Origin of the sequence: uncultured Porphyromonas sp. (assembly GCF_905372525.1) — a bacterium.
GTDB lineage: Bacteria > Bacteroidota > Bacteroidia > Bacteroidales > Porphyromonadaceae > Porphyromonas.
In genome coordinates, this window is sequence record NZ_CAJPPN010000006.1 from 1 (window position 1) to 57,671 (window position 57,671).

Annotated in this window: 47 protein-coding genes (1 of these 47 running past the window's edge); 5 read left to right on the forward strand and 42 right to left on the reverse strand. The window is 55.7% G+C overall.

From position 1 onward, the window contains the following. Nucleotides 1-35 precede the first annotated feature (35 nt). Nucleotides 36-782 carry a 3-oxoacyl-[acyl-carrier-protein] reductase gene (fabG, locus tag QZ170_RS02155; RefSeq protein WP_297176412.1) on the reverse strand — a complete coding sequence of 249 codons (747 nt, stop codon included), beginning with the start codon at nt 780-782 and terminating at the stop codon, nt 36-38. Between the two features lie 33 nt (nt 783-815). Continuing rightward, nucleotides 816-1,391, reverse strand: a complete 576-nt coding sequence (locus QZ170_RS02160; RefSeq protein WP_297176414.1) for a TetR/AcrR family transcriptional regulator — start codon at nt 1,389-1,391, stop codon at nt 816-818. Between the two features lie 782 nt (nt 1,392-2,173). Here QZ170_RS02160 and topA point away from each other — a divergent pair. Then, nucleotides 2,174-4,528, forward strand: a complete 2,355-nt coding sequence (topA, locus tag QZ170_RS02165; RefSeq protein WP_297176416.1) for a type I DNA topoisomerase — start codon at nt 2,174-2,176, stop codon at nt 4,526-4,528. A gap of 21 nt (nt 4,529-4,549) precedes the next feature. Next, a complete protein-coding gene (truA, locus tag QZ170_RS02170; RefSeq protein WP_297176418.1) occupies nt 4,550-5,308 on the forward strand; it encodes a tRNA pseudouridine(38-40) synthase TruA in 759 nt (252 codons plus the stop codon). A 136-nt stretch (nt 5,309-5,444) separates the two neighbouring features. On the opposite strand, the gene QZ170_RS02175 is transcribed toward truA, so the two are convergent. The 9 genes from QZ170_RS02175 to dapB form a co-directional block, all read right to left on the reverse strand. Next, nucleotides 5,445-8,153, reverse strand: a complete 2,709-nt coding sequence (locus QZ170_RS02175; RefSeq protein WP_297176420.1) for a transglutaminase-like domain-containing protein — start codon at nt 8,151-8,153, stop codon at nt 5,445-5,447. A gap of 28 nt (nt 8,154-8,181) precedes the next feature. After that, on the reverse strand, nt 8,182-8,934 hold the full coding sequence (locus tag QZ170_RS02180; RefSeq protein ID WP_297176422.1) for a copper homeostasis protein CutC: 753 nt from the start codon (nt 8,932-8,934) through the stop codon (nt 8,182-8,184). 8 nt (nt 8,935-8,942) lie between these two features. Then, nucleotides 8,943-10,271: an alpha-L-fucosidase gene (locus QZ170_RS02185; protein WP_297176424.1), complete on the reverse strand. Its 1,329-nt coding sequence runs from the start codon at nt 10,269-10,271 to the stop codon at nt 8,943-8,945. 339 nt (nt 10,272-10,610) lie between these two features. Next, a complete protein-coding gene (locus QZ170_RS02190) occupies nt 10,611-12,215 on the reverse strand; it encodes a DUF4836 family protein (protein ID WP_297176426.1) in 1,605 nt (534 codons plus the stop codon). A 193-nt stretch (nt 12,216-12,408) separates the two neighbouring features. Beyond that, entirely contained in the window at nt 12,409-14,493 is a 2,085-nt protein-coding gene (locus QZ170_RS02195) for a S9 family peptidase (protein ID WP_297176428.1), read from the reverse strand. A gap of 12 nt (nt 14,494-14,505) precedes the next feature. Then, nucleotides 14,506-15,162, reverse strand: coding sequence for a WbqC family protein (locus QZ170_RS02200; protein WP_297176430.1), 657 nt, complete (start codon nt 15,160-15,162; stop codon nt 14,506-14,508). A 10-nt stretch (nt 15,163-15,172) separates the two neighbouring features. Continuing rightward, nucleotides 15,173-15,832 carry a signal peptidase I gene (gene lepB / locus QZ170_RS02205; RefSeq protein ID WP_297176432.1) on the reverse strand — a complete coding sequence of 220 codons (660 nt, stop codon included), beginning with the start codon at nt 15,830-15,832 and terminating at the stop codon, nt 15,173-15,175. Continuing rightward, the gene (gene lepB / locus QZ170_RS02210; RefSeq protein ID WP_297176434.1) at nt 15,822-17,267 is read right to left on the reverse strand and encodes a signal peptidase I; all 1,446 of its coding nucleotides are present in this window, start codon (nt 17,265-17,267) and stop codon (nt 15,822-15,824) included. The genes lepB (QZ170_RS02205) and lepB (QZ170_RS02210) overlap by 11 nt, the downstream gene beginning before the upstream one ends. 17 nt (nt 17,268-17,284) lie before the next feature. Further along, nucleotides 17,285-18,013: a 4-hydroxy-tetrahydrodipicolinate reductase gene (gene dapB / locus QZ170_RS02215; protein WP_297176436.1), complete on the reverse strand. Its 729-nt coding sequence runs from the start codon at nt 18,011-18,013 to the stop codon at nt 17,285-17,287. A gap of 640 nt (nt 18,014-18,653) precedes the next feature. Here dapB and QZ170_RS02220 point away from each other — a divergent pair. The 3 genes from QZ170_RS02220 to QZ170_RS02230 are packed head-to-tail and all read left to right on the forward strand — an operon-like array spanning nt 18,654 to nt 21,085. Then, nucleotides 18,654-19,334, forward strand: coding sequence for a DUF4476 domain-containing protein (locus tag QZ170_RS02220; protein WP_297176438.1), 681 nt, complete (start codon nt 18,654-18,656; stop codon nt 19,332-19,334). Nucleotides 19,335-19,359: 25 nt separating this feature from the next. Continuing rightward, nucleotides 19,360-20,370 (forward strand): DUF4476 domain-containing protein, encoded by a 1,011-nt coding sequence (locus tag QZ170_RS02225; RefSeq protein ID WP_297176440.1) that lies wholly within the window; start codon nt 19,360-19,362, stop codon nt 20,368-20,370. A gap of 19 nt (nt 20,371-20,389) precedes the next feature. Further along, complete coding sequence (locus QZ170_RS02230; protein WP_297176442.1) at nt 20,390-21,085, forward strand: DUF4476 domain-containing protein; 696 nt, start codon at nt 20,390-20,392, stop codon at nt 21,083-21,085. A gap of 83 nt (nt 21,086-21,168) precedes the next feature. Here QZ170_RS02230 and QZ170_RS02235 read toward each other — a convergent pair whose 3' ends face one another. The 31 genes from QZ170_RS02235 to secDF form a co-directional block, all read right to left on the reverse strand. Continuing rightward, the gene (locus tag QZ170_RS02235; RefSeq protein ID WP_297176446.1) at nt 21,169-21,774 is read right to left on the reverse strand and encodes a ribonuclease HII; all 606 of its coding nucleotides are present in this window, start codon (nt 21,772-21,774) and stop codon (nt 21,169-21,171) included. Nucleotides 21,775-21,778: 4 nt separating this feature from the next. Next, nucleotides 21,779-23,002, reverse strand: coding sequence for a cysteine desulfurase (locus QZ170_RS02240; protein WP_297176448.1), 1,224 nt, complete (start codon nt 23,000-23,002; stop codon nt 21,779-21,781). Between the two features lie 233 nt (nt 23,003-23,235). Continuing rightward, entirely contained in the window at nt 23,236-23,709 is a 474-nt protein-coding gene (locus tag QZ170_RS02245; protein WP_297176450.1) for a single-stranded DNA-binding protein, read from the reverse strand. Nucleotides 23,710-23,720: 11 nt separating this feature from the next. Then, nucleotides 23,721-24,419 (reverse strand): tRNA (adenosine(37)-N6)-threonylcarbamoyltransferase complex dimerization subunit type 1 TsaB, encoded by a 699-nt coding sequence (gene tsaB, locus QZ170_RS02250; RefSeq protein WP_297176452.1) that lies wholly within the window; start codon nt 24,417-24,419, stop codon nt 23,721-23,723. Nucleotides 24,420-24,447: 28 nt separating this feature from the next. Continuing rightward, on the reverse strand, nt 24,448-25,200 hold the full coding sequence (locus tag QZ170_RS02255; protein WP_297176454.1) for an exodeoxyribonuclease III: 753 nt from the start codon (nt 25,198-25,200) through the stop codon (nt 24,448-24,450). 62 nt (nt 25,201-25,262) lie between these two features. Then, entirely contained in the window at nt 25,263-25,922 is a 660-nt protein-coding gene (queC, locus tag QZ170_RS02260) for a 7-cyano-7-deazaguanine synthase QueC (RefSeq protein WP_297176457.1), read from the reverse strand. A 20-nt stretch (nt 25,923-25,942) separates the two neighbouring features. Next, entirely contained in the window at nt 25,943-27,628 is a 1,686-nt protein-coding gene (locus QZ170_RS02265) for a putative transporter (protein ID WP_297176459.1), read from the reverse strand. 201 nt (nt 27,629-27,829) lie between these two features. After that, a complete protein-coding gene (locus QZ170_RS02270) occupies nt 27,830-29,080 on the reverse strand; it encodes a hemolysin family protein (protein WP_297176461.1) in 1,251 nt (416 codons plus the stop codon). Between the two features lie 12 nt (nt 29,081-29,092). Next, entirely contained in the window at nt 29,093-29,815 is a 723-nt protein-coding gene (gene lptC, locus QZ170_RS02275) for an LPS export ABC transporter periplasmic protein LptC (RefSeq protein ID WP_297176462.1), read from the reverse strand. A 17-nt stretch (nt 29,816-29,832) separates the two neighbouring features. Beyond that, nucleotides 29,833-31,182, reverse strand: coding sequence for a hypothetical protein (locus QZ170_RS02280; RefSeq protein ID WP_297176464.1), 1,350 nt, complete (start codon nt 31,180-31,182; stop codon nt 29,833-29,835). 72 nt (nt 31,183-31,254) lie between these two features. Further along, on the reverse strand, nt 31,255-32,565 hold the full coding sequence (locus tag QZ170_RS02285; protein WP_297176465.1) for a hypothetical protein: 1,311 nt from the start codon (nt 32,563-32,565) through the stop codon (nt 31,255-31,257). After that, nucleotides 32,562-33,296: a type III pantothenate kinase gene (locus QZ170_RS02290; protein ID WP_297176468.1), complete on the reverse strand. Its 735-nt coding sequence runs from the start codon at nt 33,294-33,296 to the stop codon at nt 32,562-32,564. Before QZ170_RS02290 ends, QZ170_RS02285 begins: the two co-directional genes overlap by 4 nt. Before the next feature lie 126 nt (nt 33,297-33,422). Beyond that, nucleotides 33,423-33,872 (reverse strand): rRNA maturation RNase YbeY, encoded by a 450-nt coding sequence (ybeY, locus tag QZ170_RS02295; protein WP_297176472.1) that lies wholly within the window; start codon nt 33,870-33,872, stop codon nt 33,423-33,425. 15 nt (nt 33,873-33,887) lie between these two features. Next, nucleotides 33,888-34,523, reverse strand: a complete 636-nt coding sequence (locus QZ170_RS02300) for an L-threonylcarbamoyladenylate synthase (RefSeq protein WP_297176474.1) — start codon at nt 34,521-34,523, stop codon at nt 33,888-33,890. A 39-nt stretch (nt 34,524-34,562) separates the two neighbouring features. Then, nucleotides 34,563-35,300: a 23S rRNA (guanosine(2251)-2'-O)-methyltransferase RlmB gene (rlmB, locus tag QZ170_RS02305; RefSeq protein WP_297176477.1), complete on the reverse strand. Its 738-nt coding sequence runs from the start codon at nt 35,298-35,300 to the stop codon at nt 34,563-34,565. Between the two features lie 802 nt (nt 35,301-36,102). After that, a complete protein-coding gene (locus QZ170_RS02310; RefSeq protein WP_297176481.1) occupies nt 36,103-37,983 on the reverse strand; it encodes a GH32 C-terminal domain-containing protein in 1,881 nt (626 codons plus the stop codon). A 24-nt stretch (nt 37,984-38,007) separates the two neighbouring features. Then, complete coding sequence (locus QZ170_RS02315) at nt 38,008-38,970, reverse strand: NAD(P)-dependent oxidoreductase (protein WP_297176484.1); 963 nt, start codon at nt 38,968-38,970, stop codon at nt 38,008-38,010. A 145-nt stretch (nt 38,971-39,115) separates the two neighbouring features. Beyond that, nucleotides 39,116-40,405, reverse strand: coding sequence for a DUF1343 domain-containing protein (locus tag QZ170_RS02320; protein ID WP_297176488.1), 1,290 nt, complete (start codon nt 40,403-40,405; stop codon nt 39,116-39,118). Further along, nucleotides 40,402-41,235, reverse strand: coding sequence for a glutamate racemase (murI, locus tag QZ170_RS02325; protein ID WP_297176490.1), 834 nt, complete (start codon nt 41,233-41,235; stop codon nt 40,402-40,404). The genes QZ170_RS02320 and murI overlap by 4 nt, the downstream gene beginning before the upstream one ends. A 39-nt stretch (nt 41,236-41,274) precedes the next feature. Further along, nucleotides 41,275-41,862, reverse strand: a complete 588-nt coding sequence (locus QZ170_RS02330) for a chromate transporter (RefSeq protein WP_297176493.1) — start codon at nt 41,860-41,862, stop codon at nt 41,275-41,277. Beyond that, nucleotides 41,859-42,455 (reverse strand): chromate transporter, encoded by a 597-nt coding sequence (locus QZ170_RS02335; RefSeq protein WP_297176496.1) that lies wholly within the window; start codon nt 42,453-42,455, stop codon nt 41,859-41,861. The genes QZ170_RS02330 and QZ170_RS02335 overlap by 4 nt, the downstream gene beginning before the upstream one ends. A 64-nt stretch (nt 42,456-42,519) precedes the next feature. Next, nucleotides 42,520-44,574, reverse strand: coding sequence for a M13 family metallopeptidase (locus QZ170_RS02340; RefSeq protein ID WP_297176499.1), 2,055 nt, complete (start codon nt 44,572-44,574; stop codon nt 42,520-42,522). Nucleotides 44,575-44,753: 179 nt separating this feature from the next. Beyond that, complete coding sequence (locus QZ170_RS02345) at nt 44,754-46,538, reverse strand: aminopeptidase P family protein (protein ID WP_297176502.1); 1,785 nt, start codon at nt 46,536-46,538, stop codon at nt 44,754-44,756. Nucleotides 46,539-46,601: 63 nt separating this feature from the next. Beyond that, nucleotides 46,602-48,146 (reverse strand): DUF4301 family protein, encoded by a 1,545-nt coding sequence (locus QZ170_RS02350; RefSeq protein ID WP_297176505.1) that lies wholly within the window; start codon nt 48,144-48,146, stop codon nt 46,602-46,604. Nucleotides 48,147-48,853: 707 nt separating this feature from the next. Beyond that, nucleotides 48,854-48,982 (reverse strand): hypothetical protein, encoded by a 129-nt coding sequence (locus tag QZ170_RS02355; protein ID WP_297176507.1) that lies wholly within the window; start codon nt 48,980-48,982, stop codon nt 48,854-48,856. 14 nt (nt 48,983-48,996) lie between these two features. Next, nucleotides 48,997-50,775: a hypothetical protein gene (locus QZ170_RS02360; RefSeq protein WP_297176509.1), complete on the reverse strand. Its 1,779-nt coding sequence runs from the start codon at nt 50,773-50,775 to the stop codon at nt 48,997-48,999. A 500-nt stretch (nt 50,776-51,275) separates the two neighbouring features. Then, a complete protein-coding gene (locus QZ170_RS02365; protein ID WP_297176512.1) occupies nt 51,276-51,926 on the reverse strand; it encodes a winged helix DNA-binding protein in 651 nt (216 codons plus the stop codon). An 11-nt stretch (nt 51,927-51,937) separates the two neighbouring features. After that, a complete protein-coding gene (locus tag QZ170_RS02370) occupies nt 51,938-52,426 on the reverse strand; it encodes a DUF5106 domain-containing protein (RefSeq protein ID WP_297176515.1) in 489 nt (162 codons plus the stop codon). After that, complete coding sequence (locus tag QZ170_RS02375; RefSeq protein ID WP_297176518.1) at nt 52,419-53,501, reverse strand: glycosyltransferase; 1,083 nt, start codon at nt 53,499-53,501, stop codon at nt 52,419-52,421. The genes QZ170_RS02370 and QZ170_RS02375 overlap by 8 nt, the downstream gene beginning before the upstream one ends. A 17-nt stretch (nt 53,502-53,518) precedes the next feature. Then, entirely contained in the window at nt 53,519-54,991 is a 1,473-nt protein-coding gene (gene cysS, locus QZ170_RS02380) for a cysteine--tRNA ligase (RefSeq protein ID WP_297176548.1), read from the reverse strand. 262 nt (nt 54,992-55,253) lie between these two features. Beyond that, on the reverse strand, nt 55,254-57,671 hold the 3' portion of the coding sequence (gene secDF / locus QZ170_RS02385; protein WP_297176521.1) for a protein translocase subunit SecDF. It continues 510 nt past the right edge of the window; the window shows 2,418 of its 2,928 coding nt (coding positions 511-2,928); its start codon lies off the right edge, out of view — the gene reads right to left on this strand; it ends in the stop codon at nt 55,254-55,256.

A 57,671-nucleotide genomic window follows, 5' to 3' on the forward strand; every position in this document is an offset into this window, starting at 1 on the left:
GGGTGGGGACTACCCTGTGGGGGCTCGGTGGATGGCTACATATTCATCCCTCCGCAGACGTGGATCGTCTGCCCCGTGACGTAGGAAGAGAGGTCACTAGCGAGGAAGGTAGCGACGTTGGCTACGTCCTCGGGCGTACCGCCACGACGAAGGGGGATCTGAGCCTCCCACTGCTTACGTACCTCCTCGCTGAGGGCGTGGGTCATATCGGTAATGATGAAGCCTGGGGCGATCGCGTTGGCACGTACACCACGAGAGCCGAGCTCCTTGGCGATACTCTTCGCTAGACCGATCATCCCTGCCTTGGAGGCGGAGTAGTTCGTCTGTCCTGCGTTGCCCGATACACCGACGACGGAGGCCATGTTGATGATGCTCCCACTGCGCTGCTTGAGCATCACGGGGGTAACGGCATGGATGAGGTTGAAGGCGGACTTCAGATTGACATTGATCACGAGATCCCACTGGTCTTCGGTCATACGCATCATGAGCCCATCACGTGTGATCCCAGCGTTATTGACCAGGATGTCTATGCGACCGAAGTCCTTGACGACCTGCTCGACGAGCTGGTGAGCAGCCTCGAAGTCAGCGGCATTGGAGGCATAGGCCTTGGCACGGACACCGAGAGCCTCGAGCTCACGGACGAAGGCCTCGACACTCTCATCGATCTTGAGGTCTGTGATGACGACGTCTGCGCCCTCCTGTGCATACTTCAGTGCGATAGCTCGCCCGATCCCACGGCCTGAGCCTGTGATGATGGCTACCTTGCCAGATAGTAAGTTCATATTCTTGGTCTTTATTTATATGGGTTGCTAAGCTTATTCGTGCTCCTGCCTACTGGGCTGCATGAGTCCATGTAGGAGGAAGTGGCGGACGACCTGCCGGATCTCCTCCACCGTGCCCTGGGAGCGGTAGGCTCCGCTGATGAAGGGCACCTCCATCCCCTTGACGATATTCTGTAGGAGGTAGGCCGTCAGACGTGTATTCTCGACAGCGAAGTGTCCGGTCAGCTTTCCCTCGCGTAGGAGCTCCTCGATCTGCTGGATCTCCTTGCGGTCGAAGTCCATGCGTACCTGCTCTACGAGCCAGATGTCCTTGAAGAACTCTGCTCGTAGGGAACCATTGCGAAGTACTAGGTCCTTGATCTTGTCTAGGTGGGTAAGCATCATCGTCATGAGCTTCTCCTCGGCACTGATCGGTAGACGCTTGACTAGCTCAAGGTCATGCCATAGGCCATGGAGCTCTCGCTCGATCACAGCGTGGTAGATCTCATCCTTGTTCTTGAAGTAGGTGTAGAGCGTACGGCGACCCTTCTTGGAGGCATCGGCAATATCGTTCATCGTCGTATTGGTAAAACCAAAACGAGCAAAGAGCTGCCGTGCTACTTCGATCATCAGATCTTTTGTCTTCAGGATAGTCGCCATGCGTCTAAGTCTATTCTATATATGGAGATGGACTCTACTTGTCTATAATTATATTGTATGATACCCCAGTCTGCTGGGTAGCTCCTAGGGTGCACTTGATACTACAAAGCTACGAAAAACTGCGCACATTTGCCTGAAACGTGCAATGTGCTCATCGTCCGTCCTTCTCTCGCTCTATGTGTGGCATGCATCCCACAGCTACTTCCTCATACTCTACATCACCTCTCCTTCCGCCCGTAGTCACAGCTCACCCTATCCCCCAGTGCAGGCTGTTTATGAAGCGATGAACTCCCTTTATATCAGGCATTCCGAGAGGGATGAAGCGAACATACCGAGAAGGGAAGGATAGTACATATAATGTTCGCCTCAATCACCTATGTAAGGTGACTGGTGCGAACATACCGAGACGAGGATGGCGAACATATAATGTTCGTCCCTGTCACCTATGTAAGGTGATTAGAGCGCACATACCGACGCCTCTCCTAGGGGATAATATCCCGTAGGTAATGGGCCTGGGGAGTACGTCATACTCCATAATATAATAGGGGGACTTTTTCGCCCTCTCGTTAGGACTCGTTGGGTAAGAATGGAGGGTAGGGCGGAAGATCTTTCTCATAGAGAAAGGAGGTGAACTCGTGAGGCTTACCTCTGAGAGATATATGCTTTTTGCTACCTTTGCAGGCAAACAGGTAGGGTAAGCCATTACACTACCTCCCTCACACATCTAAGCAACGCAGGGCATCCATAGATAAATGAACTTAGTAATAGTAGAGTCACCCAAGAAGGCGGAGCTCATCCAAGGCTTCCTCAAGAAACATAAGCTTACAGACTATCGAGTGATGGCGAGTGCAGGCCACGTACGTGACCTGAGACAGCACTCCTTCAGCATAGACGTAGCGGACAACTTCCGTCCCGAGTATGTCATCACCGATGATAAGAAGACGCTCGTCAAGGAACTCAAGGCACAGGCCAAGAAGGCAGACCTTGTCTACCTAGCCTCCGATGAAGACCGTGAGGGGGAAGCTATCGCTTGGCACCTCAAGGAGGCTCTGGAGCTACCCTCGGAGAAGATTCGACGTATCGTCTTCCACGAGATCACAGCCGAGGCATTCCTAGAGGCTCTGCAGCATCCGAGAGACATAGATATGAACCTCGTAGATGCTCAGCAGGCTCGCCGTGTACTAGACCGTATCGTGGGCTTCGAGCTATCGCCCGTACTATGGAAGCGTATTCGCCCCTCACTCTCCGCTGGACGTGTGCAGTCGGTGGCCGTCCGCCTGATTGTAGACCGAGAGCGTGAGATCAATGCCTTCGTCCCGCAGTCGGCCTTTAGGCTACAAGCGGACTTTGCCCTCACCTCGGGAGAGAGCCTACGTACGGAACTCAATCACCGCTTCGCAGATGAGCAGGAGGCACGTGCCCTGATGCAGTCCTGCCTGACTCTACCCTTTGCGATCGGATCTATCACACGTCGCCCTGCACGCCGATCCCCAGCAGCACCCTTCACGACCTCTACGCTACAGCAGGAGGCAGCACATAAGCTTGGCTACTCAGTCTCCCAGACGATGCGCCTAGCGCAGTCTCTCTATGAGTCTGGACACATCACCTACATGCGTACCGACTCGGTGAACCTCTCCAACCAAGCCCTCCAGGCTATCGCTCAGCAGATCGCTCGGCACCCAGGTAAGGAGTACCACCAGCCACGCAAGTACCAGACCAAGAGCAAGGGAGCACAGGAGGCTCACGAAGCTATTCGCCCTACCTACATAGATAGAGAGCAAGTCGATGGAACCCCACAGGAGCAGCGTCTCTATGATCTGATCCGCAAGCGTACCCTGGCCTCGCAGATGGCTGATGCCCAGCTAGAACGCACGGTAGTGACCCTACCCGTCGAGGGCTCGGAGTATGCCTTCACGGCACAAGGGGAGGTGATCACCTTCCGTGGCTTCCTAGATGTATATATGGAGTCAGGTGCAGAGGATGGGACGCCCGAGACAACGAAGCTCCTCCCTGCGATGAAGGAAGGAGAAAGCCTTACCCTCACGAAGCTCCTCGCAGAGGAACGATTTACCCAGCGTCCCCCACGCTACACCGAGGCCTCGATGGTCAGCAAGATGGAGGAGCTCGGTATCGGTCGCCCCTCCACCTATGCCCCTACGATCCAGACCATCCAGAACCGTGGCTATGTAGAGCGTGCTGACCGCGAGGGGCAGGAGCGCAACTACGTCGTCCTCAGCAGTGACGGCGGTGCGATCAAGCGTCAGGTACGTAAGGAACTCTATGGCGCCGACAAGGGCAAGCTCGTCCCTACGGATGTGGGGATCGTCGTCAATGACTTCCTAGTAGCGCAGTTCCCCAGCATCGTGGACTACAACTTCACGGCAAGCGTAGAGTCGGAGTTTGACACCATAGCCGAAGGGGGGAATGCCTGGACGGGGACTATTGGTTCCTTCTACGAAGACTTCCATCCCACCGTAGAGCGAGTGAGCACAGAGCGTAGTGAGCATCGTGTCGGACAGCGCATCTTAGGTGAGCAGCCGGGTACCGGCCTTCAGGTATCGGTGAGCATCGGTCGCTACGGCCCCATGGCACAGCTAGGCACGGCAGAGGATGAGCAGAAGCCACGCTTCGCCTCCCTACAGTCTGGGCAGTCGCTCGAGACCATTACACTAGAGGAAGCTCTATCCCTCTTCGACTTACCCAAGGTAATCGGAGAGTACGAGGGTGAGCCTCTCACCGTGGCAAACGGACGCTTTGGCCCCTATGTGCGTCACAAGGCCAAGTACTATAGCCTGCCCAAGGATATGGATCCCCTCTCCTGCACCCAGGAGCAGGCCATCCAGCTCATTCAGGAAAAGCATGCCAGCGAGGAGAAGAGTCTCCTCAAGACCTTCGCTGAGGACGCTGAGCTCCAGATACGTGATGGACGCTTCGGCCCCTACATGAAGTACAAGGGGGAGAACTACAAGCTCCCCAAGGATGCCGATCCCCAAAGCCTCTCCTATGAGGACTGCATGAAGATCGTCTCCGAAGCTCCCGCCAAGCCTGCTCGCAAGAGTTCGGCACGCAGGGGTACGACGACCCGAGGACGTAAGTCCAAGGCCTAGCCTCCACCTCGCCCTCCCGATATGCGCTACTTCATCACCCTTAGCTACGATGGTACGGCCTATAGTGGCTGGCAGACACAGCCCAGTGCCGTGACTGTACAGGAGACGATCGAGCAAGCCCTAGGCACGATCCTTCGCTCGCCTACACCGATCCCTATCGTAGGGGCAGGGAGGACAGATGCAGGGGTGCATGCTCGGGGAATGGTCGCCCATGTGGATCTGCCTTTGGGGCTGGAGGAGGTGCGAGAGCTTGTCTTCCGTGCCGACCGCTTCCTGCCCAAGGACATCGCACTACATGGAGTACAGGCCGTATGTGAGGAGGCTCATGCTCGGTTCAGTGCTACCTACCGCACCTACCGATACTATGTGACGCTGAGGAAGAACCCCTTTGCGGAGGGGCGTATGCTCCGCTTGTACTTCCCTATGGACTTCGAGCGGATGAATGAGGCTGCACAAAGGCTGATGGACTACGAGGACTTTACCAGCTTCAGTAAGCTCCATACCGATGTCAAGACGAACAACTGCCGTGTCCTAGAGGCCTATTGGCAGAGAGGAGCAGAAGAGGGGACGTGGATCTTCACCATCACGGCAGACCGCTTCCTGCGTAATATGGTGCGTGCCATCGTAGGGACACTCTTCGCTGTCGGCAAGTCTCGTCTCTCTGTGGAGGACTTTGCTGCGATCATCGCTGCCAAGGATCGAGCTCTAGCAGGAGCCTCTGCCCCCGCTCACGCACTCTACCTAGAGGCCGTGGGCTATCCAGAGGAGCTCTACCTCTAGCCCCTCCAGAGCTCAGATACCCCACAAACGACCCCGCCCCCAGCATTCTCACGGAGAGAATACTGGGGGCGGGATCGTTTATAGGTTGCTATCTAATAGCTGGGCAGAGAGTGTACCTCTGAACCCTTACGACGGCTTAGGGCTGAGCACAAGTACGTGTGGGCTCGGTGCACTGCTCCTGCTCGAGGGCGGTGATCACACTGCGTAGCTGACGACCGAGACCGATCGTGTAGCCCTGTGAGACGAAGACGACACGATTGAAGGTATCTGCGATGACAAAGACAGGGAGATCGCCACTGCGTAGCTTCATCGAGGTACGTAGCTCATCTAGTATCTTGCCCGTGGCATCGATACCGAAGACAGTACCCTTCGGTAGACCCTGGAAGTCCTCACTGCGGTAGCGTGAGCGACTGGTCTCGTCCTTGAAGAGGAGCACAAGACTACGCCCCCAGTGCTCGAAGACTTCACGCTCGGCGATGATGTCCTTGAGGGCATGATTTGTAGGCTCTTCGCCAGCTCCTAGGATACCTAGGATGTAGTAGCCACGGCCTGTGGTAGAGAGGAGCGAACGTTCCTGAGGCTGTGCTGCCGTGACATCGGAGGTCTTAGTCAGGGACTCGGCCTCTCCGAGGTAGCCGTAGAGGTTCTCCGAGTTGAAGCTCCCGAGGACAGCTACAGCGGTGGTGTCTCTACGCATCACGAGAGCTTCGTCTGTGGTCTTGCCCGCAGAGATCGATAGGGTCTTGACATTGACGAGTACGCTACCACTAGCGAGTCTGGAGCCAGAGACGAGGAGGTAGTGCCCTGCATCCATGGGGGCGCCATCCTTGAAGGTCTTTGCCCACGAAGTGCCTTGCTCTAGACCATTGTCTCCTTCGTCATAGCTCAGTAGGTCGAGTGAGCCGTCCTTACCGAACTTAGATAGGGTGAACTGATAGTAGTACTTCGGATTGTCGATGATACCATTGTCTTTGTAGCTTAGGCGAAGTGTCCCCTGCTGGGCAGTAGCCTTGTGTGCGCTAGCCTCGAAGGTCACATCGTGCCAAGCCTTACCCTCGTAGTACTGTACCTTACCCGTGACTCCATCGATGCGGGCAGGCCAGCCCATTGTGCGGGCGAGTGATACGAAGAAGATGCCCAGAGAGTGGCGGTCAGCTCGTCTCGTGCGCCATACGCCGAGTGGCTCGATGGGATAGGAGAGCGGGTTGTTTGCCTCATCTATAGTGATGGAGCGGATGCACCACTGACGTAGCGCCTCGGGGCTACTGCGGAAGGCCTTCTGTAGCTCCTGAGGTACGGCAGAGAGGAACAGGCTCTTGTAGCTGGTCAGGGGCTCGGTAGATACTCTAGGGTTGTAGATGTAGTTCATCACGAGCGCAGCATCGGAGGCGAAGGCTTCGAGGGGCTTGGTATTCGTGAGGTGGTCCCTCAGTACCTCTAGCTCTACGTCCCTTAGATCCTTGGCGGAGATGACACGTAGGAGAGCCAGAGCCTGCTCCTTATCCTTAGCTGTGTCTACGAAGGTGCGTATCGTCTGCCAGTTGCCTCGTGCATCGAGGCCATCGAGCTGCTTCGTGAGGAAGGTCGATACATAGCGCACTCGTATGGAGTCCTCCTCAGCCATGCGGCGATCGTTCTCGGCACGCTGCTCCTTGGTAACCTCGGGATAGCGAGCATCTTCTCTAGGAGGGGTGATGGTGAAGTCTAGGTCCAGCTTCTCCTCGGGGCTATGGTTAAGGGTGAGGCGCACAAGGCTATCTTTGCCAAAGGTCACCTGCTGCAGTCCGTAGCGGAAGCTATTGCCCACAGCCCGACTAGCGTACAGGATCATATCCCCTCTACCGGCTATGAAGGTCGTACGTCCCTTGGCATCTGTCTGCTGGCGAGCTACGGTATGGAATTCTCCGTAGTTGTACACCTTGAAGTCGACCGAGGTGTGGGGCAGTATTTGTCCCTTAGCGTCTACGACCTCTACGATGATCTTGCCCGTGTGGGCATAGTTATCTATGACATTGATCTCCGTATAGGTCGGGGTACGACTGATGACAGCCTCGGGGCCATCATAGCGTCCGAAGGCCTTAGTATGTACGAGCATGGCACGAGAGACGGGTGCGTTGAACCAAGCAAGGTTCAGCACAGGCTCGGGCTCACATGCCCCGAGGAAGTACCACTGTCCATCTACCCAAGCCTCTACCCAGGCATGGTTGTCGTCTGTATGTGCCCAGCGTGGGGTATAGACCTGGCGGGCTGGGATGCCCACGGTACGTAGGGCTGCGACGAGGAGCGTGGACTCCTCTCCACAACGCCCGTAGGCAGTACGGATGGTCGCTAGGGGTGAGGAGGTGCGGGAGTCACTTGGGGTATAGACTACGTGCTCGTGACACCAGTGGTTGACCTCCAGTACAGCCTCTTTCAGAGATAGCCCCTTCACCCGATCCTTCAGCTCGTCGTAGAGGGCGAGGCGAGCAGAGTCGAGTGCTTCGTTATTGACTCGTGGCGGGAGCACGAAGTGTAGCCACTCACGCTGGGGTACACTCTTACCCCAGGGTAGCTCCTGCCGAGCTCTGAGGGAGCTACGTACGTGGTCGAGGAAGAACTGCCCCGAGCGGTTGATGAGGTCGTTGCTCGGCATGTAGGCGTAGAGGAAGGTGAGGGCATCACGCTCCTCTGGAGTCATTTTGCTCTGGAAGATGTCGAAGACCTTGCCTTCCTTGAAGGCTGCCCTTCGCTTCGCTAGGTCACTTTGGACCTGTGTGGTCTGCCGACTGGGCTTCTTTACCACCTTCGCCTGCCCTAAGGTCGGTAGGAGGGCAAGGGCGAGGGTAAATATCATCCGTGTGCGCATATTGTCTGTATGAAGGTACTTTATGTTGCTATGAGTGTAGTTGCTTGAGTGCAGAGAGGGCAGAGCGTATCAGCTCGGGGTCGGTCTCTAGGAGGCTGTACTCGTCTATGGTGACCGTCCCGCCCATGGAGACCCCTGCGTGTCGGTAGTGCATACCACTAGGGGTAGGGCGACGAGCAGAGAAGTGGAACTCACTAGCTCCCGTACGCTCAGCTAGCTGAGCTATGTTGGTTGGGTTCACACCACTACCTGGCATGATGATGATACGGCCTGCAGCCTGCCGGACCATACGAGCGAGCTCATCGGCTCCCTCTAGGGCAGTATTGTGTCCGCCTGAGGTCAGTACATGCGAGCATCCCAGCTCTATGATCGTCTCTAGTGCAGCCTCCCTATCCCGACACATATCGATCGCTCTATGGAAGGTCACGCTCATCCCACCAGCGGCCTCGATGAGTCGAGCCATGAGCGGTCTATCGACCTCCCCCTCAGGGGTAAGGCAGCCGATGACCACTCCATCTACGCCGATGCGCTTAGCCTGCTCGATGTCGTGGAGCATGATCTCCTGCTCGATCGGGGTGTAGAGGAAGTCTCCTCCACGGGGGCGAATGATGACGTTGAGCTTGATGTCTAGGAGGCGACGGGCGGTACAGATCTCGCCATAGCTCGGGGTCGTGCCTCCCTCGGGTAGGGCTGCACAGAGCTCTACTCGGTAGGCACCTCCCTGCTGTGCCCTGAGGGCACTGGTGGCCGAGGAAGCACAGTTCTCTATACGATAGTCCATGTGCTCCCTTACTTGAGTGTAACCTCGACGATATAGTCGATGGCATTGAGCTCGTGTGGAGCCTTGTCGAAGGTCAGGGTCAGCCCCGCCTTGGTCTGGGTGTAGGGGATGGGACGCTGGGTGTCGAAGGAGACGACACGCTGTACTCGATCCGTCAGAGGTAGGGAGAGCATGCGGCTCTTCCAGTCAAGGATGTGTAGGTAGAGTGTCTTGCCTCGCTGGGTGGTCACACCCCATTCCAGAGGGGGAAGGAGTCCCTCACGTACACCATCCTTGACGGTCTTGCCATAAACCTTCATCCAGGAGCCGATCTTGGCTAGGCGGTCTAGTGCGAGGGCAGGGAGAGCACCCGAGGGTTCTGGGCCGATATTTAGGAGGAGGTTAGCATTGCGTCCTGCCGTCTGTACGAGTAGGCGGATGAGGGTGGTGTCGGACTTGTAGTTCTGGTCGATGATCTTGTAGCCCCACATACCATTCATCGTCTGACAAGTCTCTAGGGGGAGCTTACTGATGTCTTGACCTGATAGCCCTGCGGTGTTAGCTCCGGGGACGTCTCGCTCAAACATCTGGAAGTCCTCGCCTTGATGTGGTGCGCTATGGTGGTTGTTCCCGATGAGGCAGGCTGGGTTGATCTTATGGATATTGGCGTACATCTTGTCATATCGCCAGTCGAAGCCTGGGTTCTCGTCCTGATCCCACTCTCCATCTAGCCAGATAGCCTCTGCTCCGTAGTCTCGTACGAGCTCGGCGAGCTGTGCGTTCATGAAGGCATCGTAAGTGTCCCAGCTACCGTGGCTCTTGCGCCCTGTACCTCGTCCCGTACGTCCGATAGGGTAGTAGTCCTCACGGTGCCAGTCAAGGATGGAGTAATAGATATGAAAGCCCAAGCCCTGCTTGCGACACTCATCCCTCAGCTCTGCGAGGATGTCTCGACGGAAGGGGCTAGCCTTGACGATGTTGTAGTCACTCTGCTTGGTGTCCCACATAGAGAAGCTATCGTGGTGGCGTGAGGTAATGGTCAGGTAGCCTGCTCCCGAGGCCTTGATGGCGCTTACCCAAGCTGCGGCATCGAAGCGAGAGGGATAGAAGCCTGCGGCAGCCTTGGCATACTCGGCATGGTCGATATTGGCATTGGTCATATACCACTCGCCCTGAGCGAAGGTGCTGTAGAGTCCCCAGTGGAGGAAGATCCCAAAGCCCTTGTCACGGAAGGCCTCACGTGCCTGGAGGTTCTCCTTCGTAGGCTTGTAGTCCTGCTGAGCTAAGGCGAGGGGGGAGGTGGCAAGGAGGCCAAGAGCTATCCCTGCGGCATAGATCGTAGTACGTACGCTATTCATATCAAATCAAGAAAAAGAAATTAGTTGTATGCTATGTAATTTGTATACCAAAGATAACGAATTTCCCTAGATAAATGACCTCTCTATTGAGCAAAATGACAGATGTATGCCCCGCCCCCTATGAGGGGTATGTACAGATGTAGTGGACTCGGCCCCGCCTCCTCTGAGAGTGAATAAGTAGTATGGAGAGGGGGCCACCCTAGGCATGGAGAAGCCCCTCGGCACCTATCGCCTTGGGGCGAAGAGGCTGCCGAGGGGCTTGGAATATTCTCTACACTAAGGGACGAGCGAGCCCTATGGAGAGGTGGTTCGCGGGGGTGTCTCTTAGGTCGGGCGAGGTTATTTACCCTCTACGGCCATGATACGAGCCAGATCGGTTAGGAGCTTCAGTAGGTTCTCCTTCGTGCTGAGCTTGAGCTCCATGTGCCCGGTTACACCATCGTTGGTTGCAGAGAGATAGGAGAAGGCCTTGAGGCGATCTGACACTTCCTTGGGGGCAAATCCCGAGACAAAGGCTCCGATAGGAGTACCTGTGAAGAGGTAGTTGAGGTCGAGCGCCATCGATGCGGAGTGTCCCTTGAGGATGGAGGAGTAGGTGGCTTCGCTGATGTTGGGCTTCTGTTCCTTGAAGAGCGTAGCCTTGGCACCCTCGCCGAGAGCGAAGTAGGTAGAGCCGTCCTTATAGCCGAAGTATAGAGGTGCCTCCCCTTCCTTACGTGCGACGTACTGGTGCTCATCCTCAGTCTGTACGATATATGGCTCGTCATAGCTCCATACCTCGATCGTCGAGTCTCTGGACTGTTTACTCTTTTCCTCGATTGCTTGGGCGATAGCATCGACACCCTGAGGGCTCTTGCTTTCGGCATAGAAGGTGATCGGGAGACCACCACTCCTAAGAGGGTTAAACGAAGAGATGGATAGGGCGAACTCTCCATCGACTGCGCTGAAGATCGACGAGGGCTCAATACCCATCCCGCTTAGGGACTCAAAGGCCTCAGACAATGCGGGGTTGTCCTTGTAGGAATTGAGGATCTCGGGCCCACTGATATAGCCATTCATGAAGAAGAGGTTGTCCTTGGCGAGGAGCTTCCCATACTTGTTCTCACACCTCTTGGGGGAGACCTTCTTGCTGAGCTCGGTGAACTTCTCCAGGGTCTCCTTGTCCTCGGATATGTACTTGATATCGGTGGTAGTCACTCCGCTCTCGAAGTTGATATGTAGGGCTATCTGCATCTTGCTCATATCTACCCCTTGGGCAGCGAACTGGTTGGGATTGAGTTGGCCTGCATAGTATGAGTAGAGCGAGAAGAGCTTCTTGTAGTCAAGGATAAGAGATAGGTCAGATGCCTTGGACTTGAGTTCCTTGAAGGATGAAGTCTCGTAGTAACGCTTACCCTCCTTGAGCTTGAGTAGCTGGATAGCTTCCACACGCATATCCTTCTTGGTCTCAGTGGTCGGGATGAGGACGAGGAGTGCATCCTTGGTGAAGGCGATGGCATTATTGTCCGTACCGTTTAGGATCGAGATACCATCCTTCTGCTCTATGGTAGCCTGAGGATTCTTGATTTGGGTTAGGTCGGAGAGGAACTTCTTGAGCTTTCCCTCGTCAGATACACGAGCTAGGAAGGCTCCCTGGAGGTCAGGTGTGGTGAAGAGATAGACGGGGCTCTTGAAGTCAATGCCTACCTTTGAGGGATCCTCGAGGAGAGGTCTTAGGATCTTAGCTACGGGAGCACTAGAGTTGGGGAACAGCTGATCGCGGAGCTCTTTGTTTTCCTTGGATAGGATCTCCGACTTCTTGACGAGCTGGTCTATAGATACCGAGAGGACGAAGTCGGCCTCCGCGGGGATGACTTGCTCGTAGACCCGACTCTTACTACAGCTAGTGAGGGTGAGGACAGCTAGAGCAAGTAGACCTAGATAGTAGCGAAGCTTGGTGTACATGCTATGGAGTGATTAGGATGAATAATGGGTGGGGAGGGGATACCTCCCTACGTTGTTTGTGGGGTAAAGGTACTGATTTTTCAGATGATGCTATTACTACAAACTAGCCCCATCAGACCTATGAAGGCAGTCTGATGGGGCTATGTGGGAGGGAGCTCTCTCCTTGCTCTGGTAGAAGAGGCTTTAGAGTGCTTTACTCTAGGGTCATCAGTAGGAAGGCGTACTCAAGGGCTGTATCTCGTATCCCATCGTAGCGTCCTGTCGCTCCTCCATGCCCAGAGGTCATATCCATGTGTAGAAGTAGGAGGTGGTCATCGGTCTTGAGGGTACGTAGCTTGGCGACATACTTCGTGGGCTCGTGGAAGAGTACCTGCGAGTCGTTGAGCCCACCGGTGACGAGGAGGTGCGGGTAGAGCCCTGAGTGGAGATTGTCATAGGGAGAATAGCTGAGCATGTACTGCAGATACTCAGGATCATTGGGATTTCCCCACTCCTCATATTCGCCCGTGGTGAGGGGAAGGGTCTCATCAAGCATCGTCGTCACGACATCTACGAAGGGGACTTGTGCGATGACTGCGTGGAAGAGCTCAGGGCGCATATTCACCACCGCACCCATGAGTAGCCCTCCGGCACTCCCTCCCATAGCCGTAAGTCGCTCGGGTGAGGTATATCCCTCCTGGATGAGGTGCTCGGCGCAGGCGATGAAGTCGGTGAAGGTATTGCGCTTCCGTAGGAACTTACCCTCCTCGTACCAAGCTTCACCTAGGTCACTCCCCCCACGTACCTGTGCGAGAGCATAGACAAAGCCCCTATCGACCAAGCTGAATATAGATACCCCGAAGTGGGCATCCATCGCTATCCCATAGCTCCCATAGCCATAGAGGAGAGCGGGGGCAGAGCCATCCCGTACGAGGTCTCGACGATAGAGTAGAGCCATCGGGACACGTACTCCATCGGGTGCTGTAGCCCATCTGCGCTCCACGATGTAGCGCTCGGGGGAGAAGCCTCCGCCGACCTCTTGCTCCTTCAGTAGGCGACTCTCGCCTGTCGTGAGGTCGTACTCGTAGAGGGAGGAGGGGCGATTGAGTGAGGAATAGACATAGCGTATCGTCGTGGCCTCATACTGGCTATTGCCACGTAGACTGATCGTGTAGACAGGTTCGGGGAAGTGAATCTTGCCCTGCTCCTGACCTTGGCTGGTGAGGATACGTATCTCGGTCAGTCCTTCTCGTCGCTCTTCTAGTGCGATATAGTCCTGGTAGACACCGATGCTATCGAGCCGTACATCCTCTCGGTGGGGGACGAGGAGCGTCCAGCTTAGACGGTCAGAGACCTGGGCCTGTGGGGCGGTATAGACCATGCCGTTTAGGTGCTCCTTATCCTTGTAGTAGATGTAGAAGCGGTCTCTGTGCGAGAGGATCGAGTAGCGTACATCAGCCTCTCTTGGTAGGAAGAGCTTGGGCTCTCTATCCTCGCCCGAGCTCCAGAGATAGTACTCCTCGCTGGTGGTGCTGCTGGAGGTAGAGATGAAGATGAACTCACGTGTCTTCGTCTCGCTGACACTGCAGGAGAAGCGTCCGTCTAGCTCCTCATACAGGAGCTCAGCCCCGGGCTCCGATAGGTGCTGGACATAGATGCGAGAGGACCTCAGGGTGTCGTCTATGAGGCTGTAGTAGATGGTCTCACTGTCCTCTGCCCACGCAAGAGAAGAGACTCCCTGTAGGCAGAAGTCGAGGTCTTCGCCCCGTACGAGGTCACGGATGCGTAGCTCAAACTCTGCGTAGGAGCCAGTCTCGTTGGAGAAGTAAGCGGCTAGGCGGTTGTCTGGGCTAATGGCATAGCCTGCAAAGATGAAGGCTGGCTTGCCTTCGGCCAAGGCATTGACATCGAAGAGGAGCTCTCCGCCCGTGACAGCCTCTGGATGCTCCCCCCATTCGGCCTCGAAGGCCTTAGCCTCGTAGCGGTAGTGCGTCGGGTACTGCTTCCCCTTCTCCGTGCAAGTGTAGTAATAGTAGTCTCGGCGTAGGGTAGGATAGCTCTGGTCATCCTCCTTGATACGCCCGAGGATCTCCTGATAGATCGTCTCCTGCAGCTCCTTGGTTCCCTGCATGACCTCCTCGGTGTAGGCATTCTCTGCCTGTAGATAAGAGAGTACCTCGGGGAGGGACTTATCTCGCATGTAGTAGTAGGGGTCGGTGCGCTCTGTGTCTAGGTGACGTAGTAGCTCGGGTCTAGCCTCTGCCTGAGGGGGAGTAGGGAAGTGGGATTGCTTGTACACGCTTACTTTCGTTTAGGGGATTGTGGGACAGACGTAGCTGTCCCTAAGGATGAGTAGAGCCTCCGGGCCCATATCAAAGAGTAAGTCGAGGATGCTGAGATCGGGGACGAAGCCGAAGCGGTCTCGGTACACCTGATGATAGGGACGAGGCACGAAGGAAGGATCTGGTGCGGGATGCTTGGGTCGTAAGCCATAGCGCCAGTCTTCAGGATGTGAGCCCAGAGGTGTGAAGGTCTCCGTCTCCTGCCAGGACACCTCTAGGTGTAGGAGCCGTAGGAGCTGTGTGAAGAGGGCTTCGTTGAAGTCCCATAGATACCTATATCTCCGCTCATAGATTGGCAGTAGATCATCTATGTAATACTCGTAGAAGGGACTAGCACCGTATGCCGTGCACAATGCCTGTAGATGGAGGTGCCGCCACGAGCCATGCTCCGAGAGACGCACCTCACGGATAGGAGTCTTGAGACTCGGGGACTGCTCTACGGGGATCGTCAGCGCCTGTAGCCCGTTGGGCCCGAGGATATGACAGCGGTTGCGGTAGGTCTGCTTGATATAGTTCTCCTCAGCCTCGATCCCCACGAGTCCTTCACCTACATGATAGAGCTTGGTGAAGTAGCTCACGGGTGGAGCGTAGGCCGTAGAGAGGAGGAGTGAGAAAGGGGACTGCACGTACTAGGGCTTAGAGGGCGAAGAGGACGACACCCTCGATAGCTTCGCTTGGGATGATCCCTAGATGACGTGAGTCGGGAGCCTGGCTTGGCTGATCAATGAGTACCCAGTAGTAGTCTCGGTAGAAGGTGCGACGAGGATCCCGTCGTAGCTTCTCGATCCAGGTGCTGGTATCTGTTCCCAGTCGCTCTCGGCGGTCACGAGCTAGCCCTAGACGCTCCTCCCGCACTAGGGCGGTGCGATAGACCACGAGGCTACGGGGAGAGAGGGTGTACGTCCCACCCCGCCGAGGCACACGCAGAGCATAGCTCTCCTGGGTGCGCTGTGCTCGATAGTCCTTCAGTGGCCGTGCATTGATGTAGGGCTTGCCCTCGAGGAGCTCGACGGAGTCGCCGGGTAGACCGATGACCCGACCTAGTACCAGCTGATGGTGTCGTCTATCTCCAGTGACCTCCTGCACTTGTAGTAGGACGACGTCCCCTCTATGGGGCGTCTTTCCCCTCAAGGCTAGAGCCCATGCTCCCTGTCGTATCTTAGGCTCCATCGTGTGTGTATTCGCCCTAAAGGGGATCAGGACGAAGAGGCGAAGCACGACCACGAGGGTGACGATCCCCAGTGGTAGAGCTCCGTATAGGAGCCAGTTACGGATCTTGTTATCCTTACTTGCCATGGATCAGTCTCATCATCCTGCCCCAGCGGATACCTCCGCTCAGCAGTGGGCGTTCGTTGTTGATCGATAGCCAGAGGAAGGCTGGCTTACCGACGATATGGTCCTCGGGTACGAAGCCCCAATAACGGCTATCGGCCGACATATGCCTATTATCCCCGAGCATGAAGTAGTAGTCCATTCCGAAGGTGTAGGTCGTCTGTGGCTTCCCATCCACGAGATAGGTACCATCTGGCCTCTGCTCTAGGCTATGACCCTCATAGTTCCGGATACAGCGGCTATAGGCTGCCACGGTCGTAGGGGTGAGGTAGATTTTCATCCCTCGACGGGGGATGAAGAGAGGGCCATAGTTATCACGTGTCCAGCCCGTCTTGAGTCCGAGGGGGTAGACCTCTCCCGTGCTCTCCCGGGGGGTGATCTCTACATCCATGGCTCGGATGTAGGGCTCACTCTGTAGTCGTCCCTTCATCTCCTCGGTTAGGGGTAGGTGGTAGATGAGCCCATAGCCCCGACCCTCGATCGGAGCCATCGAGAGGTGCATCTGGCGGATGAAGCCCGAGAGATCCGTCTGATCCCCACTCTGGTAGGAGTAGAGGAGCTGTACATCACGGTCGTTGATCTCGAGCTCGTCCAGTAGGCTCTGAGGGAGCGGAGTGCCATCGGTCTGGACGAAGTAGTTCAGCTGCATATTCCTCGGGTTCTCGATTGCCTTTCCATCGATATAGACTTGGTTGTCCTTGATCGAGATGAATTCCCCAGGCAGCCCGATACACCGCTTGACGTAGTGGTCACGACGGTCTACAGGTCGGTAGATGATCTCCCCGAACTGAGCCCTGTCTGCCCATACAGCATCACGCCCGTAGGCGGAGCAGAGGGTGTAGTAGTCAGGGTTGGGCATGTTGAGGGCTACGGTGTCCCCCGCTGGGAAGTTGAAGACTACGAGGTCGTTGCGCTCCACCCGACCTAGCCCACGGAGTCTGCGGTAGGGTAGTGAGGGCTTGTCCAGATAGGACTTGTGCCCGAAGGCCGTATTGTGTGCCAGCGGTAGGGCGATCGGTGTCATCGGGACACGAGGCCCGTAGCTGAGCTTATTGACGAAGAGGTAGTCCCCGATGAGGAGTGTCTTCTCTAGTGAGGAGGAGGGGATAGCAAAGTTCTGGAAGAAATAGGTGAAGATGAGGCTCACCATCACTACGACGAAGACCACATCCTCCAGCAGGGTCCCTAGGGTACGTACCAGTGGATTGGGGTGCTGGCGTAGGTAACGCCAGTTGATGAGTCTCGTGAAGTAGAAGTCAATGAGCAGCGGTAGTAGGAGGAGCCACCACAGCCCAGCCCAGAGGGCAAAGATGATGAAGAGGGTGATGATGATCCCGCCCTTGATGCGAGTCCATAGCTGTCGGCGGGCGCTCTGTCCTTCGATTGGGTATCTTTTCATTCCTTGGGTCCTTGAGATTAGTGTGTGCCTAGGAGATCCTCCATAGTGAGCCAGCCAGAGTGCTGGGTAGCATACTCCGCAGCCAAGACTGCGCCGAGAGCGAAGCCCTGACGTCCGAAGGCCTCATGGGTCAGGCTGATCCGATCCACCTCGGAGGTGTAGTGTACAGTGTGGATACCTGCGACCTCGCCCTCACGATGAGCTGTGATGGGTAGGACATGTGCACTGGGTTCCTCGGTGAGCTCCCACCGCTTGAGCTCGTGACGCTCGTCTAGGATGGCCTCAGCTAGGGTGATCGCTGTCCCACTCGGGGCATCGAGCTTGTGTATATGGTGGGTCTCCTCCAGACTCAGCTGGTAGCTGGGGGCTGCCTTCATGAGCTCTGCTACTCTACGATTGATCTGGAGGAAGAGGTGTACCCCGATACTGAAGTTGGAGGCCCAGAAGAAGGTCTTCCCTGTCTCCTTGCACAGCTTACGTAGCTTGGGGAGCTCCTCGCTCCAGCCTGTCGTGCCCGATACGGTGGGGAGCCCTCGCTCTAGGGCTCGTAGACAGTTGGCATAGGCCGTCTGTGGGGAGGTGAACTCGATGGCTACGTCCGCCGTGAGGAAGCGCAGGTCGTCGAAGCGATCCTCGTCCCCACGATCAATAGTCAGTACGACCTCGTGCCCACGCTGCTGGGCTATCTGCTCTAGGGCATGTCCCATCTTGCCGTAGCCGATGAGTACGATCTTTAGTCTCTTCATCTTATTCCTTGGGTGTGGGGGCTACATGGAGCCATTCTGGGTGCGAGCCCCTCACGCTTAGCTCTTGTATCACTCGCAAAGATAGCGAAAACAGCCTACTCCCACACCCCCGCCTCCGTGACAGAGTACCTAGTGACGGCCCTCACCTCTTCCCCCTCACCCTCCTCTCCGCGGCCTATACCTAGCCCACTCCCCGATGCTCGGGTACCCTCCTCCCTAGTGGGGGGGATACCCCCTGATTACCCCACTTTAGCCCTAGTAACGAGGGGGGAAGAGTGTACACGCAGGTACACTATTCTGTACACGCGTGTACACAACTGTATACACACGTGTACACATATGTCCTCTCGGTATGTCCTAGGGGAGGGGATATTTCGCCTTCGTAGTAGGCATCACCATACGAGTCACAGGGTACAGCTAGGGGAGGGCAGGAGCCCGTATAGCCCGAGGTGGCATTCAGCTCGCCCCGATCCCTAGACCATGAGTCGTACTGTGGAGTGGAATGTAAAGATGAGGAGTGGCGCAGGAGGATAGTATGTGAGCGGGGAAAAAAGTGTAATTTTACGGCAAGTAGGTGGGACAAGTCCACGTAGTACATCGTCGCTGTCCTGCCGATGAACCTCTTAATTAGGCTATAGATATGAAGATCTTCCTCAGCATCTGCACCCTTGCCCTTGGACTCTGTCTGACCTCCTGCGATCTGTCTATGCTCTCCAATCGTGGTGAGACCAACCGCATCGAGCGTGGTATGACCAAGCGCGAGGTATCGAATATCCTAGGATCTCCCTCCTACCGTCGCCTCGCCTCCGATGGGGCTGAGGACTGGGAGTACCGTCGTACCAATATCCTCGGAGAGACCTCGGTGGTCGTCGTGACCTTCTATGAGGATCGGGTCGTCCGCATGGACTCCTACAGCTCCGACGAATGGGAGCGCCGTCGCTCACAGGGCGACTACCCCCGCTATCCATCTAACCCTACCTACCCATCTAATCCCCGCTATCCGAGCTACCCGCAGGATCCTCGCTACGACGAGCGCCAGGACAGCGAAGCCTTCGAGGAGTTCCTGAGGGCTATCCTTGACAAGAGCTTCACCAAGGACAAGATCCGCTTCATCCGAGATGCCGCCCGGCGCAACGTCTTCACCGTGAATCAGACGGCTCGTATCCTACGTCTCTTCACCTGGGACAATGAGAAGCTAGAGGTGCTGGAGTCCCTCGCTCCACGGCTGAGGGATAGCTACAATGCCTACAAGCTCGTAGACCTATTCACCTTCTCTAGTAACCAGGAGAAGGCTCGGCGCATCCTCGGACTCACCCGCTAGAGTACACTTAAATACAATACTTCCGATGAATAAAGTACGTCAGATGAATAAATACACATGGGCGGTCGTGTGCCTCGCCCTCGTCCTCATAGCCTCCTCCTGTGGAGGAGTCGGGAAGGCACGCAGTAAGGTCAATCAGATCGAACGAGGAATGACCAAGGGGCAGATCACAGCTCTGCTGGGTGCACCTAAGAACAAGAGTGTCCAGGATGATGGCACCGAGACCTGGGAGTACGTCTACACAGACATCCTATCTAGGCAGTTAGATGTGACGGTGACCTTCGCTCAGGATCGTGTCTCCAAGTATGACAGCCGTCAGAGTGTAGTGGAGCAAGATCGTCATGTGAGCTCGGGTCCCGTAGTACCCATTCCTAGCCCCGTCCCAACCCCAGTACCAGGAGGCTATCCCGACCCTAGGGTGCTGGAGGAGGAGGCTCGAGCCTTCGAGGACTTCTACGGTGAGGTACGTCGTATCCCCTTCGAAGAGGAGCGTATAGGCTTCATCCAGAGTGTGGCTCGGCGCAGCCTCTTCACGGTCGATCAGGCTGGACGGCTTATTACCCTCTTCCACTGGGACGAACAGCGTCTCGCCCTACTAGAGGCACTTGCTCCACGACTGAGGAATGGCTACAATGCCTTCCGCCTGCTGGAGCTCTTCTCCTATGGACCAGCCCAGGATCGGGCTCGCCAGATCCTAGAGCGTGTGCCTCCCCTACCTAGGGAGTATGACCCACGCTATGGTGGACAGGTAGAGCCAAGGGAGAGCTTCGAGGAGCTCGTGAGTGCTGTAGAGCGACAGACTTGGGATAAGGACAAGATCCGCTATATCCAGGACGCCTCCCGGCACCGCTCGTACACGGTCGCACAGGTTGGGCACCTGCTGAAACTCTTCACCTGGGACAAGGAAAAACTACAGGTACTGGAGATCCTCGCTCCACAGATACGGGATGGCTACAATGCCTACCGCCTAGTCGACTCCTTTGACTTTATCTCGGCCAAGGAACAGGCTCGCCGTATCCTAGGTCTCGCAGAATAAACCCCACAGGATAGATCCTATGAAGAGATATGCTTTGATGTTTATTGTCCTCGTGGCGGGGGTGCTTGCTCTCTCCTCCTGCTCTACTATTGGCCCTAAGCAGGTCGCTGCTCGTAAGGTGACCAAAGGGATGACTCAGAGACAGGTGTGTGCCCTCCTCGGAGAGCCGAGTGGCAAGGATGTAGCAGGCAACCGAGAGATCTGGTCATACTACTTCAGTGGCATCAGTAGCTCCCTAACCGCCGAAGCTACTTTCCTAAAGGATACCCTAGTGCGCTACCGCTTCATCGAAGGAGAGGGACCTAGATATTATCTCGATAAACGCTCGCCCCAGCCCCCTGCAGTCCAGCAGAGCCCCACTCCAATTCCAGTTCCTATTCCCCAGCAATCAGTGCGGGAGCGGAGATACAACGAGGAGGAGCGAGCCTTCAATGACTTCCTTCGTCAGATGTCTGGTATGCCCTTCCCCGAGGAGCAACTTACTCTACTGAGGCAGACTTCGCAGCGCTGTACCTACTCTGTGAAGCAAGCGATACAGATATTGGGTATCTTCGACTTCGAGGACGAACAGCTCAATGCCCTACGGATTATTGCTCCGAGACTAAGGAGTGGCTATAGTATTGGTCGCCTACTTGAGTTCTTTGACGAGGGGCCTGATCGTGATGAAGCGAGCCGGATCCTAGAGCAAGGCTCTAGGATGTCTCCTCAGAGGTAGCGACGGCACTATACCTACGATACAGTAGAGCCCCCACTGACCGAGGTCAGTGGGGGCTCTACTGTATCGTAGGGCGGGATACTCTAGCGGATGGCGAAGGTCTTCCGGTGAATGGGGGTGAGGCCAAGCCTACGGATAGCCTCCTTGTGCGCTGGGGTTGGGTAACCCTTGTGCACCTCTAGTCCATAGCCGGGATATTCGGTAGCTAGGCGAAGCATTAGGGCATCTCGGTGGGTCTTGGCTAGTACCGAGGCAGCGGCGATACTGGTGTACTTGCCATCACCTCCTACGATACACTCGTGGGGAATATCCGAGTAAGGGGTGAAGCGATTACCATCAATGAGTAGGAGCTGGGGACGAAGGATAAGGTCGTCGATAGCTCGGTGCATCGCTAGGAAGGAAGCCCGCAGGACGTTGATCTGGTCGATCTCCTCAGGGGATACACTTCCTACTCCCCATGCTAGAGCCTCCTGCTCGATAATGGGGCGTAGGAGCTCTCGCTGCCGCTCTGTCAGCTGCTTGGAGTCGTTGAGTAGGGGATGAGAGAAGCCCTCGGGGAGGATCACTGCAGCAGCCACCACGGGCCCAGCCAGACAGCCACGACCAGCTTCGTCACAGCCACACTCGATGAGTCCTTCGTGGCCGAAGGTAGGGATTAGGGGCGTGTGTACCTTTGCTTGCCTAGCCATACACCTAGAGGAGCATCGGGATGACCCGATGGAGTGCTTCGAAGAAGTAATCTACTTCCTCCCGAGTGTTATACAGCCCAAACGAAGCACGTGCCACAGCCTCGTACCCGTAGCTGTGCAGGAGGGGCTCGGCGCAGTGATGCCCCGTGCGAATAGCTACCCCCATGTGATCAAGGAGCGTACCTAGATCGAAGGGGTGTATCTTCCCGATCCCAAAGGAGAGTATCCCCCCCTTGTGGGGAGCAGTGCCTAGAATGTAGCTCTCTGGGAACTCACTCAGTAGTCGCTCTGTCGCATAGGCTAGGAGCTCCTCCTCGTGATGTGCGATGGTCTCTATCCCTAGCCGTTCGACGAAGTCTAGGGCAACGGCGAAGGCGGTAGACCCGACATAGTCAGGTGTGCCTGCCTCGAACTTGAAGGGGAGTACATTGTATGTCGTCTTCTCGAAGCTTACTTTTTCGATCATCTCTCCCCCTCCCATGTATGGGGGCATCAGCTCCAGTACCTCGGGACGACCCCAGAGGGCTCCGATACCCACTGGCCCGTAGATCTTGTGCGCACTGAATGCGTAGAAGTCCGCCCCTATCTCCTCTACATTCACCCGAGTATGTGCCACTGCCTGGGCCCCATCGATGAGGACAAGTGCGCCCACCTCGTGGGCTAGACGCGTGACCTCCTCTACGGGATTGACCGTGCCGAGGACATTGCTGACGTGGGCGACAGAGACGAGGCGTGTGCGTGGGGAGAGTAGGCTTCGGTAGGCGGACATATCGAGCTGCCCATCGGGAGTCAGCGGTATGACCTTGAGCTTGGCTCCACGGCGAGCTGCGAGGAGTTGCCAAGGGACGATATTGGAGTGATGCTCCATCGTGCTGATGAGGATCTCATCACCTTCGCTCAGGAAGAAGGCTTCACCTGCGGAGTAGGCTACGAGGTTGATGGCCTCGGTCGTGCCTCGTGTGAAGATGAGGCCTTCAGGTGAAGGTGCTCCGATGAAGCGAGCGACACGCCGACGAGCCTCCTCGTGGCGCTCTGTAGCTAGCTGACTCAGATAGTGTACCCCTCGATGCACATTGGCGTTGGCCGAGAAGTAGGCTTTGTTGATGGCCTCTACTACACAGCGGGGCTTCTGGGTCGTGGCGGCATTGTCGAGGTAGACGAGAGGCTTGCCATGCACCTCTTGACTCAGTATGGGGAATTCTTTTCTTATCTCTTCTATGTGGTACATAGGCTGATTTGTCCTAGTCTGTTATACAATTAAAAGCACGACAAAAGTACGTAAAACGAGATTTCTCCTCCTCCAGCCCCTGCTTGGGGGAGCTGAAGGAGGGTACCATAAGTGTATGGGAGGGATGGAGTGTCGGTCTTAGTATAAGGAGTGGTATGCCCTAGGGGCAGGGGGTAGAGGATGTACCTCTACGCAATAGGGAGCGGAGAGTATACCCCGCTCTCTCTAGCCACCTAGGCTAGAGGGCCTTCGTCGGGAGTAGGAGCATAGTCGCTATAGCGAGGCTTGGGGGTATCCCCCCCGGCCCCTTGACCCTGTGGAGGGGGAGATGCGGATGGATCTTTCGACGATGGGGTAGTAGGGACGTCCTCTCTTAGCCGCACCTGCTGACAGACGATCTCGGTGATGTGGATGAGGTTACCAGCTCGATCGCTCTCTGTCGCATACTCGATCCGCCCTGCGACGGAGATGGTATCCCCCTCATGCACGTGAGTCTCTACGTACTTCCCAGCCTCGCCACGCAGCACTATTCGGTGCCAGTACCTCTGCTCATAGGTCTTGTCGGTGAGACGCTGTGAGAGTAGCTCTCGGGTCATGAGCCTCAGACGCACCTCGGGATAGTCGGGGGCTAGGTAGCGGACGATGGGCTCGTCTGTGACGATACCTGTTAGGATGACCTGATTGGTGGGGATGGTGGGGGTGCTCACCAGGTGGAGGATTAGCGTCCTAAGACCTTGTTCTTAGCGATGACTGCAACGTACTCCTTGAGGTAGTTGGGCGTCCAGTAGGCTGTATCCACAAAGTCCTTAGCCTCATAGTGGGCAGTGGCGAGGGGGATCATTACGGCGGCTTCGGGTGCAAAGCCTTCGTCCCAGACTTCGTAGTCCATCTCGGGCCATAGACCTTGCGCCTTGCTGGCACCATTGCCCACGAGGATGTATTTCCCTCGCTGTAGAGGGCAGGCTTGCTCATCTAGTATCAGGGGGGCATCCTCGGAGAGTCGCTGCCCCTGAGCCGTGAACTGTGCCGTATAGACCTCCATACGCCGTGCATCGAGCATAGGGATAATCGTCACTGGGCTATCCTCGGGGAGCTGGACGATAGCTCCCTGAGCGAGGAGCTCGAGCGTATCGATAGCGATGAGAGGGAGCTGTAACCCGAGGCAAAGCCCCTTGGCTAGGGAAGTAGCTATACGTAGCCCCGTATAGCTCCCGGGGCCAGCACTTACGGCGATCGCTCGGAGTGTGTGCCCATGAGTCTGTGCCTCCCGAAGAACCTCCTCGACCATCGGAGCGAGTACGGCAGCATGTCCACCTTCGGGAGTCTCAAGTGCACGCTGGGCAAAGACCTCCCGCCCCCAGCCTATAGCGACGCTACAGCGAGCCGTGGAGGTCTCTAGGCAAAGTATCATATCCATATCTGTGTCTGTGGTGTGGTCTGTGACGTCAGTCTAGGATGAGCCCTACGGGACAGTGGTCAGAGCCGTAGATCTCCGTGTGTATGCTGGCAGAGCGAAGACGAGGTGCAAGCCGCTCCGAGGCTACGAAGTAGTCGATACGCCAGCCTGAGTTACGCTCTCGAGCCTTGAAGCGGTACGACCACCAGGAATAGATGTCCGTCTGATCGGGGTGGAAGAAACGAAAGGTGTCTATGAAGCCTGCCCCGAGGAGCTCCGTGAACTTACCACGCTCCTCGTCGGTGAAGCCGGCATGGCGCCTATTGCTCTTGGGGTTCTTCAGGTCAATCTCCTTGTATGCTACGTTGAGGTCTCCACAGATGATCACGGGCTTCACCTGGTCAAGCCCTACGAGATAGGCACGGAAGGCGTCCTCCCACGTCATGCGGTAGTCGAGGCGCCGGAGGTCGTCCTGTGAGTTCGGTACGTACACCGTGACGAGGTAGTAGTCCTCGTACTCTAGTGTGATGACCCTCCCCTCAGTGTCGTGGTGGTCAATGCCTATGCCATAGGAGACGCTCTGAGGCTGGTGTCGTGTATAGATAGCGGTGCCTGAGTAGCCTTTCTTCTCAGCGTAGTTCCAGTAGCTCATATAGCCAGGTAGATCAGCCTCTAGCTGTCCAGCCTGCATCTTCGTCTCCTGCAGGCAGACGAAGTCAGCGTCTAAGTCCTTGATGATCTCTGGGAAGCCCTTGGCATAGATAGCACGTAGGCCATTTACATTCCACGAAATAAACTTCATTGATTGTCTTTAGTCGTTAGACCTCAGGCGGAGATACTTGATCTCCCCCCGAGGCTATTATACTATTCTTTGTAGGGGGTAGGGTCTATGATCCCTGCCGCCTGCATAGCCTCTCTACGCTCGATGCAGGTGCCACAGGTGCCACACTGTAGGCTATCCCCCTCGTAGCAACTCCAGGTCTCGGCATAGTCGATACCGAGAGACTTGCCATGGGCAGCTATCTCAGCCTTCGTTAGGTCGGTATAGGGAGCTGCGATAGCGACATGGTTCCCTGTGCCCTCATAGATCGCCTCGTGCATAGGACGGATAAAGGAGCTACGACAGTCTGGGTAGATAGCATGGTCACCGAAGTGGTTGGCTATATATACCCGCCTCAGTCCTCTCGACTCCGCTAGTCCAGCAGCGATAGAGAGCATGATGCCGTTGCGGAAGGGGACGACTGTAGAGGCCATGTTCTCCTCGTCGTATCGCCCCTTAGGGATAGCACCTCCACTGACGAGGAGTGCACTATGGAAATACTGACCGATGAAGCTGAGGGGGATCACGAGGTGCTCGATGCCGAGACGCTCGCAGTGTAGGCGGGCAAAGGGGAGCTCTCGGGCATTGTGCTTCGAGCCGTAGTCGAAGGATACTGCTAGTGCAATATCCCTCTGGTATTCGTAGAGGAGGGTCACGCTGTCCATCCCGCCTGAGAGGACGATGAGCCCGTGTCTGTCATTCATTCTAGGTGTGATGCTATCTTTTAGACGAAGAAGCTAAGGAGGATCTGTGCAGAGATGATACGAACGAACATCGCTACCGGATAGACGATCGCATATGCGACGGAGCTAGAGCGGGACTCATTGATACTCATCGCATACTCTAGCGCCATGGAGTTGGCCATCGCTCCACAGAGCACCCCTACGGTCTCTGCGTGTGTCTTGCGATAACCGAAGAGGGATAGAAGGCCTACAAGGATCGTCGGTAGTACGGTGATGAGGAAGCCAAGGCCGATCCATAGGACACCATCACCGTGTATGATCGTCTCGAAGAAATGCTCTCCACTCGCTAGTCCCAGCCCCGCTAGGTAGATGATGATGCCGAATTGCTTGAGGAGCTGCGTAGCACTATTGCTCATGTAGGTAGCTAAGCGAAAGCGTGCCCCAAAGGCTCCCATGAGGATCCCCATAATGATCGGCCCCCCAGCCAGACCTAACTTGATGGGCATACTTAGTCCCGGGATAGCGATCGGTATGGAGCCTATGATGCATCCGAGCGTTAGCCCAGCGAAGAAGCTCACGAGCTTCGGCTTGTCTAGGGTGTTGATGGAGTCCCCGAGGTAGGAGGCTACCTTAGTTAGCTGCTGCAGTTCACCCACGACGGTGAGGCGGTCACCTAGCTGTAGACGTAGGTCGGGTGTAGCTAGGATCTCGATACCTGCTCGGTCGATACGGGTGATGTTGATCCCATATTCATTGCGTAGACGTAGCGCTCCGAGCTTGACTCCATTGACCTTGGAGTTGGTGATGATGATACGCTTGGAGACGAGTTGGGCATCGATGGCATCCCAGTCGATGTCGGGCTTATTCCAATCTCGAGACTCTGCACGATGACCGAAGAAGGCCTCGAGGATACGAAGGTCATCCTTGTGGATCAGGACCAATAGATGGTCTCCCTGCTGCAGGATGGTCTGCGAGGAGGGGATGATGAGGTTCGATCCTCGCCAGATACGGGAGATGATGAACTTCTTCTCTATGAGGCCGACAGCCTCTAGGACACTTCGGCCAAAGAGGGCGGGATTGGTCAGCTCAAGCTCGGTGATGTAGGTGGTCTTCGTCTCTGCCTGTGGGGTGTCTTTCCCTTTATTAGGGTCTATATAGTGCAGGAATACGATCGCGAGGATGACGCCTACGACCCCGAGGGGATAGGTCAGAGCACAGGCGAGTGCTAGGTCTGCTACCTGCCGAGCTCCCCCTGAGCCTAGGATGTCCTGTAGGGTACTCTGCACGGCCGCTAGCATAGGGGTATTAGTGACCGCTCCCGACATGATCCCCAGCATATTAGGCATGGAGACGTCGCAGACGAAGTGGAGAATGACGATGAGTATCAGCGCTAGCGTGATGAGCAGGAGACCAAGACCATTGTAGAGAATACCCTGCTTCTTCAGCGAAGGGAAGAATGAAGGTCCCACCTCTACCCCTAGCGCATAGACGAAGAGGGTCAAGCCTAGCGTCTGGGCAAAGCTATTCATAGACTCGTTCACCCTCACCCCGAAGTGTGCCCCGAGGATCCCCACAAAGAAGACGAAGGTAATCCCCAGAGAGAGCTTCCCGACACGTAGCTTGCCTAGTACTAAGCCAATAGCCGAGACCAGCGTGAGCATTACGAGGGTCTGGAGGACGGAGGGGGTGACGAAGACATCACGTAGCCAAGTATTGATTGTATCCATTCTGTCTACTATCTGCACGAGCTAGACCTGCGAGTAAGGTCTTAGCTTCAGCAAAATTACCACTTTTTGGCTAAGGCTGGTTATCTAGCTCCCCTCGCTAGGGTGCTACTGCCTATCTGTGCTGTTGTGCTCGGAGTCGTGAGCTAGTAGTAGACGGGTCTCGTCCCTATAGCTCCGGGTAGTAGCCCCTAGGCTTGGGGGCTATTCGGAGAGGATCATCTTCACTAGGACGATCTTCGTGGAGGTGCAGCGGAGCATCTCGAAGCGGATACCATCGATCTCAAGCACCTCGCCCTGAGATGGGATACTCGGGTGATGATGGAGGATGAAGCCTGCGATCGTCATGAAGTCCTCGTCCTCGGGGAGGAAGAGACCGAACTGTTCGTTGATATCGTCGATCTCCATACGTCCGCTGAAGATATAGGTATGGTCGTCGATACGCTTCGCGATGCGCTTCTTGTGGTCGTGCTCATCCTCTATATCTCCGAAGATCTCCTCTACGACGTCCTCTAGGGTCACCATACCAGCCGTCCCCCCGAGCTCATCGATGACGATAGCGATGCTCTTCTTGCGCTGCATGAGGAGCTTCATCAGCGTGCTGGCCTGCATACTCTCTGGGACGAAGATACTGGGGACGATACGCTCCCGCCAGTCACCACTGCGAAACATCTCGCTGGAGTGTATGTAGCCGATGACCTCGTCGATATGCTCCCGATAGACGATGATCTTAGAGAGGCCTGTACGGACGAAGAGCTCCTCGAGGTGCGTCTTCGTCACTCCATACTCTACACCTACGATCTCGTTGCGGGGGAGCATGCAGTCACGTACCTGAAGCCCAGAGAAGGTGATGGCATTCTGGATAATCTTGACCTCCGTCTCTATCCCAGAGGCCTGCCCATCATCAGAGCTGTGTGTGAGGTAGTACTCTAGGTCAAGTGCTGACAGAGCTGGGCGGATAGCGACGCTGCTGGTCTTCTGGCCCGCTAATAGGAGCACCGCTCGTGTAATCAACCCGATGATCAGTACGAAGGGATAGAGTAGGATATAAATCAGGAAGACCAGCCCAGAGAAGAAGCGCATGGTACGATTAGGGTTGGCCCGGAAGGTCACCTTCGGGAGAAACTCACCTACGAAGAGGATGAGTAGCGTACTGAGGATCGACTGGGCGAGCAGGAGCACCCCATCATTATCCCCGAGCAGGGATATGAGCCAGGGCTCCATGAGCTCAGCCATGAGGAGCCCATAGATGACGAGGGCAACATTATTCCCTAGGAGCATCGTCGTGATGAAGCGGTCAGGGCGACTATACAGGAGTCCTAGGATCTTGGCCGAGAGTCCCCCCTTGCTCCTATCGAGCTCTAGACGCAGCTTGTCTGAGGAGAGGAAGGCGATCTCCATCCCAGAGAAGAGTGCCGAGGCGATGAGGGTGAGTAAGATATATAGATAGAGCATGGCCTAGGGGGGCTACTTAGATGGAGCTTTTTGAAGGCTATCGGGTCGTGGGGTGACCGTCGTCGGTGAGGGGACCGGCTGAGTGGTTCCCTCCTCGTCGTACTCGATCATCCCCTTGTTATTGAGGATCTGATACCAGCTGAGGTCATCTGTGGCCTCGAAGCTGGAGCCACGTAGCTCCCTACCCTGAGTGAAGAAGTAGGTCGTATCGTGGGAGTACAGACGACGCTGGTCTCGCTGCCAGAAGAGGCGGTGAGTATTCAGTCGTTGCCCTTCGGGTCCCTGTACCTGGACGTGGCCTATTAGCTCCCATTCCTCGGTCGCTGTGCTACGTATGGCGGAGTCGGCCTTGATGAACACCTTGTTCCCGCTGACCGTATCGTAGGGGCGTAGGATGAGCCCTTGGGGAAAGACCCATTCGTTACGCTCTGGACGCTCATAGATCAGTAGGACAGGGGCGATCATACGATAGCGTATCATCCCCGAGTCAGAGATGAGCGTATTGAGCTTAATCATACGTGCCGTGTAGAGGGAGTCGATATTGACGTTGAGGCTCTTCGTCTCCACACGTTCCTTGGAGCAGGCTGCGACAGCTAGGATCGCCAGTAGGGCGAGGGCGGTCTGCAGTAGGGGGGCTAGAGGGGAACGAAAGAGACCCCCTACCGAGGGCTGATGATCCTCGGTAGGGAGTCCTGGTTGCTTCCCGTTCGCTCTCGGCGAAGGAAGGTCAAGCATAGACTATACTATGGAGATTAGGGGATGACGACAGACTCGCCACCGATGTTGAGCGTGCTACCCTTCTTCAGCTCTGGGTGCATGAAGATGTCCTGAGCAGAGGGGAGGAAGCGAGAGTAGGTGGCGATGAGGCGGTTGGCCTGTCCTGCTACCTTGGGGTCTACGCTCGCTGCTCGGCGGAGCTTGTTGATGACGAGGTAGTAGACACAGCGCTGCTTGATCTTGTCATCGGGGAAGTAGCTCGAGGCGGCATTAGCCGTCATCTGTGCCAGCACGATGAGTGCCTGACCCGAGTTGGGGTTCTCTGCCAGTACCTTGTTAGCATAGTTACGAGCCTGTGCCATGTTGTTCTGCTTCATCGATAGCTGGATCAGCACCTCGTAGCACTTTATACGATCGCTAGAGGACTTGGATAGCTCGATAGCCTTGTTGAGGTACTCGGAGGCTTCGGAGAACTTGCTCCCTTCGATCGCTGCTCCAGCTAGCTGCATAGCTGCAGTTGCAGAGGGCTCGATGTCGAAGAGATACTTGCTGGCGTGCTGGGACTCGGCACTATGACAGCCTGCACGGCTGAAGAGGGAGACGGCTGTCGTGAGATAGGTCTTATCCTTCTTGTGCGCATCGATCTTAGCTGTCGTGTAGATCTTTGTCAGCATCTCACAGCCAGCCAGACCACTCTGAGCGAATTCAGCGTCCATACCATTCTTGAAGGTATCGACAGCCTTGCGTGCCTCGGGGTTGTTAGCAGTCGCTTCTACCGAGGTCTCGACGTACTCAGCTGCGTCTAGGTAGTCCTTGATGTACTGCTCTGCCTTGGTCTTGTCACGTAGAGCTACGGCACGAGAGGAGTAGGCGAAGTAGTAGAGGAGCTCAGCGGGTGTCTGGCCCTTGTAGCGAGCTACGACGGGCTTGAGCCAAGTGTAGACCTCGGCATAGTCCGCCTTGTCACCCATAGCGGTCAGATACTCCTTAGTCTTGGTGAGCATGATCTGATCAGCACCCATCTTGGGATCGTCGCCGAAGTAGGTGGCACGGTCATCGTAGAGCTTCATCAGGTCTGAGAGAGCCTTCTTCTTGCCAGCAGCATCCTTAGCCTGCTTGAGCTTCCATTGTAGGATCTTCGCCCCGATGATGTATATGTTCTTAGAGGACGCCGGGCACTCGTCATAAGCCCTCTTCCAGTGTTCGTAGGCATCTTGGTAGTTACCTGTCTTCCCGAGACTGGTGAATAAGCTGATGCTTTGGCGGCAACGGATACTGTCCTGTCCTGAGCCAAAGGGGGTCCCCGAAGCCTTGCCCGTCTGGGCATAAGCAGCTGTGGAGAGGAGGCCCAGAGCTGCTACCAGGATCATTCTGTTCAGTTTCATTGTGTCTAGTTTTCTATTTGATTACATCGATATAGATCGATACTGCTTTGGATTGTCCTTTACACTGTACGTTTAGTTGATACGTGCCTTGCGGAACCAGCCTTCGTTGAAGGTGATACCCACAGTGAAGCCTATAGCATGCTCACTGACCATCCCTGAGACACGGGGCTTCAGGTAGCTATAGTCGAGGGTGAGGCTCACCAGAGAGCGACGATCGATGAGGGGCATACCGATACCGAAGGATGCACCATACTGATTGTAGCTCGCGAGCCCTCCGTTGGGGGCAGGAACCTTCACGTAGGAGTTAGAGCCATTCACCCCGAAGCGGTAGTAAGAGCGACTGAAGACACTCCGCCCGCGATAGTTAGGGATCCAAGATCCTCCTAGGGCGATGCGGTAGCGGTCGGCAAACTGTGCTCCAGCTCCCGCCTCTCCTGCTCGGCTCCACTTCATATAGGAGACATCTGCTCCTAGGGTGAAGACATCCTGATAGCGGTAGGTGAGCCCTGCAGAGAGACTCATAGGACTCAGGTGCTGGGCGCTAGAGGTCAGCGTATCGGCCTTGATGAGCGTACTGCGCTGTGTCTTGGTATCGTACTGATACTGTAGGGAGACTGCCTCCGAGCGAAGCTTCATCTCTGGGGCAAAGGTCGCCCCGAGGACGAGGCTACGTCCACGCTGCGCATCCAAGGTCAGCTCATACTGAGCCCCGATGTCGAACTTGAAGCCCTTTAGGTGTAGCTGGGACTGGTCGATCGGGTTGATCGCATTGTTCCCCGAGCTGTAGACCACCTGATGCTGCTGTGTCGTATAGCCGAAGAGGTACGAGGCATTCACCCCGAGGGAGAAATGCCCGATACGCCCCCCGATACCGAGGTAGAGGTCGTTGAAGCTCCCGCTACCGGAGTAGGCTCGCTGATAGAGGTTCTGCTTCTCATCACCCTGGAGTGGCTCCGTATTGCCGAAGCGGTAGCCGACGGTAGAGTAGGGGGTGATCCCCCCACTAATAGCTAGGTGCCGACTCACGGGGAAGAGGATCGTGAAGTAGTCGATATTCCCGAGTACTCGGCTATCTCTCTTGCTTCCCTCAGCGAGGTAGGAGCCACGTAGGGATACTGCCAGATCCATGATGAAGGTCAGGGAGTCTACGGCTGTGTAGGAGGCGGGGTTGGCAGGGTTCGTGATATTGGGGTCTCGTAGCCCAGCACCTAGTCCTCCCATAGCACGAGCGCCTGCGGTCTGGCGTTCGCCGAGTCGCCCATAGCCGTAGCGACTGTAGGGGGAGCGCTCGCTATTGCCCTGCCCATACAGCGGGGATGCACTGAGTGCTCCGATGAGCCCAGCCCAGACGAGCTGGTGGATGATCTTCTTCCTTGTTATCATTTGTCTCTATTGTACTCCAGTATCTTATTTAGTCCATAGAGGACTAGGTTGGGCTCCACACAGACCTCTTCGCTGAGGAGCTCTTGTATCATCGGGGCATCGCCTCCTGTGAGGAAGACTATAGCCTCGGGGTTGGTCTGACGGAGAGCCTTGATGTAGCCCTCGACCTCGTAGATGAGCCCCTGTAGGACCCCTCTGCTGATGGCCTCCTGCGTCGTGGCTCCGAAGCCTAGGGTCGTATCCTCCAGATCGGAGAGTAGGGGCAGGCGCGAGGTGAAGTGGTTCAGCGCCTTGAGGCGGGTATAGAGACCCGGGGAGATATTCCCCCCGAGGTACACTCCCTGCTGGGTAATGCGCTCAAAGGTGATCGCAGTGCCCGAGTCGATGACGAGTAGGTCGCTTCCCTTTGGTGCTAGGGAATATGCTCCGACGACGGCTGCTAGGCGGTCACTGCCTAGTCGCTTGCGGTCGTAGGCTACCTCTAGGGGGATCGCTGTCGTCTCGTCTACCTTGATCATTGAGTGCAGACGCTCTGAGAGGAGTCCCAGTAGGGGCTTGTCCACTCTCGCTACGGAGCTATAGACTGCAGCCTCTAGGTCCGGGTGGGCCGAGAGCACTTGTCCAGCTTCGCGCAGGGATAGATGTGGGTAGGTATAGTGTTGTACGAGCCTTCCTTGGGCTGCCACGGCCACCTTACACACGGTATTCCCTTGGTCAATGATTAAGTTCACTTAAGAATAGGTAGTGTCAATTAGACCACAAAGAAACGCTTTTTCCTTGGAATAAGCCTGCTCCAGGAGAGCTCAGACACGATGATCCATCTCGCAGTCGCACCCTGATGCTCCTATCCTAGGGGGTTAGTCGAGTAGGGTCTCTCCCTCCCCGAGCTCCTCCCTCAGGAGGGATAGAGCAGCCTCCTCTGCCTGGCGCATACGCTCCTCGTCCTCGTCCGTCTTGTCGTTGAGTCCGCACAAGTGGAGTACCCCATGGATGATCACCCGATGGAGCTCCTCGGCATAGTCTGTGCCGAGCTGCTCGGCATTACTCCTGACAGTATCTAGGCTGATGAGCATGTCCCCTGCGATACGATCGCCCTCACTCTCATCGAAGGTGATGATGTCCGTGTAGTAGTCGTGGTCTAGGAAGTCCTGATTGGTCTGCAAGATACGCTCATCCCCGCAAAACTGGTAGCAGAGCTCGCCTACCTTGCGCCCGTAGCCACGAGCGACCTCTTCGATCCAGCTACGGAGGAGCTTCTTGTGGAGCCTCGGCTCCTCGACATCGTCATCCGAATAAAAGGCTATCATTATCTATTCTATGGCTTAATATTCTTTCTTTAATAAAGGCTCTTCGTCCGCTAGGCGACCATGCCCCAGACGGAGTACCTCGAAGGGCTCCTCTGTACAATCAACGACCGTAGAGGGGGCGAGTGGTATATCCCCTGCGTCAAAGACCCCTGCGACCTGTGACCCGAAGCGTTCGTCGATGAGCTCTGGGTTCGTTGCATACTCCGGCTCCTCACTGTCCTCTATGGGGAGTGAGGCCGTGATCAGGGGGTTGCCTAGGTGCTCGCTCAGGAGCTGCCCGATGGGGTGCTGTGCCAGACGTACGCCTACCTCTCGGCGATGCTTGAAGACCTTGGGTAGAGCCCCAGAGGCAGGTAGGATGAAGGTATAGTTTACCTCATGATCCTTGATGAACTTAAAGGCTCGGTCATTCATCCTACAGTACTCAGAGACCTGGCTCAGCGAGGTACAGGCGATGGAGAGGGCTTTCTTCTTCACATCGATCCCCTTGAGCCTACAGATCTCCTCGATAGCCCTTGCATTCAGGGCATCACAGCAGTAGGCATAGCCCGAGGCCGTGGGGTAGATGAAGACCGCCCCATCACGTAGCTGATCGATGAGCTGACTGAGGAGCCGATAGTCGGGATTGTCGGCGTAGAGCTTGATGAGCATAGTCTCAGATATATCTATGGCGCACTAGGACAGGATATGTTACTTCTTTGCTTGGCGCACGACCTCGTAGATGAGGATCCCTGCGGCGACGGAGACGTTCAGCGAACCTATAGCTCCCACCTGGGGGATGCGTACGATATGGTCTACCATACGCAGTACGTCTGTCGATACCCCATGATCCTCGGCTCCGAGCACGAGACCCAGGGGAAGGCGTAGATCCGTCTCCGTGTAGAGGTCACTCGCCTTCTCTGAGGCTGCGACCACCTGGAGTCCGCTCTGCTGCAGTAGAGCTACTGCGGAAGCAATAGAGCTGACACGACATACGGGCAGCCGGTGCAGAGCACCAGCCGAGGTCTTGATGGCATCGGCTGTCACACTCACGCTCCCACGCTCGGGGATGATGAGGGCATCGACGCCGGCGCACTCTGCGGTACGTGCTATCGCCCCGAAGTTCCTCACGTCGGTCAAGCCGTCCAGCAGTACCACGAATGGGGATCGTCCCTGCTCGTAGATCATCGGGATGAGCTGCTCTAGTGACGTGTACTCGATCTCGCTGACGAAGGCGATGACCCCCTGATGCTGTCCCCGAGTCAGACGTGATAGACGCTCCTCGGGTACCATCTGTAGGGGGATGATACGCTCACGTGCCAGAGCCATGATGCGACTTACTTCGTCGCTTCTTAGCCCTCGCTTCAGTAGTATTTTGTCGATTTCACGCCCTGCTTCTAGTGCCTCGAGCAGAGGGTGCATACCGAAGATCAAGTTATTTCTTCCCATTAAGTACAGTCCTAGAGTTTCTAATCTCTATAAGACAAAGGTAACAAAAGATTAGCTCTCCCGCATTTCCCTCCCCCCGGAGGGGGTAGTGCCGATACTTCTTCTCATTGGGGATGCTCTGCCCTTTGGCTCTATGGGTGGCTTGTCCATGTCCGAGGAAGCCATAGGTGCATATATGGAGTGTCTAGGCTTTATCCCCGAGGGATGGACATACGGGAGAGCTCCACAGAGGACATACTTAGAGCGATGTTGTGTACACGTGTGTATACAGTTGTGTACACGCAGGTACACTATTGTGTACACACGTGTATACTTACCCCTCCTAGGTAGTAGGTATATGCTTGGTGTGTATACTCCTAGGATACAGATATTTCTGTCTTGAGTATATGCTGCTTGACCACATTGCACTCCCCCCTCTCCAGACTTCATGAGTCTACTCTATCCCGAGGAGCCGAACATCCACCAGTTTTAGGTGGGTAGAGGGAGCGTAAGGTGCGAATTATCCCACTTTGGCTCGCCCTCTATCGAACACTCCGAGAGTGGAGGGCTAGAGGACATGCCGAGAAGGAGAATATGGATATATAACGTTCGCCCCCATCACCTAGGCAAGGTGATGGGGACGAACATACTGTGTCCTCAGATGAGGTGATTATAGGCTCCATGGGGGGCACTTGAGAGGAGTGCCACACACCTTGGGCAATCGGGGCTCTTCGGAGGGCAATATCTCCGTAGCTATCTCCGGCTTGCTACCCCCTCACTCGTGTATCGTATAGGGAAAGGTGGGTTAGGTGTAACCTAGAGGCTAGAGCCCGAGGCGGTAAAGGTGTAGGCCTCGTATCTGGGTGCTCCCTCCTTCGCTGAAGAACTCCAGAGAGGTGTAGGGAGTGCGGGGGAAGATGAGGTTGGACATTGCGATCCGTCCCCCCTCAACAAAGAGCTCTGCTAGGCTACGATCAACGAATAGACGTAGACGGTAGGTCTTGCGTGCGCAGAGCCCAAGTGGAGCCCAGGTGGAGAGGGCGAAGTCGTTCTGGTAGTTCAGCCCATCACCCTTGCGCCAGTCCGCGCTCTCCCGCTCGTGCGGGGTAGCTTGCTCTCCGAAGGCGATCAGCCCACTCTGTGTCCGATCCATAACGACACGTCCCTTGGAGAGGTCAAGGAAGATAGGCAGACGATCCCCCTGCTTATTCGTAAGGATAATCCCGGCTTGAGTAACCCCAGCCTCAGGATTTAGCTCAAGCTCGAGCTCGAAGCTATCACTATAGGGGGCAAGGAGATCCTCATGGCGCACTCGTTCGGAGAGACGAGTCTCGGGGAGAGTGATGCTATCCTTACGGAGCTTGGTCACCTCTGTGGCTGGTCGTGCCCCGACATAGGAGCGTCCTCCAGCCTCGAAGAGGAAGAGTTCACGAGGTAGGCCGTTTACACCTCGGCTCTGCTTGTAGGGGGTGACATTGGCATACTGCCAGTTGCTTGCCCAAGGGATGCCGAGTACACGACCTGGGGTGCCGTGGAAGGTGACAAAGGCATAATGATCCTTGCCGAAGTCCAGCCAGCGAGCGACCTCGGGAGCGGTGTCAGGAGTAAAGGTCTTCCCATCAAAGTTCCCGACGAAGTACTCCGTAGCACTCCCTCCGAAGGCTCCCCCGGGGTTGATATTGACCAGCATGACCCACTTGTGCACCCCCGTGCCCTCCATAGGGAGCTCGAAGAAGTCAGGGCACTCGAACTGGCAAGGACGTGCTCCATATCCATCGCCGAAGGCACTGACATAATCCCACTGCCGTAGGTCAGTCGAGCGATAGAAGCGCATCTCCCTATCCGCAGAGACGATCATATACCAGCTCTTATTCGGAGCATACCAGAAGACCTTGGGATCACGGAAGTCGCTGATACCATCGTGGGGGCTGAGGATGGGATTACCCGTGTACTTGGTGAAGCTCATCCCCTGATCCGTGCTATAAGCTAGGCACTGTGCCTGCCACTGCTTGCCCTGACGCATCTTATGCGCCGTGTAGAAGGCAAGCAGAGCACCTTTCCCAAAGCCTGCCTGTCCCTCTCGGTCTATGATCGTACTGCCCGAGAAGATATGCCCCAGCGTATCACGTGCTAGGGCAGGCTCATGCGTCTGCCAGTGTAGGAGATCCTCCGAGGACGCATGTCCCCAGTACATATTGCCCCACTTGGCTCCGTAGGGATTGTACTGGTAGTAGAGATGGTAGCGACCATCTAGGTAGACAAGCCCATTAGGATCATTCATCCATCCGTAGGGTGGAGCATGGTGTAGGGCTGGTCGGTAGTAGTCCGCAGGAGCAGGGGTGAAGGTGTCACTTAGGCGGATTGAGTCCCAGGCAATAGCCTTAGCTCCTAGTCCGATGATCTCGACTTCGCTCTCTCGATCCATCGGTAGCGCAAGAGGGACAAAGTAATCAATGCTATCGACCGCAAGGCGTATGTCGAGCTCCGTATCCTCTGGACGATTGCCGATGAGGCGAACGAGTACCTCGGGCTGGCTCTCCTGTATGGGGAGTAGGAGGTATCGCTGTGGGGTATGTATCTGTACGAGGGCTGTCGTGTCACTCGTGTGCTGGATATGCATAGGCTGGGTGGTGTGGCTACAGCTCGCCATCAGCAGTAGGAGGGTGGTGAGGGCGAGGGTGAGTGAGAGTTGCTTGTAGGACATAGTAGAGACAGAGTGTATGAGACCTTATACAACACGGCTAATATCTGTGCGCCCCTCTAGGAAGCGCAGTACATTCTCCGTCATCTCCGCTGTCATCATCAGACGGCTGTCACGTGTCTGCGTCCCGACATGTGGAGTCATCACCACGTTGTCTAGCTCGGAGAGTGCAGGTAGGGGGAGGTCGTTATGCTCGAAGACATCTAGCCCAGCAGCTGCTATCTGTCCACTGCGAAGAGCCTCGACGAGGGCAGCTTCGTCGACGACTGCTCCACGAGCGGTGTTGATGAGGATAGCATGCCGAGGCATGAGTGCTAGCTCACGTGCCCCGATCAGGTGGTGTGTCGCAGGGCTATAGGGTGTATGTAGGGAGATCACATCACTCTCACGGAGTATATCCTCCAGGGGACGGTAGGTGAGCTCTTTGGCTTGCTCGACCTCGGGGGCGAGGCGGTGTCGCTTGTAGTAGAGGACTTGCATACCAAAGGCACGACAACGCTCTGCTACAGCCTCCCCGATATTACCATAGCCCACGATCCCGATTCGCTTGCCTTGTAGGAGCCAGCCTAGGCGGTCGATACGAGAGAGACTGACCTTCACCCCGGGCTCACGACGTACGAGTCGGTCTAGCTCGGAGACGCGACGAGCGCAGTCGAGCAGGAGTGCTAGTGCTAGCTCAGCTGTAGGGACGATGATGGAGTGGGGGGTATTGGTGACGGTGATGCCGTGTGTACGGGCATACTCGATGTCGATGTTGTTGTAGCCGACAGCGTAGTTGGCGATGAGTCGTAGACGCTTGCCGAGGGCTATAAGTTCAGCAGGGACAGGGATGTCGAAGACACTACAGAGCACATCAGCCTCGGGGATGAGCTCTCGTAGCTCCTCGGGGGTGAAGTCCCGACCATGAGGGGGACGGATGAGCGTATGAGCTTGGGATAGTCGTTCGAAGCCTTCCTCTAGGGTGTCGAAGGCAACAAGTATGGTAGCCATAGGAGTGTAGGGGTTATAAGTATGAACTATAGGGGCGAAGTTACAATAAATATAGAGCTCATCCCCCTCGTATGGCGGGATGAGCTCTAGTAGAAATGGGGATACCCCTATGGGTGGTAGAACGTCTACCCCTCGATCAATGAGGCTACAGCGGAGGTAGAGTCAGCATGCTACGCTCCTCTCTCACACTGGGGGCAAGCGGATCTATCGTATAGGTGGGTGGGGTGCTACCTCCCCAGTAGGCTCTGCGCCCCTCTGGATAGAGTAGATAGAGACGCCGGATGCGGAGGAAGGCCTTGATGCCCTCTTGCCATGAGGCACGTATGGCCTCTTCGCTCTGTCCCGCTAGAATCTGCTCTCGTAGCCTCTTTGTCCCAGCTAGTAGGTCGAAGGTACGAGGACGATCAATGAGCTTCAGTCCAAGACGCATCGCTCGCTGGTGGAGTTCGATGAGCGGGGCTAGGCTAAGGCGTCCGCTAGGGAGCGAAGTCTCGGAGAAGTCCATGCCGTAGCATGCCTTCCCACGATGCTTGGGGTTGGAGTCTTCCCCTGGCTTGACTTGTGGCGTGAAGACATAGCTCCCAAGTTGCTTATTAGGATGGCCTATCGCTTGGAAGGGCTTATCTGTACCTCGGCCTACACTTAGGATAGTGGCCTCGAAGAAGCAGAGCGAGGGGTAGAGGGCTATGGAACGATCGTTTGGGAGATTGGGACTAGGACGCACGGGGAGACTATAGGCATCACCATGCTGCCAGCCTAGCAGAGGGATGACCTTTAGCTGGCAGGCTTTTCCCGAGCGAAGCCACCGCTGTCCATTGATCATGAGTGCTAGTTCGCCGACAGTCATCCCATGTGCCACTGGTAGGGGATCGACTCCGATGAAGGAGCGACAGTCCGACTCTCGTATAGGCCCATCTACGAAGTCATAGGGATTGGGGCGGTCGCAGACGACGAAGGTCTTACCTGTCTCTTGGGCGGCCTCCATGAGGTAGTGCATGGAGGAGATATAGGTATAGAAGCGTACCCCCACATCCTGCAGATCAAAGATGAGGACATCTACATCGGAGAGCATCTCGGGTGTAGGGCGCTTGGTCTGTCCGTAGAGGCTGATCACGGGGAGCCCCGTACGTGGATCTGTACCACTAGATACATGCTTGCCTGCATCGACCTTGCCCCTTAGGCCATGCTCTGGGACGAAGATCTTCGAGATCTGGACACCACGGCTTAGGAGTGTATCGACTAGGTGGGTCTTTGTCTCACCGACGAGGGAGGATTGATTGACCATGAGAGCTACACGCTTCCCCTCTAGCAGGGGTAGGAGGAGCTCCATACGCTCTGCTCCCATGACGGGGCGAGTAGTACCCTCTGCCCACCCCTTCGTTATGAAGGCGAGGCAGAGAAGTAGGGTATAGCTTAGGCGGAGGAGGTACTTCATCCCTTATCTATCTTGACACGTATAGCATCTACATTCGTCCCCATAAAGATGGAGGCGAGCTCCTCGAACTTCTCGGGGCACTCTGTCGTGCGGTAGGATACTTGTCCCCCTCGGCTTAGACGCTGCTTCATCTCTGGATGACGGAGCAGGTAGTCTGCAAGTGAGGTAGCTACCAGCTCACCCTGTGCAATGAGCGAAACACTGGGCGGTAGGGCCTCCTTGATCTTGGAGCGGAGGAGTGGGTAGTGAGTACAAGCAAGTAGTACGGTATCGATCTCCGGATCCTTGGCCATCAGTTCTGCGATGTACTTACGGACAAAGTAGTCTGCTCCATCCCCTTGGCTCTCACCGTACTCCACGAGAGGTACCCACATGGGGCAGGCCTGCTCACTCACCCGCACCTCAGGGAAGAGCTTGCCTACCTCCGCCGTATAGGAGCCCGAGGAGACTGTACCTGGGGTCGCTACTACTCCCACATGTCCTGTCTGAGTGAAGCTCGAGATGGCCTCCACCGTAGGACGTATGATCCCGAGGATACGCCGTGTGGGATCTGAGGTATAGGGTAGATAGTGTTGCTGAAGCTCCCTAAGAGCCTTCGCTGAGGCTGTATTACAAGCCAAGATGACCAGTGGGCATCCCTCGGAGAAGAGATACTCGACAGCCTCATGTGTGAAGCCCCTGATTACGTCGAAGGAGCGGGTACCATAGGGGGAGCGTGCGTTGTCCCCGAGGTAGATATAGTCGTATTGTGGGAGTCTCTTTCGGATCTCCGAGAGTATTGTCAGGCCTCCATAGCCTGAGTCAAAGACCCCGATAGGTGCAGAAGTCATGATGAGGAGTGGAGTTGGGGTGATGCCTTGCCCTAGTGACTAGGCAGGGACAAAGCTATAGAAGATCATACCGAAGCCCCCAGCTAGGGCTAACAGTAGGAGTGGATTTGTCTTGAAGCGATAGGACGCAACGAAGGCAAGGGCAAAGAGCGCAACACTCGCTACAAACTGCACAAGAGCCTCCCGAGGTGCCCCGAAGTTCTCCGCATTCATCAGCACTAGTGCAGCGGCGGCAACGAGCCCTACGATGGTAGGCCTTAGCCCAGAGAAGATAGAGCGTACCACGGGACTATCCTTGTGACGGAGGAGGTATCGACTGATGACGATCATGAGGATGAAGGGTAGCCATAGGACGGAGAGTGTCGCTAGCAGTGAGCCTAGGATGGCAAGTAGTGGCGGATAGCCCTCGTTGATCACTGAGGTGTAGCCCACGTAGGTAGCGATGTTGATCCCTAGGGGCCCTGGGGTCATCTGGCTCACTGCGACCATATCCGTGAACTCACTAGAGCTGACCCAGCCCTGCTTGCGTACGACTTCGTCCTGAATGAGGGAGAGCATAGCATAGCCCCCACCGAAGTTCACAATACCTATCTTGGAGAAGACGAGAAAGAGCTTGAGGAAGATCATACACTATCCTTGCTACGAGAGATGCGACCATACAGCCAGCCACTGAGACCAGCTACGAGTATAACGTAGATAGGAGAGACATCTAGCAGATAGATGAGCCCTGCTGCTACGATGGGGATCCAGAGCGTATAGCGTGTGAGCCCCGCTGTACGTGCCATCGTGAAGACAGGGGCAGCTATTAGGGCAACGACCACAGGGCGTATACCTCTGAAGGCGTATTCGACGAGCTTATACTCCTTGAACTGACGAAATATGCCTGCTAGTAGAAGGATGATAAGGAACGAGGGTAGGATATTCCCCAATGCCGCCAGCACAGCTACACGCAGTCCCCCGAGCTTGTAGCCGATATGCCCCGCCATGTTCACAGCGAAGACTCCTGGGGTAGCCTGCGCGACGGCCATGATGTCGATGAACTCACCTTCGCTTAGCCACCCCTCCTTCTGCACGATCTCGTGCTGCATCATAGGGATCATAGCGTAGCCCCCTCCGATGGTACCTACCCCGATCCGGAAGAAGATCCCGAAGAGCCTTAGTTGCTCCCGTGCACCGATCTTTTTGCTGGAGGGATGCCCCTCCTCGTGTTTATTCGCCATAGATAATAATGATCCCGTACAGCCTGCCTCTCAGCTAGGACTGTACGGGATAGGATGATGAGAGCTACCAGACGGCGATACGATCCTTAGGAGCGATGTACATCTTATCCTTAGGACGGATATTGAAGGCCTTGTAGAATGGAGCTATGTTCTTCAGTGCCTGATTGACACGAAGTATCCCTAGGCTGTGGGGGTCAAGCTTCGTCAGGCGGCGTACCTCCTGCTCGGTGATATTCTGTCCCCAGAGACGAGCATAGGCGATATAGAAGCGCTGAGCAGGGGTAAGCCCCTCGAGCTTCTTCGTTGGGCTATCTCCGCCAGCGATCTGCAGAGCGAGGTAGGCGATGGTCAGCCCTCCTTGGTCGGCGATGTTTTCCCCGAGGGTAAGCTCTCCGTTGGCATGCAGGCCTGGTGCGACGATGTTACCCGAGAACTGCTTCGCCAGGCGCTGTGTCGTTGCCTCGAACTTCTTGCGGTCCTCAGCGGTCCACCAGTTGTTCATGTTGCCATCCTTGTCGAAGTTGGCACCTTGGTCATCGAAGCCGTGGGTCATCTCGTGTCCGATGACGACACCGATAGCTCCATAGTTCACAGCGTCATCAGCATCCATATTGAAGAAAGGAGGCTGGAGGATACCTGCGGGGAAGCAGATCTCATTGGTCGTAGGCATGTAGTAGGCATTGACCTCCTGAGCGTTCATGAGCCAGCGTGTGCGGTCTACGGGTTTGCCGAGGTCCTTGAGGTTGTCCTGCTGGAAGAAGCGTACGGCAGCCTGTAGGTTCTCGTAGTAGGTCTTGGCTGCGTCGATCTCCATCGAGCTATAGTCCTTCCACTTGTCGGGATAGCCGATCTTCACGACGAAGCTACTGAGCTTCTCCTTGGCACGCTGCTTCGTCTCTGGGCTCATCCAGCTCAGGCCTTCTACACGCTGCCCAAGAGCTGTCTGTAGGTTCCTTACCAGCTGGAGCATACGCTCCTTAGCCTCGGGGGAGAAGTACTGCTTGACATAGATCTCACCCAGAGCCTCTCCTAGTAGACCCTCTACGGTGCTTAGGCTACGCTTCCAGCGTGGGTGCATCTCCTTCTTACCACTGAGTTGCTTACCGAAGAAGTCAAACTTTGCCTCCACAAACTCATCGCTCAGGGCATCGGCTGCCCCACTGACGGCTCGGGCTATGAGGAAGTCTCGGAGCTCCTCGAAGGCAACACCTGCATACCACTTGTCGAAGGCCTTGAAGAAGTCGAGCTGGGAGAAGTTAGCTCGCTCTAGCTCTAGCCCTCGAGCCTTGAAGTAGCCAGCCCAGTCGAAGCCCGTATGCTGCTGTGCGAAGTCCTGTATGCGGAGCATGTTGTAGTTACGCTCCGTGTCTCTGAGTTCCGTATTGGAGTAGGAGAACTGTGCCAGCTCGGTCTCTAGCTTCAGCGTATTGTGTGCTATACGCTGGGCATCGCTGGGGCTATAGCCTGCGAGCGTGAGCACACGTACGAGGTAGGCCTCGTAGCCAGAGCGGATCTTCTTCATCTCCTCGCTCTGCTCTACGTAGTAGTCTCGGGTATGTAGGCCTAGGGAGGTCTGTCCTAGGGCGAGGATGTTCATCGTACTATTCTTCTCGTCTGCCCCTACGTAGGAGGAGAAGAGAGTCCCCTCTCCATAGGTCTGATCGAGCTCGGCAGCGAGGCGGAGTACGTCTACCTTGTCCCGGAGTTCGCCGAGGCGGGTGAGCTCGGCCTTGATGGGGGCAGCACCGAGGCGATTGCGTGTGACGCTATCCATCGCCTGATTGTAGAGGGTAGCTACACGATAGTTGTTAGTCCCCTTGACCTGCTCATGGGTCGTGAGCTCGGCGATGATCCTGTGCACCTGAGCTGTGGTCGTATCTCGGAGGACATCGAAGGTACCGAAGCGGCTATAGGCTGGCTTGAGGGGATTCTTACGTATCCATCCGCCATTGACATAGTGATAGAAGTCCGTCTGTGGGCGGACGGCCTTGTCCATATCGGCGAAGTTGATGGCAGGGACCTTTGTCGTCCCTGCCTGCTGTGCGCTAGCTGTGCTGACAGCTCCTTGGGCTAGGAGTGCTCCTAGAGCGAGCGTGGTGATCGTTCTACTTATCTTCATGAGTCATATGTCTTAGAGGAGATGCTTTGCTCCCTATTGAGTCTCGTTGTGGGGACAAATGTACATATTTTGTACCGCTCTTCCCCTAGAGTGTGACCACCTCTACGCCCCTCCCCACATGGGAGGGTGTAGAGGTGGTATAGATAGGTACAGTATACCTATGAAGGGTGAGGCCAGCCCTAGAGGGGAAGGGTCTTAGCACGTAGCCAGCTGGCCTCCTCTGCCGTGAGGTCGGGGGAGAGGGTCTGATAGACACGCTCCTGATAGGCATTGTACCAAGCGACCTCCTCGGCAGTCAGTAGCTCCTTCTTGACAAGCGTATTGTCGAGGTAGCAGAGGGTGACGGTCTCGAAGCCAAAGAAACGTCCAAACTCGGTCTCCTCCCTTAGCTCCGTGACTACGAGGTTCTCGATGCGAATACCGTACTTACCCGAGCGGTAGATGCCAGGCTCGTTGCTGGTGATCATCCCTATCTCGAGCTCAGTAGGATTGACCTCGGTACGGATGTTCTGTGGCCCTTCGTGCACGTTGAGGAAGTAGCCTACGCCGTGTCCGGTACCATGACCATAGTTCAGCCCACGATCCCAGAGTGCCTTGCGGGCCAGGATGTCGAGCTGGCTACCACGTGTGCCCTCGGGGTACTGAGCCAGAGCGATCTGGATGTGTCCCTTCAGTACGAGCGTGTAGTCCGTGCGTAGCTCATCGCAGGGGGTGCTGAGGGCTATGGTACGTGTGATGTCCGTAGTCCCATCGAGGTATTGGCCTCCGCTGTCGAGTAGGAGTACGCCCTCGTTGCGTACGGTAGCCGATCCCTCGGCAGTAGCATGGTAGTGGACGATAGCTCCGTTGCCTAGATAGCCACAGATGGTAGCGAAGCTGTCTCCGTAGAAATTCTTCCCCTTGGCTCGGTGCTCGTTGAGTCGGATATCGAGCTCATGCTCGGTGTAGGTCTCACCCCGGGCTAGAGCCTCCTCGAGCCACTTGAAGAAGCGGGTCAGAGCTACCCCGTCACGAGCCATCACTGTACGTAGGTTGGAGAGCTCGGTCTCGTTCTTGATCGCCTTCAGCTGAGTGAGGGCAGATACCCCGATCACCTTGCGGCAGTGTGCTGGGATCTCGGCGTAGAGGCGGTAGGTGATCCGCTTAGGGTCTACGAGCAGACGTACATCATCGCCTAGTGAGCGGACGAAGCTGTCGATCTGGTAGTAGTCCTCGATGCGTACTCCATTCTCCGTTAGGGAGGCTCGTACCTCTGGTGTGACCTTCTCGGGCAGGACGAAGAGGACGGCCTCCTCGGCGCCTATGTAGCCGAAGCCGACCCCGACAGGGTTGTAGGCGACGTCATAACCACGAATGTTGAAGACCCAGGCGAGCTCGTCGATCATAGTGATGATCGTAGCATTAGCCCCCTTGCTCAAGAGACGTGTGCGCACCTCGGCGATACGCTCGGCCGCAGTACGCCCTGCATACTCGGCGGGGTGGACGAAGAGCGGCTTGCTGGGGATCGAGGGACGGTCTGGCCATATAGCCTCTAGTAAGTCTTGGTCTAGGCGGTACTCGATCCCGTAGACCTCCAGCTGACGCTTCGTATCCTCGACCTCCTGTGCTGATAGGCAGACACCATCGGCAGCGGCGATAGCTCCCGAGGGGAGCTCCTTGGCTAGGAAGCCCTCTATGCTGGGTGTCCCTGGGACGCCCATCTTGTAGAGGTCGATCGTCGAGCCCTCCAGCTGAGTCGTTGCCTGGAGAAAGTATCGGGAGTCGGTCCAGAGTCCAGCCTTGTCTAGGGTCACGACGACTGTGCCCGCCGAGCCATTGAAGCCACTGATCCAGCTCCTACCCTGCCAGCGGAGCGGGGTGTACTCGCTCAGGTGGGCGTCAGAGGAGGTGATGATGTAGGCGGAGATGCCCTTAGCCTTCATCTCTTGGCGAAGGCGTGCCAAGCGTTCTGTGATTACACTCATAGTGATTGATGTTATTTGGATGTATCCTAATATAATGTCTATGTCCTGCCGTGGCGTGAGGTGCTAGCCCCGGCTCTGGTGCTCGCTGCGCAGGAGGTCGTTGACCTCCTTGACGGGGTTGAAGGTCTCGAGGGGAACCTCCACGAAGAGCGTGTTCCAGTCGTGCATCGCTCCGTTCCATAGCCCAGGCAGCTCTAGTGCGAGGAGCTCCTCCCCGCCAACGCTCTTGTGAGCAACAAAGGCTGTACGGGGGTTGACGTACTTCGTCAGGTCAAAGGGCTCGCCCTTGTAGTCTCGGATCGCACAGACGAGGTCTACGGGGTTGAAGTAGCTCCCAGCCTCGAAGTAGGCACGCTGCGTCGCATCATTCATATTGATCTGGCTGCTCTCCAGGATCTGGAGCGAGCTACTACCATCGACCTCTCGGATGATGAAGGGCCCTCCCCCGGGCTCACCCTCGTTGCGTACCATGCCACAGACACGTATGGGGCGGTTAAGCTTACCCTGTATCCAGGTCGTTAGGCTCTGATCATCTCGCTCTAGGGAGTCGGGGAGAGTGATACAGAGCTGGCTGTCCATGAAGGCGATGATCTCCTCTAGGAGTGCGTGCGAGGGCTTGCCCCGATCGAGCTGTCTTAGGTAGCTGAAGATCTGCCGACGTACCCCGATGAGTATCCCACCGAGGAACTTCTTGTAGATCACCGTCGCACTCTTGTACTGGTCGAGGACGACGTTGTCGATGTTCTTGATGAAGACGACATCGGCTGGGAGTGTCCCGAGGTTGCGGATGAGGGCGCCATGACCCCCAGGACGGAAGAGGAGTCGCCCGTCTGCCTTCCTGAAGAGACTACCATCTGGGTGTAGTGCTAGGGTGTCGGTCGAGGGGTGTTGCTCGCTGAAGTCTATGTGGTAGAGTACCCCATAGTGCTCCTCATAGCTGGTCTTGACACTAGAGAGGAGGGACTCGAAGTCTCTGAGGTGCTCCGGAGAGACGGTGAAGTGTAGACGGACGTGTCCATCCCGATCCTTGGCATAGAGTGCTCCCTCGACGAGGTGCTCCTCGGCGGCCGTGCGGGTGTAGTCCTTGTACTTGTGGAAGAGGAGGAGCCCCTTAGGCTTAGCTCCATAGCCTAGTCCCTTGGGTAGGAGGAGGTTCTCCACGATGGCACGATAGTCTCCCGAGGCGATGAGCTTGGGGATGGTCTTCCAGTTGTTGCGTAGGCAGACTTCGTTGAGACTCTCATAGAAGGCAAAGCTACTGATGTGGTCAAAGAAGTACTGTTCGGCGGGCTTCTCGGGTTGGGTGTAGGGGGCGTCGAGGAAGTTGTAGAGCATCTTGAACATCCGAGAGGCTGCCCCTGAGGCCGGAGTCATCTTATACACATGGGCTTCACCCGAGAGGAGGTACTCCTCCCACAGATCCATATATCGAGCCTGCTCCTCAGCCTCGACACGGATGATCCCTCGCTCAAGTGAAGCCGAGGCAATGATGCTGAGGTAGGGGAAGCCACTACGGATATCGTGCACCTGTGCCTCGGCCTCCTCTACGGAGATACCTCGTAGCTGGAGCTCCTCGATGTCCTCTGGGCTAAATAAAACACTGTCCATAATCATGAGTCCTAAATTAAGCTGTGTAGCTGTGTCACGCTCGTACGATCCTCCGCCCGTATGGACTCTGGGTACGATACGTCACAGAATGGTCACCGTAAAGTTAGTGAATAACTACATACGGCGTTCTCCCTAGAGGACGGACGCATGAAATCCCTATAGACTGAGGACAAGATGATCGAGGAGCACAACCTCAGGTAGAAACATCCGCCCTATAGGTGCAGATTCACTCGGTATAGACCGACTACCTAGGAGCGAAAAGTATACACGTGTGTACACCTTTGTGTACCTGCGTGTATACAAGAGTGTACCTGCGTGTACACAACATCGCTCTAAGTAGGACCTCCGCAGGGGGCTCGTATGAGCATCCCTTGGGGCTAAGCTCAGGTACTGCTAGAGCCTATGCCTAAGGCTTCTCAGAGTTCGTAATAAGCCCCCCGAGGAGTCTGAGAGAGCGAAGTACCCAACGGGTACATACAATGGGTGCTGTTTCCCCGGGAGCTCAATCAGGAAAGGGTACTTAGAGCACAGAAATGCTCCTATATAAAGAATGTCCCCGCCACCTTAGGTAGGTGGCGGGGACGTTCATGCGGAGTCCGCTGAAGGAGGATAGAGGTTACCGCTGTCGAGTTATCTGGGTCGGTGTCACAATGCCACCCGTGACCCAATAGCGAGGAGGGAAAGAGCCTCTGTAGGGTAAGAAGCTGCTAGAGCTCCCCTCCATCCTCAAGCTCCTCGAACTCCCCCTCGACAGAGAAGAAGACGAGAAGAGACGGGCCTAGGTGTATGAGCTGGGTGGCCTCTGCCCACGGGCTGTCATAGGGTAGTCGTTCCATAGTATCAGCGTGTACTAGAGGTCCCTGAATAGGCGGACGCAGGCATAGTTGGTTGGGGCTCCGAAAGTGCCATGTGCAAACCAAAATCTATTTAATCCAAGGATCTTATGGTAGTCCTTATACTGGCTGTGGTACGGAAAGCATAAAGTGCTCGTCCAATAGTAGAATGCCACTCCAGGCTCGAGGGGATGGTGAGGATCCTTGTTTTGTGGAGCCCATCTCCCCGCCATTGGTAAGTGGCGGACGATCACATTAGTATGTCTGCCCCACCAACTCTCTGAGGAGATATCGTCAATCCCCTCATGAGCCCCTGGACCTAAGTAACAAGACTTGACTACAGCCCTTCCTCCCTCTGTACTATATCTCCATGCGCTATAGCATCGACTATTAGATGAGGCTTGGAAGCGTGTAGCATAGCAGATGGAATGAGGGAAATCCCTTTTGTAAGAAGACTGTATCGTTCGTTTTTCCCCACCCTCTTGGACTTCTTCGCTCTCCTTAGATCGTTCACTGTTCCTGCCGCCGTACTCTCGCTCAAAGGCAAAGCCAGCACCCATCACTGTTGTCCAGTCCCGCTCGGTAGGTAGTCGCCATCCCGGTATCCTCTTTCCGAGCTCCTCTGCCTCCCGATAATAGTAGAGTTGAAGGGTGGTATTACTGAAGTCTCTAGTTCGGGCTGCATGAGGATATGCACCCGTGTAGTTCATCTCATCCACTTGCTCAAGGGGATTTCCAGCAGGAAGTATCCGGGGGTGTATGGTAAGGCAGATACCGTCTCGAAGTGTCTTGCTGGGAGGAGTAATATACGCTCCGAGAGTCGAGAAGAGGGGGGATGAAGTATGCCTCTGTCGCTCGGAGACACGATCTCGCACCGTAGCCTTGGTTACCGAGAGAGCATGGGCTCCCCATAGGCTGATCCTATTAGGCATCATCCAGAGGTAGTAGTAGGCATCGTCATCCTCCCCAGCAGACATATCCCTGGTGGGTTGCTCTAACTCATATTTACGTACCCATCCCTGCTCTGATAGCTCATCATCGAAGCTCCACCGAGGGGGCTCACCGTAGGAGATGTTGAGATCGAAGGAGCCCTTAGAGTCGCAGATACGTGACTGGATTTCATATCCGTATACTTGGATATGGGCGTAAGGGAGTGCATTGGAGGCTCGTATTCGGAATAGGGTTCCTTGGGGTCTGAAGGTGAGTTTCTCCTTCGCCCCTGCATCATAGCTCCCATTGGGCTGTTTTCGTAGCTCGAGCTCAACCCATTGGGAGATGTAGGGGACTTCGAGACCGATACTGTGTCCCACCGTCACCCGCTTGAGGGGAGAGGCTCCGCTATCAAAGTGTACTCTCCCAGACCCTTCATTAAGTTGGCCACCGATAAGAGCCATTAGATACCATCTATGTCCACCATCGGGAGAGAAGTCTTGTTGATTGGCTCTTAGGCGTATTTCGGAGAGTTCTAGCTTGAGCTGGTTGTCCCCTTTGACCTTGAACTCTGCAGTAACGAACGTAGCAGGAATGTTAGGGTCTTCACAGCGGACGACGCAGTGGATGGGAATGAATGGGGTCGAAAGGTGTACTTTAGGGAGTCCCTTAGGATCTACCTTGTAGTCTAGGTAGCGAGCTTCGTTTAGCTTCCCCTCAAGGGAGAGCCTGATCATACACGTATCGCTGGATAGGCGAGTGTTGTTGTCCTTTGTCTTTGGCTCGTCTACGAGTCCCCTGCTACAGGCATTGAGTGAGCAGAGGATAGAGAGTAAGATGAGATAGAGCCTTACCTTTGTCTTCATTGTCTTTTGTGGATATGCGTGTTTATTATGATAGATGGTTCACCAGATTTGATGGTGCAAGTAGTCTGTGGGGCAGGTGCGAGGTCGTCATGCCCAGTACGAGAGACACCGCATAGCGTAGACAGCCGAAGGTACAGAGATGTATGATATACTCTGACCTGTGACTGTGCCACGTCGGTGTGCCCCCCTCGAGGAAGAGAGGGTGATAGATGTGCTTGGAGCACCCTAGGGGAGCTGTAGCAGTGAGGTAGGTGCTAAGGGGAGCGTGTGTTCGTAGTGTGTCCTCAGGCATCCTAGCAAGACCCTTGATAGGGAAATGCGGGTGCAAATGTAGTCAAATTCCTTGGCTCTACACTCCTTCGACCAACTTGTCTCCTGCCTCATGCCCTCCTTGATGAGACAAACGAGGAGAAGATAGTGTGGAGGGATAGAGGGGAGATAAGGCTTGGTGTATGCAGGCTGGTATATCCCCCCTATCGGAGAATATATGCGAGGAGGGCTTAGCTCTCTCGCTTGTTGGAGAGCTGTGCCATCAGGTCAGAGAGAGAGCTATCGCCCTTGGAGGAGGCAAGCTGAGCATGTGTCTGGCAGAGGTGGCCGAGGAGTAGATCGAGGACCGTCCTTTGCTCCTGCTCTAGGGGCTGGGAGACGAGCATAGCTGCTAGACGTAGCTGAGGGAGTACCTTGGCGAGCTCTGCACGTCCTAGAGGGGTGATGGAGACGAGCACACTCCTGCGGTCTCGCTCATCGGGACTCTCCTGGACGAGTCCCTTCGCTGCTAGTCTCCGTATGACCTCTGCCCCGGTAGTCTTCTCGATCGCATTGAGGGTATTGAGAGCAGTCTTGGATAGAGGCCCTCCCATCAGGCTGACGAGGTAGGAATACTCCTCTTCGCTCTGTAAGAGCTGAGACACGGCGAGGGCACGCTTGATATAGCTCCTTGAGTAGCGTTGTAGGAGACTGAGCTGTCGAGCGATCGATACCTCATGAGATAGAGGTGTAGGAGAGCTCTGTAGTGTCGGTCGGTCGTGTAGGAGACTGCTGGCAAAGGCGATGAAGCTCTGTAGACTGAGCTCCTGCTCCGAGGGAAAGGCCTCCTCGAAGAGCTCCAGATAGTCGAGTAGCTCTGTGAGTAGTCGTTTACTTCTCATCCAAGGGGAGGCTAGCGGGTGAATCCCTTCTTCTTGATATTACGACGGGCTAGGTCGAGCTGAGCCTCTACCCGCTGAGCCGAGTCTACTCTGCTAGAGTAAGAGAGCCAAGAGAGGACGATCTGATAGCTCATATCATCATGTAGAGGCGAGGTACTATCCGCAAGTATCGCCTTGTACACTCGGAGCATCGTGGGGAGCTGCTCGTCTGTACATTGCTCCAGCGAACGCGTAAGAGCAGGGCTGACCCGAGCTGTATCTAACCCTGAGATGAAGCCACAGAAGTCATAGATCCTATATTCGATAGCGTCGGGCTTGGCGTCTGCAGGGAGCTCATGATCCCAATAGTGTCCGATGATATAGTCCAGCTGGTCCGTTAGCGATGTGATGTGCTGAGGCACCAGTACCTGCCCCGAACTAATCGATTGCATCCTAGGACGACAAGCCGTGATCATCAGCCCTAGGATGACGGCGAAAGGAAGGATGTGTCTACTAGTCATAGAAGTTGTTTCGAAAAGCAGTAAACTCTCTCCTGCGCAGGATGTGCTTCCCCCACCACGCTCTCACAAATCCCGAGCCATAACCCCAGAGCTGGATGAAGCATGCAGGGACAGCCCATAGTGCCACCTCGGTATCCTTGGTCTTCTGATAAGCGTCTATGAAGAAAAGGAGGGCAAGTAGAGCGAGCAGTGCCACCCCCACACTCGATAGGATGGCGATGATATAGACGAGAGAGAGTAGAGCTGAGGGATAGAGTGCGTACGGAAACCCAATGCGTAGGAATAGCTTCGTACTCACCCAAGCAGCTATCACGAGGGCAGAGAGTACGGTGAAGAGAGTCGGGAGGCAGTGTACCAGACGAGTACTGCCTGGGTGGCGAGTCTCTAGGTGGATACGAGCGATGCCCGAGTTGTGCACCTGCTTGAAGAAGCGACGAAGGTCTACCCTTCGCTTATGGTAGACATAGGCCTCAGGGATGAGGACCGTGCGGGCACCTGCCTCCTGCAGACGCAGACTAAAGTCAATGTCCTCGCCGAAGCGCATCCCAACATCGAAGCCCCCTAGCTGAAGGAAGAGTGTCCGACGACACCCGAGGTTGAAGCTCCTAGGCTTGAACTGCTCCATCGCATCGGCACTTCCCCCTCTAATCCCCCCTGTGGTGAGGGTCGAGGTCATAGCATAGTTGATCGCCTTCTGTATCGGAGTGAAGTCCTCAGAGGCTGTGTCTGGCCCTCCGAAGGCATCGATATCTCCACTAGATAGAGCCTTGTCTACGGCACGTAGGTAGCCCTCCGGGAGGACGACGTCTGAGTCGAGGATGATGATGTAGTCGCCCTTGGCATAGCTAGCCCCGATATTGCGTGCTCGCGAGGGACCTCCATTGGGTATCTGATAGTAGTAGAGAGAATAGATCTGCGGGACAAAGCGCTGGATGACCTCCTCTGAGGTGCGGGTAGATCCATCCTCTACGACGATGACTTCGTAGTCCCCTAGGCTCTGATGCATGATGCTCTCGAGGAGCTCCTGTAGCTCCTCGGGACGATTGTAGACAGGGATGATGAAGCTATAACGCATAGGCTATCGATATATAGCTATAGAGACCACTCGGTCCCCTCCTTGGTATCCTTGATGGTGAAGCCTAGAGCCTCCAGCTCCTTACGTATGTGGTCTGAGGTAGCCCAGTCCTTCTTCCCCTTGGCCTCGGAGCGCACCGCTAGTAGTAGGTCTACGGCACCAGCGAAGGCCTCGTGTGAGGCACTGTCTCCCATACGCTCATCACGTAGACCGAGTAGGTCAAATAGGAAGAGGCGGTAGGCCACCTTCAGCTCCTCTAGTTCTGCCTCGGTGATGGTCGCCTGGGCATTGTGTACGGCATTGATGGCACGTGCGGCCTCGAAGAGCTCGGCGATGACGATCGGTGTATTCAGGTCATCACAGAGTGCCGTGTGGCAACGCTCTGCTAGCCCCCCCACCGAGACGCTGGAGCTGTCACTCACTCTCAGTGTATCGAGGAGACCTGCTGCATCCATCAGACGTGTGAGCCCCTTCTCCGCTGCTTGTAGAGCCTCATTACTGAAGTCTACCGTCCCACGATAGTGAGCACTCAGGATGAAGAAGCGTATGGTCATCGGGCTGTATGCCTGAGTGAGTAGGGGATGATCGCCCGTGAAGAACTGATCGAGGGTGATGAAGTTCCCAAGGGACTTGCCCATCTTCTGTCCCCCGATGGTGATCATATTGTTGTGCATCCAGTAGCGTACCATGGGCTCGCCATGCTGTGATGCCTTTGCCTGAGCGATCTCGCACTCGTGGTGAGGGAAGATAAGGTCCATACCGCCCCCATGGATATCGAACTGCTCCCCTAGGTACTTACGTCCCATCGCAGTGCACTCTGCGTGCCAGCCGGGGAAGCCTTCGCTCCATGGGCTAGGCCAGCGCATGATGTGCTCTGGCTGAGCCTTCTTCCAGAGAGCGAAGTCAAGCGGGTTACGCTTCTCATCCTGTCCATCTAGTGCACGGGTATTGCTCTGCATATCCTCGATACGTCGCCCACTCAGTTCTCCATAGTTGTAGCTCCTATTATACTTCTCTACATCGAAGTACACGGAGCCTTCGCTGACATAGGCGAAGCCTGCATCTAGGATCTGCTGTGTGAGCTGGATTTGCTCAATGATATGTCCCGAGGCCATGGGCTCAATACTTGGGGGCAGTACACCGAGGCGATCCATCGTATGGTGGTAGCGTGTCAGGTAGTACTGCACGACCTCCATGGGCTCTAGTTGCTCGAGCCTAGCCTTCTTGGCGATCTTGTCCTCACCCGCATCGGCATCGTGCTCTAGGTGCCCCACGTCGGTGATATTGCGTACATAGCGTACCTGATAGCCTAGATGGCGGAGGTATCTGAAGAGTATATCGAAGGTAATGGCAGGACGAGCATGTCCTAGGTGTGCATCCCCATAGACCGTAGGGCCACAGACGTAGAGCCCGACGTGGGGGGGGTGGTTAGGTACGAATTGCTCCTTTCTGCGATGTAGGGTATTATAGATGGACAGTGGATGCTCCATTGCTTGCTTCAAATCACTTATGTTGTATATCGTATCTGCAAAGGTAACACTTTACTAGGTCTTTACATCGGTCTGTTATTTATTCCCCACTTGGGTATCTCCTAGGGAGGTACTCTATCCTACATGTTCCCGTCGTAATCTATCCCTCAGCTCCCTATAATAGTGGAGGGCTGCTCCCCTAGGCACGATGCCTATCGGGGAGCAGCCCTCTCTGTCGTTGGGTGAGCCTCCCTCGGTGAGGGGGGATCATCAGCTGGGAGGATTACTTCGCTACCTTAGCTGAGTGAGCTCTGCGACGCTTAGCTACCTCGTAAGCAATAGGGGTAGCTACGAAGAGTGTACAGTAGGTGCCGAAGACGACACCGAGTAGGATCGCGAAGGTGAAGCTACGCATCGAAGCACCGCCGAACATGAATACGATAGCCATCACGAGGAAGGTCGTGAACGAGGTGTTCAGCGTACGGGATAGGGTAGAGTTCAGAGCACCGTTGACGACCTCGAAGCGGTCAGCCTGTGGATGATTGTTCACCTCCTCACGGATACGGTCAAAGACGATCACGACGTCATTGATGGCGTACCCAATGATAGCCAGTAGGGCAGCGATGAAGTTCTGATCTACCTCCATGGTGAAGGGCATTACCTTCCACAGTAGTACGTAGACAGCGATGATCATCAGCGTCGTCGTCGTGACAGAGGCGAAGGCACCGATGGAGAAGGCTACGTTGCGGAAGCGGATGAGGATGTAGATAGCCATGAAGAGCAGGGACAGCCCTACGGCGATGAGAGCCTGACGGGTGATGTCGCTCGACATGCTTGCGCTCACCTTCTGCGAGCTCACGATGTACTGGTCTGCGAAGTCTGCCTGAGAGGGCTGGCTCTTGTAGAAGCCGCTGAGCCCCTTGTAGAGTCTGTCTACAATCTTCTGTTCGACATCATCGCCAGAGTCTTCGATGAGGTAGTTGGTGGAGATACGTACCTGATCACCCTCTGTACCGATAGCCGTTAGTACCAGCTTGCCATCGAGCTCAGGAGCGAGCCGTTCACGTACCTGCTGGTTGTCTACCTGCTGGTCAAACTTGATGATGTAGTTACGACCACCGGAGAACTCGATCCCCTGGTTGATACCCACCGTGAATAAGCCTACGAGGCCAGCCACGACGAGGAGGACTGGGAGGGCATACCCCTTGAGGCGTGCGCTGAGGAAGCTGTAGGTAGGATTGACCAGGAGGTTCTTGGTCATGAAGGTCGTGTAGGTGACCTTGTCTAGCTTATGACGCTTGTCAAGTGCCTCGAAGATCATACGGGTAAGGAAGACCGCCGTGATGAAGGAGGAGATCAGACCGATAATAAGCGTCGTCGCAAACCCTCGGATAGGACCTGTACCGAAGTAGAAGAGGACTACCCCAGTGATGATCGTCGTGAGGTTGGAGTCAAAGATAGCACTGAAGGCATTGCCATACCCATCGGCGATAGCACGGGTCATGCCCTTGCCATGGCGGAGCTCTTCCTTGATACGCTCATTGATAAGCACGTTAGCGTCCACGGCCATACCTAAGGTAAGTACAAGACCGGCGATACCTGAGAGGGTCAGTACGGCATTGAAGGAGGCCAAGATACCTAGCGTGAAGAAGCTATTGATGACGAGTGCGAGGTTGGCGATCATACCTGGGATGAAGCCATAGGCCAGACACATATAGATCATCAGCAGCACGAGAGCGATAGCGAAGGAGATGATCCCAGACTGGATCGAAGCCTTCCCGAGGGTCGGCCCGACGACATTCTCCTGCTCGATGACGATGCTGGTCTCCATCTTACCGGAGTTAAGCACGTTGGCTAGGTCGGTAGCCTCTTCGATGGTGAAGTTCCCCGTGATGGAGGAGTGTCCACCGGCGATCTCTCCATTGACGTTCGGAGCGGAGTATACGACACCATCGAGGACGATGGCGATAGAGCGGTTGGTATTCTCCTTTGTTAGGCGAGCCCAGATCTGGGCGCCCTCTTGGTTCATGGACATCGAGACCTGAGTCTGAGCACCACCTATACCTCGGTTGTCGACATCGGCCTTGGCCGTGGTGACGACGTCTCCAGAGAGGTCTGGCTTACCCGTGCGGTTGGTACGGATAGCATAGAGCTCATAGAGGTCTGTGACCTTGTGGGTCTTGGGGTCCTCGATAGCCTTAGCGCCCCAGAGGAGCATGAGGTCTTCGGGGAGGAGCTGATATTCGTAGGCGATGGACAGGAGGGAGTCGATACGATTACGATCTCGGTCACGAGCGATAGCTACCGTAGCCCCACCACGACCACCGAGCATGAGGTAGTTGCTCAGCGTGTCACGTACAGCTATAGGAGCCTTAGCCACGGGAGTGGGCTCCTGCGTCTCTACGGCTGCTAGGCTGTCTTGTTGGGTCTGTTCAGAGATGGGGATGGGCTGGGCCTCGGGGGCAGAGAGCGTCAGGAGACGTGCACTGAGTCCCTGTAGGTCATTGGCTACCTCCTCGTACTGATAGGTACGCCAGAACTGGAGGTTGGCACTACGCTGTAGGAGCTCGCGTACGCGCTCTGGATCCTTGACGCCAGGGAGCTCTACGAGGATACGTCCCTGACCCTCTAGTCGCTGTAGGTTTGGTGCTACGACACCGAAGCGGTCGATACGTGTACGCAGGACATTGAACGAAGCCTC

Bases quoted from the DNA above. Each gene is read 5' to 3' on its own strand.
- fabG (WP_297176412.1), bottom strand. From the start codon at position 782: ATGAACTTACTATCTGGCAAGGTAGCCATCATCACAGGCTCAGGCCGT.
- QZ170_RS02160 (WP_297176414.1), bottom strand. From the start codon at position 1,391: ATGATCGAAGTAGCACGGCAGCTCTTTGCTCGTTTTGGTTTTACCAAT.
- topA (WP_297176416.1), top strand. From the start codon at position 2,174: ATGAACTTAGTAATAGTAGAGTCACCCAAGAAGGCGGAGCTCATCCAA.
- truA (WP_297176418.1), top strand. From the start codon at position 4,550: ATGCGCTACTTCATCACCCTTAGCTACGATGGTACGGCCTATAGTGGC.
- QZ170_RS02175 (WP_297176420.1), bottom strand. From the start codon at position 8,153: ATGCGCACACGGATGATATTTACCCTCGCCCTTGCCCTCCTACCGACC.
- QZ170_RS02180 (WP_297176422.1), bottom strand. From the start codon at position 8,934: ATGGACTATCGTATAGAGAACTGTGCTTCCTCGGCCACCAGTGCCCTC.
- QZ170_RS02185 (WP_297176424.1), bottom strand. From the start codon at position 10,271: ATGAATAGCGTACGTACTACGATCTATGCCGCAGGGATAGCTCTTGGC.
- QZ170_RS02190 (WP_297176426.1), bottom strand. From the start codon at position 12,215: ATGTACACCAAGCTTCGCTACTATCTAGGTCTACTTGCTCTAGCTGTC.
- lepB (WP_297176432.1), bottom strand. From the start codon at position 15,832: ATGGCAAGTAAGGATAACAAGATCCGTAACTGGCTCCTATACGGAGCT.
- lepB (WP_297176434.1), bottom strand. From the start codon at position 17,267: ATGAAAAGATACCCAATCGAAGGACAGAGCGCCCGCCGACAGCTATGG.
- dapB (WP_297176436.1), bottom strand. From the start codon at position 18,013: ATGAAGAGACTAAAGATCGTACTCATCGGCTACGGCAAGATGGGACAT.
- QZ170_RS02220 (WP_297176438.1), top strand. From the start codon at position 18,654: ATGAAGATCTTCCTCAGCATCTGCACCCTTGCCCTTGGACTCTGTCTG.
- QZ170_RS02225 (WP_297176440.1), top strand. From the start codon at position 19,360: ATGAATAAAGTACGTCAGATGAATAAATACACATGGGCGGTCGTGTGC.
- QZ170_RS02230 (WP_297176442.1), top strand. From the start codon at position 20,390: ATGAAGAGATATGCTTTGATGTTTATTGTCCTCGTGGCGGGGGTGCTT.
- QZ170_RS02235 (WP_297176446.1), bottom strand. From the start codon at position 21,774: ATGGCTAGGCAAGCAAAGGTACACACGCCCCTAATCCCTACCTTCGGC.
- QZ170_RS02240 (WP_297176448.1), bottom strand. From the start codon at position 23,002: ATGTACCACATAGAAGAGATAAGAAAAGAATTCCCCATACTGAGTCAA.
- tsaB (WP_297176452.1), bottom strand. From the start codon at position 24,419: ATGGATATGATACTTTGCCTAGAGACCTCCACGGCTCGCTGTAGCGTC.
- QZ170_RS02255 (WP_297176454.1), bottom strand. From the start codon at position 25,200: ATGAAGTTTATTTCGTGGAATGTAAATGGCCTACGTGCTATCTATGCC.
- queC (WP_297176457.1), bottom strand. From the start codon at position 25,922: ATGAATGACAGACACGGGCTCATCGTCCTCTCAGGCGGGATGGACAGC.
- QZ170_RS02265 (WP_297176459.1), bottom strand. From the start codon at position 27,628: ATGGATACAATCAATACTTGGCTACGTGATGTCTTCGTCACCCCCTCC.
- QZ170_RS02270 (WP_297176461.1), bottom strand. From the start codon at position 29,080: ATGCTCTATCTATATATCTTACTCACCCTCATCGCCTCGGCACTCTTC.
- lptC (WP_297176462.1), bottom strand. From the start codon at position 29,815: ATGCTTGACCTTCCTTCGCCGAGAGCGAACGGGAAGCAACCAGGACTC.
- QZ170_RS02280 (WP_297176464.1), bottom strand. From the start codon at position 31,182: ATGAAACTGAACAGAATGATCCTGGTAGCAGCTCTGGGCCTCCTCTCC.
- QZ170_RS02285 (WP_297176465.1), bottom strand. From the start codon at position 32,565: ATGATAACAAGGAAGAAGATCATCCACCAGCTCGTCTGGGCTGGGCTC.
- ybeY (WP_297176472.1), bottom strand. From the start codon at position 33,872: ATGATAGCCTTTTATTCGGATGACGATGTCGAGGAGCCGAGGCTCCAC.
- QZ170_RS02300 (WP_297176474.1), bottom strand. From the start codon at position 34,523: ATGCTCATCAAGCTCTACGCCGACAATCCCGACTATCGGCTCCTCAGT.
- rlmB (WP_297176477.1), bottom strand. From the start codon at position 35,300: ATGGGAAGAAATAACTTGATCTTCGGTATGCACCCTCTGCTCGAGGCA.
- QZ170_RS02310 (WP_297176481.1), bottom strand. From the start codon at position 37,983: ATGTCCTACAAGCAACTCTCACTCACCCTCGCCCTCACCACCCTCCTA.
- QZ170_RS02315 (WP_297176484.1), bottom strand. From the start codon at position 38,970: ATGGCTACCATACTTGTTGCCTTCGACACCCTAGAGGAAGGCTTCGAA.
- QZ170_RS02320 (WP_297176488.1), bottom strand. From the start codon at position 40,405: ATGAAGTACCTCCTCCGCCTAAGCTATACCCTACTTCTCTGCCTCGCC.
- murI (WP_297176490.1), bottom strand. From the start codon at position 41,235: ATGACTTCTGCACCTATCGGGGTCTTTGACTCAGGCTATGGAGGCCTG.
- QZ170_RS02330 (WP_297176493.1), bottom strand. From the start codon at position 41,862: ATGATCTTCCTCAAGCTCTTTCTCGTCTTCTCCAAGATAGGTATTGTG.
- QZ170_RS02335 (WP_297176496.1), bottom strand. From the start codon at position 42,455: ATGGCGAATAAACACGAGGAGGGGCATCCCTCCAGCAAAAAGATCGGT.
- QZ170_RS02340 (WP_297176499.1), bottom strand. From the start codon at position 44,574: ATGAAGATAAGTAGAACGATCACCACGCTCGCTCTAGGAGCACTCCTA.
- QZ170_RS02345 (WP_297176502.1), bottom strand. From the start codon at position 46,538: ATGAGTGTAATCACAGAACGCTTGGCACGCCTTCGCCAAGAGATGAAG.
- QZ170_RS02350 (WP_297176505.1), bottom strand. From the start codon at position 48,146: ATGGACAGTGTTTTATTTAGCCCAGAGGACATCGAGGAGCTCCAGCTA.
- QZ170_RS02355 (WP_297176507.1), bottom strand. From the start codon at position 48,982: ATGGAACGACTACCCTATGACAGCCCGTGGGCAGAGGCCACCCAGCTC.
- QZ170_RS02360 (WP_297176509.1), bottom strand. From the start codon at position 50,775: ATGAAGACAAAGGTAAGGCTCTATCTCATCTTACTCTCTATCCTCTGC.
- QZ170_RS02365 (WP_297176512.1), bottom strand. From the start codon at position 51,926: ATGAGAAGTAAACGACTACTCACAGAGCTACTCGACTATCTGGAGCTC.
- QZ170_RS02370 (WP_297176515.1), bottom strand. From the start codon at position 52,426: ATGACTAGTAGACACATCCTTCCTTTCGCCGTCATCCTAGGGCTGATG.
- QZ170_RS02375 (WP_297176518.1), bottom strand. From the start codon at position 53,501: ATGCGTTATAGCTTCATCATCCCTGTCTACAATCGTCCCGAGGAGCTA.
- cysS (WP_297176548.1), bottom strand. From the start codon at position 54,991: ATGGAGCATCCACTGTCCATCTATAATACCCTACATCGCAGAAAGGAG.